We start from the raw sequence: 57,671 nt of genomic DNA, 5'->3' as shown, positions 1-57,671 counted from the left end.
CAGCGGATCGGTAAGCCACCAGCAGTAAGAACCGTCTCTGCTTGACCTGCCTGATTGACCCTCTTCACATTTCACATAAAAAAATAGTGTGATCCGTCTCTCAAATAACCTTTAAATACTGAAATATTTCGTCAAAAATGAACAAATCACAATTATAAACAGTAAGTTATAAACATGCAGAGTATTTATGGATAATTCTATGCGCAGGGTCATCCATCGATCGATTGATGAGCAAAAAATCGTTCGCCCTTGATTAGCGCGCTTCAGCAAGATATGACGATCCGGGGCGTGGAAAAGAGGTGGTAAATGGAAGGCGTTTGGGGGCCAGGGTTTAACAGGTCAGGCGCAGGCAGAGCGGAATTACTCTTCGAGATGGATAGCCGGGCTGGAATAACGCACAACATTAATTACCGTGGTCAGTGCCACCGGATGGTTTCTGCGGTTAGGGTAGTAAAGATAAAAACCAGGGAACGGTGCACACCAATCGGCCATCACTCGCTCCAGCCGCCCTGCTGCCAGATGCCCACTCACCTCCTCCTCAATGGCGAACGCTATGCCTACATGAGCTAATGCGGCCTGCAACATCAGCCTCGCATCATCGAGTATCAGCGTGCTGTTCACCGAGACGGAAAGCACCTGAGCACCTTTTTGAAACTTCCACTTGTAGAGTTCCCCTGAAGCACTCTTTCGCCATCCAATACAGCGGTGATTCAACAGATCTTCAGGATGATTCGGCTTCCCATGCTGTAGGAAATACTCCGGCGTTGCCACAATGGCCAGCCGTAAATCTGGGGTAACACGCACGGCGCGCATATCGTTGTGCAGGTCTTCCCCGAGCCTGATACCGGCATCAAAGCCTTGTTCGACGATATTGGCAAAGCCCTCTTGCGCCACAATTTCCAATGTAATTCCTGGGTAATCACGGACCAGTCGCCCCAGATGGGGTACCAGCGCAAGTTCGATTGCCGTTCGCGGCGCATTGATCCGCACCAGCCCCTGAGGCTGTTCGCGAAAGGTATTCAGGCTTTCCAGTGCGGTATCTATATCCGTAAACGCCGGTACCAGCTGTGCCAACAGATGTTCCCCGGCCTCGGTCGGCGCTACGTTACGGGTAGTCCGGTTCAACAGCCGAATACCGACCTGCTCCTCCAGCTCGCGCATGGTATGGCTGAGCGTTGGCGGCGTCACACCAAGCCTGGCGGCGGCCCGCCTGAAACTGCGCTCCTGGGCAATAGCGACGAAAGCCACCAGCCCTGACAAGTCGGTTTTTTTCATTGGATTGATATAAATAATCTAATAGTGAAGTAAATTTTTAACGGATAGTTATCTTTTTAGCAACAACATAGCATGGTGAGGTGTTCAATAACTGAGTATTAATGCCATGAATCAATACGCTGATACTGTACAAATTCCCTCCCGTAACCGTCTGGAGGGCAAAGTGGTTCTGGTCACTGGTGGAGGCACCGGTATCGGGCGCGCCGCCGTACTGGCCTATGCTCGCGAGGGGGCGAAAGTGGTGCTGGCCGGGCGCCGTGTTGCAGAGATAGAAGCCACCGCTCATGAGGTTGTGCTGGCCGGCGGAGAAGCACTGGCCGTGGTGACGGACGTTTCGCAAGAAGAAGATGTCCGCCGTTTGCTCGCCAGGGTAAGTGCCCACTACGGACGGCTTGATATCGCTTTTAACAACGCCGGTATTCTCGGCAACTTTGTGCCAATTCATCAGCAAACCAGTGCGGATTTCGATGCGGTGATCGCCATCAACCTCAGGGGCGTGTGGCTATCGATTAAATACCAGATCGAGACTTTCCTGGCGCAAAACTCGGGCGGCGTGATCGTCAACACCTCGTCCTGGCTAGCCAAAGGTGCACTTGCCGGATCATCAAGTTATTCCGCCAGCAAGGGCGCGCTCGACTCGTTGATCCGCGCGGTCGCACTTGAGTATGGCAATCAGGCTATCCGCATCAATAACATCAATCCTGGCATCATCGACACGCCAATGGCCCACAGCAGCATATCCGACGCATCCGCCTTCACGCCTTTCATCACACATACGCCCGCCCAACGTCTGGGTCAGCCTGAGGATATCGGTGATGTCGCGGTCTGGCTTTCGACGGATGACGCCCGTTTTATCACCGGACAAAGCATTTTGGTGGACGGCGGCTACACCATCGCTGGTATGCGCTGAGAGATAACCCTGTCGACACCCAGCTCGACGAGTCCCCAGGAGGGAAGATGATGAACTATGTACGCCTTGGCAATAGCGGTTTGAAAGTCTCCCGGCTTTGTCTGGGCTGTATGACCTATGGCGACCCTGGTTGGCGTCCCTGGGTATTGGCAGAGGCACAAGCCCGCCCTTTCATTCGGGAAGCACTGGAAGCCGGAATTAACTTTTTCGATACCGCCAATATCTATTCTTCAGGCGAGAGTGAACGCATTCTCGGGCGTGCGCTGAAGGATTTTGCCAACCGCGATGACATGGTGATCGCCACCAAGGCGTATTTTCCAATGGGCGAACAGCCCAACAACCGCGGCCTGTCACGCAAACATATCATTCAAAGCGTGGAGGCTTCACTGCAACGCCTGGGGACTGATTATATCGATCTGTTCGTCATACACCGTTTCGATACGGAAACCCCGATGGAGGAAACGGCCGAAACGCTCGATAGCCTGGTGCGGGCCGGCAAGATCCGCTACCTGGGTGCGTCTTCAATGCAGGCCTGGCGTTTTATGAAAATGCTGGATTTTCAGCGTCATAACAAATTGGCCGCCTTTATTTCTATGCAAAGCCAATACAATCTGGTCACACGTGAGGATGAAGAGGATCTCATCCCGCTTTGCCTGGAGGAAGGGATCGGCCTGACCCCCTGGTCGCCATTGGCGAGGGGGCTACTGGCAGGGGCAAAAGGAACCGGGACAGTGCGCGCCGAAACCGACGAACAAGCCCCCCGCTGGTACGGCGGCAGAAAAGAAGTCGAACAATCCATGGCGGCCGTTGAAAGCATCGCTGCCGATAGGGGCATTCCGGCGGCCCAGGTCTCTCTGGCATGGGTGCTGGCCAAAACGGCAGTTGCCGCGCCGATTGTCGGGATGTCCAAGCCACATCATCTCCAGGATGCGCTCAAGGCGCTCCCTCTCACGCTGTCCCATGAGGAAATTGCACAACTTGAAGCGCCGATGAAAGAACAGACCCGCCCCCAGCGTTGGTAGGACTTCGCCCCATCATCAATCACAGGAGAGGTTCAATGTTATATGCCATAAAATATCGCCCGGCACGGGCTGTGCTGGTGGCCCTGATGCTCGTCATCGCAGCGACTGCAGCAGTTTCCGCGGCCGCTACCTGCACATCAACCAGCATGACATTACCGCCGGGCGCGCTCTACCCTAATGGCATCGCCCGCGCATCCGATGGCACCCTGTATGTTGGCCTGGTGACCAGTGGCCACATCTTGCGTAAACGGCCGAACGAAGATTGGGAGACCTTCTTTGCCGGCGCCGATACCGTTTTCGCTTCAACCACGCTGCGGTTGGATGAACAACGTGGGCTGTTATGGGGAAATTCTCCAGATTTCCTGCCCACGGGAAAAACTCGTCCCCATCGTGTTTTTGCCCTGAATGTCTCAAATGCCACGATTAATCGCAGTTTGACCTTACCGGAAGGCGGCATGGGCAATGATATGGTTCTAGCTAAAGATGGCACGGTTTATCTGACGGAGACCAAAGTGGGCAGCATCATGATGCTACGCCCGAATGAAGCCAATTTTCAGATAATCTTCCGTGATCAACGCTTGTCCGGCCCCAATGGTATCGGCGCCGCAGGCATTGTTCTGCTGAATGAGCGGATGATGGCGATTGCCAACTTTGGTAGCGGGAAACTCTATACCTTAAGCTATGGAGAAGAAACGCCGCAACTGGCTGAAATCCTGCTGCCCCGCACCATCGAAAACCCGGATGGAATGGGATTGGCACCAGACGGCTCGCTGATTGTGCTCGAAAATGGCATTAAAAGCGGCCAGGGCAGGATCCTGCGAATTACCACTCCCGGTGCTGCAGGCATGCATACTATTGAAGTCATTCGTGAGGGCATGGAGTCGCCGGTCAATCTGGACATCACACCGCAGGGCTGCGCCTTTGTCAGTGAATCACGCATTCGCCACCGCCTGCTACCCGGCCACGAAGCCGAAGTGCCCGACAGCTTTCGCATTTACCAACTCCCACTGCCTTTAACCGCAGCTGACTGACAGCACTATCACCCTGGGCTTGCTAGAGAATCGGCTTCCCAAGCCCTGCTCCCCATTTCTCCCTTTTTTCATTCGCGGCATGGCCGTAAATAACGATGCAGTTTATAAAAAACCACATAGTGACACCTGGAGTGAATGTACAGTTAAAATGATAAACTACCCTACCCACCCGGTAAGAGTCTCCTCAAGCTTTGCCAACGCCTGAATGTGTTTCTCTTTTGGCATATGACCAATATTTTGAAGCTTCCACCTCACCGCAGGTAAATACTGAATCTGGTTTTCGGGGGCCAGGTCCCAGTCCGGTTCGCCGCGCTTGAAAGACATCAGAAAATCATAATCCCGCTGTGTAAAATGTGTTTTAAGAGCAGAAATCATCAATTCGGGTATCGCATTGAGTTCTTCCAGAGAAACCATATCGAACGTCATTCCGTTAAATTCATTCGCATACAGTTCAGAGATATTTTTCCAGCGGGGGTTCAGTACCTCTGATAATGGACGTGGATGTCCCAACAGATAGGTGATAAATCCATTAAATATCTGACGATCAATACCCTGCGTTTCGAGCAGCATTTTGACGTCATAGAAATCGCGAGGGTGTTGTCTATCCAGCGCAGCGCAAAGCTTGCTACCATAGAGATCGGCAAGTGATACAACCTGAATGGTAGCAAAACCGAACTCGTTTTCGACCGCTTCAACAACATCACGTTCTTCTGAAGGATACAGAGTGCCTCGTGCGACAGGCGAAACTTCAATCTTAATCTGTGTCTGCTGAGAATAAACAACAATGCGCATTTCATCAGAGTTATTCGTTTGTAGCACCGCCGAAATACCCACCTGTTGTTGCAGTATTGCTGCAATACGCGCCAGTGCAGCCCGAACATTTGGCAATGCCACATCTCGGCTTTCCAGCGGAAGGTAAGCCAAATCGATATCAACCGATAAACGTGGAAAATCGCGAACAAACAAGTTAATTGCCGTCCCACCTTTTAGTGCGAAGCAGCGCTCTGATGCTACGACAGGTAATGCACTGAGTAGTAACGCAACTTGCCGATAATAAGGTGATTGCTTATCCATGTGAGATCCCTTTGCTAACAAAGCTCTCTGGAACAGTGATTTGATACTTTCGGTCCAACTTGCCGCCCGATACTATTTGCCGCTTTCCTGCCCCTAAATCAATATTGGCTTTATCTATTCGCTTAACCCATGCATGAGCATAGTGATCGGCCAAAAACAGATAAAGGCGGTTAGTTTGCACTGCTCGACTAGATTGCAACAATGCTTCAACTTTACGTGGACTCAGGTTTACCAGGCCCTGAAACAGCTCTGCTGCGTGCTCAAATGAAAGCGTTCCAGGGACTGCGTTAACAATCTCGTAAGCCGCTAATTCCGGTATGCTCACCCTCAGCCGCTCGCCCTTAATTTCCACTTCAGTCAGATATTTTTCGTCGTGTAGATTGAGCTTCTGATTAGAAAGCACAAGCCACTCAACATTGGGAAATTCTTTGAACCACTTTGGCAATGAAGCTTTATCCTCTAAGCAAAGCCAAATCGCCTGGTGCGTTAATTGAAGATAATGAGAACGCCCTTGATAGGTGAGGCTAGTCAGCCCGGCCAGATGCACAGAAACCCCAAGCTGATTTTGCAGACACAGGACAGCATCGCTCCACTGAGGATCACGACCACTCCGTACATAGACACCGGCACGTAACTTTTGCAACCAATCGCTGTGCATATACTTATTGGCTAAAGAAGGACTGATGCCGTTTTTTGTCAGCCAGGACTGTAATACCAAGGAGCCAGGAGCCGTGTTCTGCAAAAGCCAGTTTAGTTTTGATGACATAGATTCACCCTTGGTATAACAATAATAAAAATAGTAAACCCCTGAGTGAGAGTCATGTCAATGTAGAACGCAGTTAATACAATGGCCAGGGGAGCCGAGTTTTAAGCGAGGTTCTGATCGAAATAGATTTTTGCAACCTCCTCCTCCGCCTTACAAACCGACTTTGCGTAAAGCTTCCCATTTTTACCTGTGACAGCCGATTGCCCGCTGGGCTAGTATAGCGACAGTATTAAGGGCTTATTGATCCTTACCGCCGTCAACCACTGCTCTATCGAGTGGTTTTTTTGTGCCGCGGCGTGAACCCTAATGATGATAATCAACATCACAACCAACTTTAAATTCAATGGATTGGAAACAGTAATCTTATGAATAGTACCGATAAGCTCGATTCACACACCCCAATGATGCAGCAGTACCTGCGCCTCAAAGCCCAGCACCCCGAGATCCTGCTGTTCTACCGCATGGGCGACTTTTATGAGCTGTTCTATGACGATGCCAAACGCGCTTCCCAACTGCTGGATATCTCGCTGACCAAACGCGGTGCCTCAGCAGGCGAGCCGATCCCCATGGCCGGCGTCCCTCACCATGCGGTCGAGAACTATTTAGCCAAACTGGTGCAACTCGGTGAATCTGTCGCCCTGTGCGAACAAATCGGCGATCCGGCCACCAGTAAAGGCCCGGTGGAACGCAAAGTGGTGCGTATCGTCACGCCAGGCACCATCACCGACGAAGCTCTGCTGCAAGAACGTCAGGACAACCTGCTGGCGGCCATCTGGCAGGATGCACGCGGCTTTGGCTACGCTACGCTGGACATCAGCTCCGGTCGTTTCCGCGTGGCGGAACCTGCCGATATCGAAACCATGGCGGCAGAGTTGCAGCGCACCAATCCCGCCGAGTTGCTGTATCCCGAAACCTTTGAACAAATGTCGCTGATTGAACAGCGCCACGGCCTGCGCCGTCGCCCACTGTGGGAATTTGAACCCGAGACCGCACGTCAACAGCTGAACCTGCAGTTCGGTACCCGCGATCTAACCGGTTTCGGCGTTGAACAGGCCCATCAGGCACTGCGCGCCGCCGGTTGTCTGCTGCAATATGTTAAAGATACCCAGCGCACCTCATTACCGCATATCCGTGGCATCACCATGGAGCGTCAGCAGGACGGCATTATCATGGATGCCGCCACGCGGCGTAACCTTGAGCTGACTCAGAACCTGTCCGGCGGCAGCGAAAATACTCTGGCGGCCATCCTCGACCACAGCGTGACGGCGATGGGTAGCCGTATGCTTAAGCGCTGGCTGCATATGCCAACCCGTGACATCAAAGTCTTGAATAACCGCCAGCAGGCGATCGGCTCCCTACAGGATCTGTATACCAATCTGCAGCCTTCGCTGCGTCAGGTGGGCGATCTGGAACGCATCCTCGCCCGTCTGGCACTACGCAGTGCCCGCCCACGCGACCTGGCCCGTATGCGTCATGCTTTCCAACAATTACCGGATATCCACGCGTTACTGAAAGGGGTAGAAACCCCGTATGTGCAGCAGTTGCTGTCACAAGTCGGTCAGTTTGATGAACTGCAGGACTTGCTGGAACGCGCAGTGGTTGAAGCCCCGCCGGTGCTGGTACGTGACGGCGGCGTTATCGCACCCGGCTACAATAGCGAGCTGGATGAATGGCGCGCACTGGCCGATGGCGCCACCGACTACCTCGATCGTCTCGAGATCCGCGAACGTGAAAAGCTGGGGCTGGATACGCTGAAGGTCGGCTTTAATGGCGTACATGGTTATTATATTCAGGTCAGCCGTGGGCAGAGTCACCTGGTACCGATCCACTACGTGCGCCGCCAGACGCTGAAAAACGCCGAACGCTACATCATTCCCGAGCTGAAAGAGTATGAAGACAAGGTGCTGACTTCCAAAGGGAAAGCACTGGCGATCGAGAAGGGTCTGTACGAAGAATTGTTCGATTTGCTGTTGCCGCACCTGGGCGATTTACAGCAAAGCGCCGCTGCATTGGCCGAACTGGACGTGCTGGCCAACCTGTCTGAACGTGCGGAGACACTGAACTACGCCTGCCCGACCATCAGCGAACAGCCCGGTGTACGCATCACTGAGGGCCGCCACCCGGTAGTGGAGCAGGTGCTGAGCGAACCGTTTATTTCCAACCCGTTATCGCTGTCGCCTCAGCGGCGGATGTTGATCATTACCGGCCCAAATATGGGCGGTAAAAGTACCTATATGCGTCAAACGGCGCTGATTGTGCTGATGGCGCATATTGGCAGTTACGTGCCTGCAAGCAAGGCCATCATCGGCCCGGTAGATCGTATCTTTACCCGCGTGGGTGCGGCGGACGATCTGGCTTCCGGTCGTTCGACCTTTATGGTGGAAATGACCGAAACCGCCAATATCCTGCATAACGCCACCGAAAACAGTCTGGTATTGATGGATGAAATTGGCCGTGGCACCTCGACCTACGACGGTTTATCCCTGGCCTGGGCCTGCGCCGAGAACCTGGCCAGCCGCATTAAAGCCATGACGCTGTTCGCCACCCATTACTTTGAGCTGACCACCCTGCCGGAGAAAATGGAAGGCGTGGTGAACGTGCACCTGGACGCGCTGGAGCACGGCGATACGATCGCCTTTATGCACAGCGTCCAGGACGGTGCCGCCAGCAAGAGCTATGGTCTGGCGGTGGCGGCACTGGCCGGCGTGCCACGTGAAGTGATCAAGCGCGCGCGCCAGAAACTGCGCGAGTTGGAGGCGATTTCCAGCCATACCGCTACCGGCACCGTTGATGCTACCCAGATGACGCTGCTCAATGAGGAAACCTCACCGGCGGTTGAAGCGCTCGAGGCGCTGGATCCGGATTCACTGTCACCTCGTCAGGCGCTAGAGTGGATTTACCGCCTGAAAAATATGGTCTGACCCTTCGCAAGTTGCAGGCATAAAAAAACGGTGAGCATGGTGCTCACCGTTTTTATTTTGATGCGATTCAACTGCCTGGGTTACTCGCGGAACAGTGCCTCAATACTCAGGCCCTGCATTTGCAGAATTTCACGCAGACGGCGCAAACCTTCAACCTGGATCTGACGTACCCGCTCGCGAGTCAGGCCAATTTCACGGCCCACATCTTCAAGCGTTGCCGCTTCGTAGCCCAACAGGCCAAAGCGACGCGCCAGCACTTCACGCTGTTTGGCGTTCAGTTCGAACAGCCATTTAACGATGCTCTGTTTCATGTCATCGTCTTGCGTGGTGTCTTCCGGGCCGTTGTCTTTCTCGTCGGCCAGAATGTCCAGCAAGGCTTTCTCTGAATCCCCACCCAATGGCGTATCGACAGACGTGATACGTTCATTCAGGCGCAGCATACGGCTGACGTCATCGACCGGCTTGTCGAGTTGCTCTGCAATCTCTTCAGCGCTCGGTTCATGATCCAGTTTATGAGAAAGCTCGCGCGCGGTACGCAAATAGACATTCAGTTCTTTAACAATGTGGATAGGCAAGCGGATGGTACGGGTTTGGTTCATGATCGCCCGTTCAATCGTCTGCCGGATCCACCAGGTGGCGTAGGTCGAGAAACGGAAACCGCGTTCTGGGTCAAACTTTTCCACTGCGCGGATCAGACCGAGGTTACCCTCTTCAATCAGATCCAGCAGCGCCAGGCCGCGATTGCTGTAACGGCGGGCGATTTTCACCACTAACCGCAGGTTACTTTCAATCATTCGGCGGCGGGACGGCACGTCACCGCGCAGTGCACGCCGCGCAAAATAAACTTCTTCCTCTGCGGTCAGCAGCGGAGAATAGCCGATTTCGCCAAGATAGAGCTGCGTCGCATCCAATACGCGTTGGGTCACGCCTTGTGACAACAACTCTTCTTCCGCTAGATCACTCTCACTGGCCTCTTCTTCAACCAGTGCTTTTTCGTCGAATGATTCCGCTTCCGTTGCGTTCTCGTCGAAATCCGCATCGTCATGTAACTCGTTAACTTTCAGCGTATTTTGGCTCATATGCTGCTCCTACCCGTGATACCGCGAGCAGAATACAGCGTATTCTGCCCAATCTATCGCTGCGGAAGATAACGCAGCGGGTTTACGGATTTCCCCTTGTAACGAATTTCAAAATGCAAACGTACTGAACTGGTTCCGGTGCTACCCATGGTGGCTATTTTTTGACCCGCCTTCACTTCTTGTTGTTCCCGGACCAGCATTGTGTCGTTGTGAGCGTAGGCGCTCAGGTAATCATCATTGTGTTTGATGATGATTAGATTACCGTAACCTCGTAAAGCGTTGCCTGCGTACACTACACGACCATCGGCGGTAGCGAAGATAGGCTGCCCACGAGTCCCGGCGATATCGACACCTTTATTCCCACCTTCTGATGAGGAAAAGTTATCAATAATCTTACCGTCAGTTGGCCATCTCCAGGTACTTACTGGGGCGCTGTTGCTGACGGTGCTGCTCACTGGTGGAGCAACGACCGGTGCGGTAACAGGAGCTGTTGCGGTAGTTGCCGCCACTGCGCCTGCTGTAGGTAACATCTTACCTACATTCTGTTTACCCGAATTATCAGAATACGCGTTAGTTGATGGAGAATCAACCGTTGCAGTTTGTATCTGAGAGGTCGATGGCGGCTTCGGAACACCGCCGCTGGTTGCGTCTGTTGCCGCCAGCATACCGCCGTTTCCGTTGGCGGAACCATTACCAAGCTGAATGTTTTGACCCACATTCAGGCTGTATGGTTCAGGAATATTGTTGCGCTGGGCCAGGTCACGGTAGTCGTTTCCGGTGATCCAGGCGATATAAAACAGCGTGTCTCCGCGCTTAACCGTATAGGTGTTACCGCTGTAGCTCCCTTTGGGGATCGAAGTGTAACTGCGGTTGTAAACAATGTGCCCTTCAGCGTTAGCCTGTGCTCCAGCATTGCTGGATGCAGCGGCTCCGCCACCGTCCACACTACTGATAGGGGCCGATGTCGATTCAGTGTTCGTACAACCTGCCAACCACAAACTTACCATCGTACACACCGCAACCCGGCGTAATGTAATCATTGGGCTTCCCGTGCTCATGCTTCCCCCATGACAGCAATATCAGCGATATATCCAAAATACCCTTTACATGGTAGCTGAGCTTTTAACATTCTCTCGATTCCTTCCATGAAAGGTGCCCACGGCCGATCCCTGAATGTCAGGAAACCTCATGCCGGAGCCTCAAAACAGCGCGCCAATGCTAACCACATTAGCGCCGCTGCACCATAAGACAACTACGCAGAAAGGCAATTGTATTGAAAATTAGTTTTATTGAAACGTTAAAACCTTAACCGGAGATGATGAAAGTGCAACAGATTTCGTTTCCTGTCGAAAATTCAGACAATCGCTAGGCCAGTTCACCCTTCACCAACGGGACAAAACGCACCGCTTCGACGGTATCGATAACAAATTCGCTGCCCTGACGCCGAATATACTTCAATGTTTGGGCCTGCTCACCGACCGGCAACACCAGAATGCCGCCATCGTCCAACTGCTCCATCAGCGCCGGTGGGATCTCCGGCGGAGCTGCCGTGACGATGATGGCATCAAAGGGCCCGCGCGATGCCCAACCCTGCCAGCCATCGCCGTGACGGGTGGAAACATTGTGCAGATCGAGTTGCTTCAGCCGGCGTTTGGCCTGCCATTGCAACCCCTTGATGCGCTCAACAGAGCAAACATGTTGTACCAGATGCGCCAGGATAGCGGTTTGATAGCCCGAACCGGTACCGATCTCCAATACCCTGGAGGTTGGCGTCAGGTTCAGCAGTTCGGTCATGCGTGCAACCATATAAGGTTGAGAGATGGTTTGGCCGGAGCCAATGGGTAACGCAGTATTCTCATAAGCCTTGTGTTCAAGTGCTTCATCAACAAAGCGTTCACGCGGCACCGCTTCGATCGCCTGCAGCAACCGCTCGTCCCGGATCCCCTGTTGACGCAGCTGCGTCAGCAATGTTTGCATACGCTTGTTCACCATTCCCCGCCGACCCCTGCTTTGGTTAACCACGTTTTTACCACGTCCTGAGCCGCATAGGCGGTTAAATCCACCTGCAGTGGCGTGATGGCCACATAACCCTGTTCTACCGCAGCGAAATCCGTGTCCGGCCCGGCATCAAACTTATCACCGGGCGGTCCAATCCAATAGAGATTTTGCCCACGCGGATCTTGCTGGCAAAACACTTTGTCAGCCGGATGGCGACTGCCGCAGCGGGTCACACGCATGCCCTTGATCTGGTCCAGCGGTAAATCCGGCACGTTGATATTCAAAATTTTACCGGTGCGCAACGGCTCACGCTGTAACGCACGCAGCACCCGACAGGTAATTGCCGCGGCAGTCGCATAATGCTGATGACCGTTCAGCGACACGGCCAGTGCGGGTAATCCCAAATGGCGTCCTTCCATGGCGGCCGCTACGGTGCCGGAATAAATAACGTCATCGCCCAGATTGGGACCCGCGTTAATACCGGAAACCACAATATCCGGCGCAGGCTGCATCAGGGCATTCACGCCCAAATACACGCAGTCGGTCGGTGTTCCCTGCTGTACGGCGATATCTCCATTGGGCATCGTCAGGGTGCGCAATGGGGATTCCAGCGTCAGCGCATTGGAAGAACCGCTGCGGTTACGATCGGGCGCTACAACTTGCACTTCGGCGAACTCTCGCAATGCCGCCGCCAGCACCTGGATGCCCGGGGCGGTCACGCCGTCGTCATTACTCAGCAATATCCGCATAAGAGGTTGTCTTCTTTTTTATCTCTCAACCAGAACGCCTTTAACGCGGCCCAGCATTTAAATACTCGGAATCAACGCCCAAAAGGAGGGGCTTAACCAGCAGATATTATGTTTACTCCCCCCGACATGTCCAGTCACCAAGGGAAAAGACGATTTTTCGCACGGTTTCCGGGCCTCGTGTTAGCACCGAAAACCGCTGCTGGGCAAACGCCCCTCATTACCTCGTCATGCTCCAGACGAAAAAAAACCTGCATAAGCAGGTTTTTTCATTACTCACCAATATCCGCATCACTACTGTCCTGCCGCATAATTTCGCGCACCACGCTGGTGGCGAAGCTGCCGGCCGGCAGCCAAAAACGCAGCTCGACGGTGGCATCATCCCACCAGTCCCACTGCATGTTTTTTGGCTGTAACAACAGCGCACGGCGGGCCGGATCAACACGTTCGCGCTTTAAAAGCGCCATCAGTTCCGGTTGTTCCAGCAGGCACTGCTGTTCAAAATGTAGCGCCTCACCGGCGGTGCCAGGTTCACCGTCACCCGGCAAAGGTGCGGTAATCATCAGTTCACCGGCATCCAGCCGTTGTTGCAGCCCTACCAACTCTTCCGGTTGGGCAACAAACCAACTGCCACGGCCGCTGAGCTGCAAGGCATCGCCTTCCAGCACGGTGTGTTGCTGCTGATTGGCCAAACGTCGGCTGGCAATCAGGTTAAACAGCGCACTGCGGCTGGCGGAAAGATAAAAACTGCGCTTGCTGCGCTCTTTAACCCGGATCTCATCATTCGCCCAACGGCGCGCCATCACCAGGTTATTGCCGCCGCGGCCAAAGCGTTGGCTGCCAAAGTAGTTTGGCACGCCGCCGGTTGCAATCGCCTGCAGCCGCGGTTCGACATCCTGACGATCAGAGATATGGCGTAGAACCAGCGTGAAGGCATTACCTTTTAGCGTGCCAATACGCATTTTGCGCAGATGGCGGGCACTGGCCAGCACTTCACAGCCCTCCAGTGAGAACTGGGTAAAATCAGGTGTCTCTTTACCCGGTAAATGCAGGCAGAACCATTGCTCGGTCACCGCATGGCGATCTTTCAGACCCGCGTAACTGACAGAACGAGCGTGAATGCCGGCAAAGCGCGCCAAATAATCGGCGACAAACTGGGTGTTACAGCCGTTCTTGCGAATGTTCACCAGCACATGTTCGCCTTCGCCGTCCGGCTCAAAGCCCAGGTCTTCCACCACCACGAAATCTTCCGGGTTGGCTTTCAACACGCCGGTGCTCTGCGGCTGGCCATGCAGCCAGGTCAGGTTAGCCATATCCATGCGTTTATTCCTTGATCAACAAGGCGACCGCTTCACAGGCAATGCCCTCGCCGCGCCCGGTAAAACCGAGCTGTTCGGTGGTGGTCGCCTTAACGTTGACGTCATCCATATGGCACTGCAGGTCTTCCGCCAGGAAAACGCGCATTTGCGGGATATGCGGCGCCATTTTAGGTGCCTGGGCGATAATGGTGATATCCAGGTTACCCAGACGATAGCCTTTGGCGCGAATGCGTTTCCAGGCTTCGCGCAGCAGCTCACGGCTGTCGGCGCCTTTAAATGCCGGGTCGGTATCCGGGAACAGCTTGCCGATATCCCCTAACGCCGCCGCCCCCAACAGAGCATCGGTCGCCGCATGCAGCGCCACGTCACCGTCGGAGTGAGCCAGCAAACCTTTTTCATAAGGGATACGAACACCACCGATCACCAGCGGCCCTTCGCCACCAAATTTATGTACGTCAAAACCGTGACCGATACGCATGATGCGCTCCTTAATTGTCCAACTGAGTTAAGTAAAAGGCCGCCAGCGCCAAATCTTCCGGGCGCGTGACTTTAATATTGTCCGAGCGTCCGCTGACCAGCAGCGGATGATAGCCACAATGCTCCAGGGCCGAGGCCTCATCGGTGACCGTCGCACCGTCATCCATCGCACGCTGCAGGCAAAGCTTGAGCAACGCCAGCGGGAACAGTTGCGGAGTTAATGCATGCCACAGATCCTGGCGTTCAACGGTGTGGGAGATAGTACTGCGACCCGGTTCGGCACGCTTCATGGTGTCACGTACCGGCGCAGCCAAAATGCCACCTACCTCGCTGTGTTCTGTAATCGCCAGCAGGCGTTCCAGATCCTCGGCATGCAGGCAGGGTCTTGCCGCGTCGTGTACCAGCACCCATTTGGCCTCACCGGCCAGTTGCAGCCCGGCCATCACCGAGTCGGCGCGTTGCTGACCGCCGACGGTGACCCGCACACGCGGATCTTTGGCAATCGGTAACTGGTGGAACTGCTGGTCATCGGGACCTATCGCCACAATCACCTGCGGAATACGCGGATGGCGCAATAGCGCATGGATCGCGTGCTCGAGAATGGTTTGGTGGCCGATGGTTAAATACTGCTTCGGGCAATCCGCCTGCATACGGCTGCCGATACCGGCAGCGGGCAGGACGGCAATCACCGGTGGAAAGGTTCCTGCGGAGTGATTCATGCGTTACTTTTGTAGGTTATTTTGCGAGGAGGACGCCGCGTTGCGTCTGGATTGGTCAGGAACCAGACGATAGAAAGTTTCACCGGGCTTAATCATGCTCAGTTCATTGCGCGCACGCTCTTCGATCGCTTCCTGACCGCCGTTCAAATCGTCGATTTCGGCGAACAGCTGATCGTTACGCGCTTTCAATTTAGCATTGCTGCCCTGCTGGACCGCAACGTCATCATTGACCCGCACGTAATCGTGAACACCATTTTTGCCCAGCCACAGTGAATACTGTAACCAACCGAGCAATGCCAGCAATAACAGCGTAAGTTTTCCCATCTCCGCCCCCTGAAAAACCGCCTAATCATCCCACAACTTTTCGTTGGACTCCACACTAGGAACGGCATTTCACCGCCAAATTCAGAGTAGGATGAGAATTTCTTGAGTTTATAACCTAAATTCGCGCCGAAAGCGGCAAAAAAAAGCACTTTCACCCGATAAGTCACCGCTCGACCTCTCTGTATTCCCACTCTCAGGATTTTTATCGGTTATGCAGCAAGAAAAACTGGCTGCCCCGCCATTTCGCCAACGCTTCCGCCACCCACGCTCAAAAAGTGCATATTTAACACCACTGGAAATTGCATCATCAGGTAGGAGTTGTGTTTTTATTCATTGAAGGTTATTTTTATGCACTGATATTGCATAAATAAATCCAATGAATAACTTTTAATTACCGGGGATAGTGATGTTAAAACGCATAGTTCTGATTGGCGCCTGTCTGGCCGCCACCCTGTCGGCCTCTGCCCTGGCGGCAGAACCCACTTACGTCGTCGGCTCCGGCGGTACCTATCGTCCTTTCGAATTCGAAAACAGCAGCAAACAGCTGGAAGGCTTTGATATTGATATCATCAAGGCCGTCGCCAAGGCCGAGGGCTTCCAGGTCAAGCTGGTAAATACCCCCTGGGAAGGCATCTTTGCCACGCTTAACTCCGGCGATCGCGACATCATTATTTCCGGCATCACCATCACCGACAAACGCAAGCAAATGGTGGATTTCTCTGCGCCTTACTTCCCGGCGGAGCAGACCATCGTAGTTCCCAAAGACTCTACTGTGAACTCCATCGCCGCGCTCAAAGCGCTGAAGGTCGGCGTGGTGAACTCCAGTACCGGCGACATTGTGGTCTCCGACGTGCTGGGTAAAAACAGCACCGCCATCAAGCGCTTCGACAATACTCCGCTGCTGCTGCAGGAGCTGTACGAAGACGGCATCGGTGCTGCCGTGGGCGACGTTGGCGTGGCCAAGTTCTATATCAAAACCCACCCGGAAAAAGAGTTCAAACTGGTATCTGACGCCAAATTCGAACGTCAGTATTTTGGCATTGCCGTTGCCAAGGGCAACGATGAACTGCGCGGTAAAATCAACGCCGGCCTGAAGAAAATCATCACCGACGGTACCTACGCCAAAATTTACCAGACCTGGTTTGACAGCAACGTGCCGACATTGCCTGCCGAATAAGCCTTGAGTGACCGGAGCTCGCCCGGGCTCCGGAGTAACACTATCGTGAGAACACCGAGAAGGAACACCCATTGAATTTCCGTTGGGAGATTATCCAGGAATATGCCCCGTTGTTTATGGAGGGCGCCTGGATGACCATCAAATGCACCATTATCTGCGTGATACTGGGCACCACCTGGGGGCTGCTCCTGGGGTTAGGCCGTCTGGCGCAAGCGCCGCACGGCATCTGGAAACCGATACTGCATTACGGCGTACAGTGGCCGGTGCGCATTTATATCAGCGCCTTCCGCGGCACGCCGCTGTTCGTGCAGATCATGGTGGTGCACTTCGCGCTGGTGCCGCTGTTTATCAACCCGCGTGACGGCCTGTTGGTCACCCACGGCCTGATGAGCAGTGATTTCGCCCGTGCACTGCGCTCCGACTACGGCGCGTTTCTGTCCTGTGTCGTTGCCATTACGCTTAACGCCGGTGCCTACGTCTCGGAAATTTTCCGCGCCGGTATTCAGTCAATCGATCGCGGCCAGATGGAAGCTTCGCGCTCGCTGGGCATGAGCTACGGCAAAACCATGCGCAAGGTGATCCTGCCGCAGGCCTTCCGTCGCATGCTGCCACCGCTGGGCAATAACGCCATTGCCATCGTCAAGGATTCCTCACTGGCCTCCGCCATCGGCCTGGCCGATCTGGCCTATGCCGCCCGGACGGTTTCCGGCGCCTATGCCACCTATTGGGAGCCCTACCTGACCATTTCGCTGGTCTATTGGGTCCTCACCTTCCTGCTTTCGCTGATGGTGCAACACATGGAAAAGAGGTTCGGGAAAAGTGATTCGCGTACATAACCTGCAAAAACAATTCGGCGAAAGCCACGTACTGCGTGGCATCTCCTGCGAGATCGCGGCCAACGAAGTGGTCTGCATCATTGGCCCATCCGGCTCAGGTAAAAGCACCTTCCTGCGCTGTATCAACGCGCTGGAGACGCTTTCCGGCGGTGAGATCCTGGTGAACGGTTTTGCCATTCACAGCCAGAAAACCGACCTTAATAAAATGCGTGAGAGCGTGGGGATGGTATTTCAGCGCTTTAACCTGTTCCCGCATATGACGGTGCTGGAGAACATCATTATGGCGCCGATGGGGGTGAAAAAGCTGTCGCGCGCCGACGCTACCCTGCGTGCAGAAGCGCTGTTGCGCAAAGTGGGTCTGTTGGACAAGATTGATGCCTATCCCAGCAGCCTGTCCGGCGGCCAACAACAGCGGGTAGCGATTGCCCGGGCGCTGGCAATGGAGCCGAAAATCATGTTGTTCGACGAACCCACTTCAGCACTGGATCCCGAATTGGTCGGCGAAGTGCTGGCGGTGATGAAGTCATTGGCACACGAAGGCATGACCATGGTGGTGGTAACCCACGAGATGGGCTTTGCCCGCGAAGTGGCCGATCGGGTGTTGTTTATCGATCAGGGGATCATTCAGGAAGAAGGCACACCGCAGCAGATTTTCAGCAACCCTGCCAACCCGCGAACTCAGGCTTTTCTAAGCAAAGTTTTGTAACCTTCGGCACGGCTTTGCAATGCTTCGGGCGCAGGCAACTGCGTCCGTTCTCTCACCAGCCGGTCAGAAAACTGAATACCAGCCAGAACAGACACAGCACGATAGCGCCGGTCAGCAGCAGCGTCAGGATCAGACGGCCGCGCAACAGCATGCTGAGCGTGATGCCAATCAGTACCGATACCGGCATCAGAGCCAGGAAGAACGGCCAGGTGTAGAGCAGGAAGAAGAGTGTGTTGGAACCGTAGACCACAAAGGGCACCGCGAACGCCAGCCAGTAGAAAACAAAGCCGCAGACGCCGCCCAGGAAAGAATAAGAGGGCTCCTCTTTCTCCTGGTTTGAGTCAATCAAGATAGGCGAGACATTTTGCATAGTGTTCCCTGGTTATTCGGCACGCTCTCCGGCGGGCTTAGCGTAAAAAGCGTATGGCGCAAAAACGCCACACGCTTTTCTGAATTCAGGGTTTGATAATAGCCCGACCACGCAACACGTCTAACAATTGCGCAATCAAATTTGTTACCAATTGTTGGCCATCAAGGTGAATATCCGGCCGTTGCGGAGCCTCGTAAACCGAGTCGATTCCGGTGAAATTACGCAGCTCTCCGGCCCGGACTTTTTTGTACAATCCCTTCGGATCGCGCTGCTCACAAATCGCCAGCGGCGTGTCGACGAACACCTCAATAAAGAGATCTTCATCAAGCAGTTCGCGCACCATCTGCCGTTCTGCACGGTGCGGTGAAATAAACGCGGTCAACACCACCAGCCCGGCATCCACCATCAGTTTGGACACTTCACCCACGCGGCGAATATTCTCGCGCCGATCGTCGTCGGAGAATCCCAGATCGCGACACAGACCATGACGCACGTTATCGCCATCCAGCAAATAGGTGCTGACGCCAAGGGCGTGCAGTGCCTGCTCCAGCGCACCGGCAACGGTGGATTTACCCGAGCCGGACAGCCCGGTAAACCACAACACCACGCCTTTATGGCCGTTACGGGCTTCGCGATCCGCACGCGCTACCGCATGCGGGTGCCAGACCACGTTGTCATCATCCGGCCCGGTTGGTCGTTGCTCTACGTCGGTCACGTTACTTGCCCCCAATCAGGTCGCGTGCGCCCCAATGCGGGAAGTGTTTACGCACCAGGGCATTGAGTTCCAGCTCGAATACGCTGAAGTCGCCAGTGGCTGCCTGAGCATCCTGCAAGGTTTCGCGGATCAGCCCGGCGCCAACCGTGACGTTACTCAGGCGATCAATAAAGATCAATCCGCCGGTGTCATGATTACGCTGATAGCTGTCCAGCACCAACGGTTCGTCGAAGGTCAGTTCCACCAGGCCAATGCCGTTCAGCGGCAAGGTGTCGGCCTGATGCTGGGCCAGCGAGTTGATTTCTACCTGATGGCGAATGCCTTCCACTCGTGCGCGAGTCTTTTTGCCAGCGACCTTGATGTCGTAGCTCTGCCCCGGTAACAGCGGCTTCTCGGCCATCCACACCACGTCAACCAGTGCGCTTTGCGCCGCCTGCAGGGTTTCCCCGGCATCGACCAGCAAATCGCCGCGGCTGATGTCCACCTCATCCTTCAGCACCAGCGTGATGGCCTCACCCGGTACCGCTTCCTGCAAGTCACCATCAAAGGTGACAATACGTGCAACGGTGGATTCCACGCCGGAAGGCAACACCTTCACACGCTGGCCCACGCGTACCACACCGGCCGACAAGGTGCCGGCATAGCCACGGAAATCCAGATTTGGACGGTTAACATATTGCACCGGGAAGCGCAGCGGTTGCGTTTCGCGCTCGCTGACAACATCCACGCTTTCCAATACCTGCAGCAGCGTTGGGCCGTTGTACCAAGGCATCTGGGTGCTTTCGCTGGCCACGTTATCGCCATCGAGTGCCGACAGCGGGACAAACTTGATGTCCAGATCGCTTGGCAACTGCTGAGCAAAGGTCAGATAGTCCTGCTTGAACTGCTCGAATACCGACTCTTTGTAATCCACCAGATCCATCTTGTTGACCGCCACCACCAAATGGCGAATGCCGAGCAACGTGGCGATAAAGCTGTGTCTGCGAGTTTGATCCAGCACCCCTTTACGCGCGTCGATCAGCAAAATGGCCAGATCGCAGGTGGAGGCACCGGTCGCCATATTGCGGGTGTACTGCTCATGTCCCGGTGTATCGGCGATAATAAATTTGCGCTTTTCAGTCGAGAAATAGCGATAGGCCACGTCAATGGTGATGCCCTGCTCACGCTCGGCCTGCAGGCCGTCGACCAGCAATGCCAGATCGAGTTTTTCGCCCTGGGTGCCAATGCGCTTGCTGTCACTGTGCAGCGTGGACAGCTGATCTTCGTAGATCTGGCGGGTATCGTGCAGCAGGCGGCCGATCAGGGTGCTTTTACCGTCGTCGACGCTGCCGCAGGTCAGGAACCGTAACAGACTTTTATGTTGCTGCGCGTGCAGGTAGGACTCGACCCCGCCCTGTTCAGCGATTTGTTGTGCGATTGCGTTGTTCATCCGGCGGCTCCTTAGAAATACCCTTGACGCTTTTTCAGCTCCATCGAGCCGGATTGATCGCGATCGATCATCCGTCCCTGGCGCTCACTGGTGGTGGACACCAACATCTCTTCGATGATTTCCGGCAGCGTTTGCGCTTCGGACTCCACCGCGCCGGTCAGCGGCCAGCAACCCAGGGTGCGGAAGCGCACCATGCGCTGGCTGATTACTTCACCCGGCTGCAGATCGATACGATCGTCGTCCACCATCAACAGCATGCCGTCGCGCTCTACCACCGGACGTGGTTTCGCCAGGTACAAAGGAATGATGTCGATCTTTTCCAGGAAAATGTATTGCCAGATATCCAGTTCGGTCCAGTTCGACAGCGGGAACACGCGGATGCTCTCGCCCTTGTTGATCTGGCCGTTGTAGTTGTGCCACAGCTCCGGACGCTGGTTCTTCGGATCCCAACGGTGAAAGCGGTCGCGGAAAGAATAGATACGCTCTTTGGCGCGTGATTTTTCTTCGTCACGGCGAGCGCCACCAAAGGCGGCATCAAAACCGTATTTGTTCAGCGCCTGCTTCAGACCTTCGGTTTTCATGATATCGGTGTGCTTGGCACTGCCGTGAACGAACGGGTTGATGCCCATCGCCACGCCTTCCGGGTTCTTGTGTACCAGCAGCTCAAAACCGTATTCCTTGGCGGTACGGTCACGGAATTGGTACATCTCGCTGAATTTCCAGCCGGTATCCACGTGCAGCAGAGGGAACGGCAGCGTACCAGGGAAGAAGGCCTTACGCGCCAGGTGCAGCATCACGGAAGAGTCTTTACCGATGGAATAAAGCATCACCGGGTTGCCGAATTCAGCGGCGACTTCACGGATGATATGGATACTCTCCGCCTCCAATTGCCGCAAATGAGTGAGTCGTTTTTCGTCCATAACAGATCCTTAAGCCAAATTCACGACGGCTGGGCGTGATACCCCTTCCGCCTGCGGTTGATGCCCAAACCAGGCGATTTGGTGATGTAATTCCACCACTTCGCCGATCACCAGCAGCGCCGGTAACGGTGCCTGTTGAGCCAATTGTTCGAGTTGTTGCAGCGTACCGGTTTGCACCAGTTGGTCTGCACGCGTGCCACGGCTGATTACCGCCACCGGCGTTGTGGCCGCACGCCCATGAGCTATCAGGCGCTGGCTGATATCTGCCGCCTTCATGGTGCCCATGTAGATAGCCAGAGTCTGGCGCGCACGCGCCAAATCGGCCCAGTCCAGCCCATCGCCGTCGGGACGACAGTGGCCGGTAATAAAGGTGACGCTCTGTGCGTGATCGCGATGCGTCAGCGGGATACCGGCATAGGCGGTTGCCCCGGCGGCGGCCGTAACCCCCGGCACCACCTGGAACGGGATGCCCGCCGCGGCGGCCACCTGCAATTCTTCACCACCACGGCCAAAGATAAAGGGATCGCCCCCCTTCAGCCGCACCACACGCTTGCCCTGCTGCGCCAGTTCCACCAGCAGGCGGTTGGTTTCTTCCTGGATCACCGAGTGTGCACCGGCGCGTTTACCCACGCAGATGCGTTCGGCATCGCGACGAACCAAATCAAGGATTTCATCGCTGACCAGATGGTCGTACAGCACCACGTCGGCCTGCTGCATTACCTGCAGCCCGCGCAGGGTCAGTAACCCTACGTCGCCCGGCCCGGCCCCCACCAGGGCAATTTCGCCCTGGGTGCCTTCGCTGCCCTGTGCAAACTGCTCTAAGTCCTGCTCCAGTTGCCGCTGCGCCTCGGCGGTTTGGCCATTGGCCACCAGCGTTGCGAAGCGACCACCAAAGGTTTTCTCCCAAAAGCGGCGGCGTTCGCCAATGGCATGCAGCCGTTGCTTCACCTGACCGCGCCAGCGCCCGGCGACCTCAGCCATCTGTCCCAGACTGGCGGGCAACAAGGCCTCAAGTTTTTCACGCAGCATGCGTGCCAGCACCGGTGCCTGACCGCTGGAAGAGACGGCTACCACCAGGGGTGAACGGTCGATAATCGACGGGAAGATGAACGAACAGCGCGGCTGATCGTCCACTACGTTGGCCAGCACCCGGCGTTTATCCGCCTCGCTAAACACCTTGGCATTCAGCGCACTGTCATCGGTGGCGGCAATCACCAGAAAAACCTCATCGAGTTGCTCAGCGGCAAAAGCCTGCCCCAGCCAGTGGATTTTCCCCTGCTGACGAAGTTGTTCGAGTAACGGTGAGAGTGACTGCGCAACTATCCGTATTTCAGCCCCGGCGCGCAGGAGGAGGTCAACTTTGCGCGCAGCCACTTCACCGCCGCCAACGACCAACACCGGACGTTGTTTCAGGTCGGCAAATATAGGTAGATAGTCCACAACAGCCTTTTCATCTATGCGGGAAGATAGTGTGACTATACGGGCTGAGATTTAGCCTCTGAAATGACGAAAAGGAATGACTAGTTCTTTTATGGAATATAGGCCGCAGCATCAGGGTTTGCGGCGGTTAGATAGCCGGTAAGTCCGCGGCAATGATCCAGCCCAGGCAGGCGGATAGTGGCGGAAGTTAAAACCAAAATTTCGCGGCGGCCATACACAGCCCAGCGACAGCCAATATGGTACTAATCATCCATTTAGTCTGACTAACCATCCATTTGGTTTGATTAGTCATCTCTTTATGAACCAACCCGATCTCCCGGTGCAGCAATCCCACTTCCTTATGCAAGTCGCCTTTGGTGACAAACTCGGCTGAACGCATGGTCAGCGTCGCCAAATCGGTTTTGACCTGATTGAGAGTATGTTCCACATACTCGGCTTTCTTCTCTATCAGGCCGAACCTGTTATCGCACTTGTCCAGCATCAGGGTTTCTCCTTCGATCCGTGTGAACCTTATCGCTGAATAATAAACCACACCATGGACAGGGTTAAATACCGATTCCTGTAATATGCCCAGCATTTCGCAAAGTATTTTGCTCGGCACAAGGTTCGATATCATTAGTTGCGCACAGCACCGAAATTTTGCCCGTGCCGCGTAAATTTAAGAGCGGTGGAAATTGTTTAATCTGCCGCCGAGTCTCATACTGAGAGCCGCAAAAGAATCGGTATTACCGACATTAAAAAGAAGGATTTTTCGGTATGTTTTCCCGCTTTTATCTGAAGGCCGGCCTGTTGGTGGCAGTGCTCGGCGGTGTTTTCAGCGTTTCTGCCGCCACACCGCCCGCGAAAGATCTCCCGATGGGTAAATTCGCCGCTGACCAAATCCGTCATATCGCGACCTATTTCCCCGGCCGTATGGCAGGCAGCCCGGCCGAATTGCTCACCGCAGACTATCTAAACCAGCAGTTCAGCAAGATGGGTTATCAGAGCGATATCCGCAGTTTTAAAACTCGTTACCTCTACACCAGCAAAGACGGCAAAAAGAACTGGAATAATGTTACCGCCAGCTCGGTGATCGCCGCTAAAAATGGCAGCAATCCGCAACAAATTCTGATCGTGGCGCATTTTGATACCTATACGCCACAAAGCGACGCCGATCTGGATAACAACCTCGGCGGCCTGACGTTGCAGGGGGTCGATGACAATGCCTCTGGCATCGGCGTCATGCTGGAATTGGCAGAGCGTCTGAAGAACCTCCCCACGGCTTACGGCCTGCGCTTTGTCGCCACCAGCGCCGAAGAGATAGGCTCGCTGGGCGCACAGAACTATCTGCAGCGTATGAGCCCGGAAGAAAAACGCAATACTGTGCTGGTGATTAACCTCGACAGCCTGATCACCGGCGATCGTCTCTATTTCAACGCCGGTCGCAACACACCGCCGAAGTTGGTGAAGCAGAGCCGCGACCGCGCACTGGATATCGCCCACCGCTATGGCATCGCCGCTGCCACTAACCCGGGCAGCAAGGCGCATCCGAAAGGCACCGGCTGCTGTTCCGATCAGGAAGTGTTTGATAAAGCCGGTATTCCGGTGCTGTCCGTCGAAGCCACCAACTGGTCGCTGGGCAATAAAGACGGCTATCAGCAGCGCGCCGTCAGCCCGCACTTTCCGCAGGGCATGAGCTGGCACCGCCCGCAGTACGATAATCTGCAATACCTGGAGCGTAATCTGCCAGGGCGGATCGACAAGCGCAGCCGCGAGAGCGTGCAAATCCTGTTACCGCTGATTAAAGAGCTGGCGCAGGCGCATCCGCCGAAAGCAGCAAAGAAAAAGTAGCCCCCCACAGAAACACCAAGGGCCCAGCCAATGCTGAGCCCCTGGTCAGTTTAATCGGCTATTAGCCTTCGTGCAGGCCGCACTCGCGCTTCAGGCCGAAGAAGCGGGTTTCTTCCTCGCTCATGCCCGGTTCCCATTTCTGCGTGGTGTGGGTATCCCCGACCGACAGATAGCCTTGTTCCCACAGCGGGTGGTAACTCAGGCCGTGCTCGGTCAGGTACTGATAAATCTTGCGGTTGTCCCAGTCGATAATCGGCAGGATCTTGAACACCCCGCGCTGTACCGCCAACACCGGCAAATGAGCACGACTGCCTGATTGTTCGCGACGCAGGCCGGCGAACCAGGTCTGCCCGCCGAGGGTTTCCAGCGCGCGGTTCATCGGCTCAACCTTGTTGATTTGGTTGTATTTCTCAATGCCTTCTACACCCTGCTCCCACAGTTTTCCATAGCGTGCCTCCTGCCAGGCAGGCGACTGCTCGGCGCGAAACACTTGCAGGTTCAACTTCAGCTTGTCAGCCAACTGATCGATAAACTGATAGGTTTCCGGGAACAGATAGCCGGTATCGGTGAGGATCACCGGGATATCCGGCTTGATCCGGGTGACCAAATGCAGGCATACCGCGGCCTGAATGCCGAAGCTTGAAGAGAGTACAAACTCGCCCGGCAAATGTTCCAGCGCCCATTCGACACGTTGCTCGGCAGAAAGGGTTTCCAACTGACCATTAACCACCGCCAGTGCCAACGCCTGCCCTGATTTGGGCAGCGCATTGAGCTCCGCCAGATTGAATTCAGCCATGTTGCCTGCCTCCTGATGCTTGAATCATACCGCGCAGATCCAGCCCCCTGTGCCAGCGGGGCCAAATGGCGTCAGTCCCAGAAATCCTGCGCCGGATCAACCACCGGTTTGACCACACCGGCGCGAATGGTGAAATCACCAAAGCCCTCGCCTGCCGTGCGCTCAGTGGCCCAACGGCCTACCAGTTGGTCAATCTCTCGCAGAATTTCTTCTTCGTTAATATTTTCACGGTACATACGTGGTATACGCGTACCTTCCCGGTTACCGCCCAAATGCAGGTTATAGCGACCTACCGCTTTCCCCACCAGGCCAATCTCCGCCAACAGCGCGCGGCCACAGCCATTCGGGCAGCCGGTGATGCGCAATACGATATGCTCGTCACCCACGCCGTGCCGATGCAGGATCCCTTCCACCTTGGTGACGAACTCCGGCAGGAAACGCTCGGCCTCCGCCATTGCCAACGGGCAGGTCGGGAAGGATACGCAAGCCATCGAGTTTTGGCGCTGTACGCTGACCCCATCGTCGATCAGACCATGATCCCGCGCCAGCGCCTCGATCTTCGCCTTTTCGCTTTCCGGCACACCGGCGACGATCAGGTTCTGGTTGGCAGTCAGGCGGAAATCCCCTTTGTGGACTCGCGCGATCTCGGCAACGCCGGTTTTCAGCGGTCGCCCCGGGTAATCCAACAACCGACCGTTCTCAATAAACAGCGTCAGGTGCCATTGGTTATCAATACCTTTCACCCAACCAATGCGATCGCCACGACTGGTGAATTCGTACGGGCGGATCGGCTCAAATGTGATACCCGCACGTTTTTCTACTTCGGCGCGGAAAGTATCCACCCCGACGCGCTCCAGCGTGTATTTGGTTTTGGCATTTTTACGATCGGTACGATTACCCCAGTCGCGCTGGGTGGTCACTACCGCTTCGGCGACTGCCAGCGTGTGTTCCAGCGGGATATAGCCGAACTCGCTGGCCTGGCGCGCATAAGTTTTCTTGTTGCCATGTTCAATTGACAGGCCACCGCCCACCAATAGGTTGAAGCCCACCAGCTTGCCATTTTTGGCGATCGCCACAAAGTTCATGTCGTTGGCGTGCAGGTCAACGTCGTTCTGCGGCGGGATCACCACCGTGGTTTTAAACTTGCGCGGCAGATAGGTCGCACCGAGGATCGGCTCTTCGTCGGTGGTCGCCACTTTTTCCTGATCCAGCCACACTTCTGCATAGGCGCGGGTGCGCGGCAACAGATGTTCGGAAATCTTCTTCGCCCACTCGTAGGCTTCCTGATGCAGTTCTGACTCCACCGGATTAGAAGTACAAAGCACGTTACGGTTAACGTCGTTGGCGGTAGCCAATGCGTCCAGCCCCAGACGGTTCAACAACTGATGAACCGGCTTAACGTTGCCCTTCAAAATGCCATGGAACTGGAAGGTCTGGCGGTTGGTAATACGAATGCTGCCGTACAGGGTGCTTTCCTGGGCGAACTTATCAATGCCCAGCCACTGCTGAGGAGAAATAATCCCCCCCGGCAGACGGCAGCGCAGCATCATCGCGTGGCGCGGCTCCAGCTTCTGTTCGGCACGTTCGGCACGGATATCACGGTCGTCCTGCTGGTACATGCCGTGAAAACGGATCAGCAGGAAGTTATCACCGGTAAAACCACCGGTCAGACCGTCCTTCAAATCTTCAGCGATGGTGCCGCGCAGGAAGTTGCTTTCTTTCTTCAAACGCTCGGCATCGGCCAATTTGCCTTCAACCACCAGAGGCCCCGGGTGTTTATCACTCATCAGTAAACATCTCGCTGATAACGGCGCTCAAGGCGCAGCTCACTTAAAAATTCATCCGCCAGCTCGGTATCCATACCACCGTGCTCGGCCACCAGTTCCAGTAATGTGTTTTCCACGTCTTTCGCCATGCGGTTGGCATCGCCACAGACGTAAATATGCGCGCCTTCCTGGATCCAACGCCACACCTCTGCGCCCTGTTCGCGCAGTTTGTCTTGCACGTAGACTTTATGTTGTTGGTCGCGTGACCAAGCCAGATCGATGCGGGTCAGCAGGCCATCCTTAACATAGCGCTGCCATTCGACCTGATACAGGAAATCTTCGGTAAAGTGCGGATTGCCGAAGAACAGCCAATTCTTGCCGCCCGCACCATCGGCGTCACGCTGTTGCATAAAGGCGCGGAACGGCGCAATGCCCGTGCCTGGGCCAATCATGATCACCGGCGTTTCCGGGTTGGCCGGCAGGCGGAAGTTGTCGTTGTGCTCGATGAAGACGCGCACATCGCCATCTTCTTCCAGGCGATCGGCCAGGAAGCTGGAAGCACCGCCAGCACGAACACGGCCGTCGATGTCGTAGCGCACCACGCCAACGGTCACGTGCACTTCGTTTTCGTTCTCTGCCTGCGAGGAGGCAATGGAATACAAGCGCGGTGTCAACGGACGCAGCAGACCAATCAACTGTTCGGCGTTGAGATCGGCCGGAGCCTGGCGCACCATGTCGACAATCGGCGTGTTGTGCGCGTAATGCTGCAGCGCAGCCTTATCTGCCAGCAGGCCAATCAGCTTCTCGTCACGCGACAGCGCCGCGTATTTGTCGACGATCAGCGTGGTGTTCTGCGTCAATTCGAAATGGCTGCGCAACGCTTGCGCCAGCGGCAGAGTTTTACCTTCGACCTCCACCGGCTCGTCGCCTTTCAGCCACAATAGTTGTACCAGTTCGTCCACCAGCGCAGGATCGTTATCGAACCAGACACCCAGCGCGTCACCCGGTCGGTAGCGCAGACCAGAATCGCCCAGATCAATCTCGATATGGCGTACGTCTTTATCTGACGCACGGCCGGTAATTTTTTGCTTCACCACCAGTTGCGCGGTCAGCGGCTGTTCTTTGCTGTACGGGCTGCTATCGAGCAGATCAACTGCGCCGCTGGCAAGCTGGCCCGGTGCGGCATTTTCAGCCGGCGCGCGTGCTTTCAGAACTTCCACTACCTGTTTACGCCAGGCCGTGGCCAGTTCCTGATACTCCACGTCGGCGTCAACTCGCTCAACCAGGCGCTCTGCCCCTAGTTCCGCCAGCTTGCCATCGAAGTCTTTGCCCGACTGACAGAAGTTTTCGTAGGAGGTGTCCCCCAGGCCGAATACCGCAAACGCGGTCTCATTAAGCTTGGGTGCCTTCTTCGAGAACAGGAATTTATGCAGCGCCACCGCCTCTTCCGCCGGCTCGCCTTCCCCCTGCGTGGAGGCGACGATCACCAGCAAACGTTCCTGGGCAATCTGCTTGAACTTGTAGTCACCGGCGTTCACCAGGGTGACGCTCAGTTTGGCAGCCAGCAGATCGTCGCGCAGCTGTTCTGCCAGGCGGCGTGCATTGCCAGTCTGCGAAGCAGAAATCAACGTGATGCTGGCGGCAGCGGAAGCCACCGGCGCAATGGCAACGCTGCCAGGCTGTTGATTGACCATTCCCCAGAAGTAGCCTGACAGCCACGCCAGCTGCGTTGGTGAATATTCACCAATCGCCGCCTGCAGGCGCGCCAGCTGTTCGGGCGTCAGCGGGAGCAAAGATGTTGGAGGTGCCTGAGTCGTCATTGCAGTAGTTATTTCCTATACATGGCACCTATCCAGCCAGGTGCTCGCCAGTGTCAGCCGCTATTTTTTCGTTCGGTCTGCGGTCCTGAAAAGATCAGGAGAGTTTGTAAGGTTACCCAGCCGATTGGCAACGATTAAATAAGGGATAGCAATAAATAATAACTAAAATGACTAAGCTGTTTTTCTGGTAACGGATAGTGCTTAAAGCGCTAAGCGGATTTTTTTATCCACATGAAAATAAAACCATTTTTTTGACGATTGTTGAATGAATCGCATTTAGCACTCATTACCTCAATCGATAGGTCGCGTTCACACCAAACAAAAAAAGTGTTAAGCCAACTTTGCTCGCGCTGCCGGTAGACCAAAGCGGTATAAATGGCAAGAAAGCTCTATTTCCGGTAAACTTCGGCGGTTTTTGAGTCAATGAGGCCGTAATAATGGCAACCACGCTGTTTAAAGATTTTCAGTTTGAAGCCGCACACCGCTTGCCGAACGTTGCGGAGGGCCATAAATGCGGCCGTCTGCACGGGCATTCGTTTATGGTGCGTCTGGAAGTGACCGGTGAAGTGGATGCACACACCGGTTGGGTGATGGATTTCGCCGAGCTTAAAGCCGTGTTCTCCCCAATCTGGGAGCGCCTGGATCACAATTATCTCAATGATATTCCAGGATTGGAAAATCCCACCAGCGAAGTCCTTGCCGCCTGGATTTGGCAGCAGCTCAAACCCCAGTTGCCGGAACTGACTGCGGTAATGGTGAAAGAAACCTGTACCGCCGGATGCGTGTATAAAGGTTAAAGAAAGGGCGCCCTATGGCGGCAAAGTGCTGAATAAGAATGTACGACGTTGTTTAAGTGGGCGTCCCCCTCTCCAGAGGGAGAGGGCCGGGGTGAGGGGCTTTTGCGTTGGTATGTATCCCCTCACCCTAACCCTCTCCCAAAGGAGAGGGAACAATATCACCTTAACTGACAAGCATTACGCCCTATGGCGCCCTGAATTTTAAGCGATATTCAGATACTTATGGGTCTGCATCGACAGGCGCCAGTTGCGCGCAATGCAGGTTTCAATGCACAGGCGGGTCGCCTCTTCCTTCTGACTGATCGGCTGCAACGCAATAATCCGTGCTTTATCATCATGCAGCGTCGCCAGCAGCGCATCCAGCGCTTCAATATCACGTTCGCGTCCGACCGGATGTTTCACTTCATCGGCACGTTGCAAAGCCTGGTCCAACACTTTCATGCCACCGCGCATATTCACCTTGGGTGAAACCGTCACCCAGGTTTTTGTCGAGCACTGGATTTCGTGAGTGCCGCTGGTTTCAATCTGGCAACCATAGCCATTGTCTTCCAGCAATTCGGTCAGTGGGGTCAGATCGTAGATGCAGGGCTCACCACCGGTGATCACCACGTGGCGAGCGGTATAGCCTTGTTGGCGAATCACCGCCAGCAACTGCTCGGCGCTGGCGCTGCCCCAGGCATCACTCTCTTCGGTTTTCACCAGGATCCGTTGCATATCAACTTCCCGATTGGCTTCCTTTTCCCAGGTATGTTTGGTATCGCACCAGCTGCATCCTACCGGGCAGCCCTGCAGGCGGATAAAAATGGCCGGAACACCGGTAAAAAAGCCTTCGCCCTGCAAGGTTTGGAACATTTCATTAATCGGGTACTGCATCGATTTCTCAATCTGGAAAGGTAAAAAGGGATTATCGCAGATTCCGGCCCGGCGACCAAACAGGCGAAATTGTATTAAATTTTATCCGCCGTGCTGCTCCCAGCTTATCTCACCGGCTATCGACTTCATTTAATTGGTTTACTGAACCATCCCCTTGCACTGACGATGTAATCTGCTTCGCAAAAACAACATTTAATTAACGTATAAGATAAATATATTTGACATAAACCGCTCACATGCAGATGTATATACAGGCAAGCACAAGTCGGACGCCAGTTCCGGCGGTTCATTCATCACAATCACATCTGCGTTTAGAGGGTGCTATGGCTCATTCCACCGAGTTGAATATTCAGCAGGCCATCGACGACAGCAAATTCTCGCTGTTTCACTGGACCTTGATCATATTGGGATTCCTGATCCTGGCCATTGATGGCTTTGACACTGCAGCCATGGGGTATATCGCCCCTTCGGTCGCCAAAGACTGGGGCATTGTAAAACAGGATCTCGGTCCGGTGCTGAGCGCCGCCCTGTTGGGACTGTCACTCGGTGCGCTGGCTGCCGGGCCAATCTCCGATCGTATCGGTCGCAAACGGGTGTTGGTGTTTTCCTGCCTGTTCTTCGGTCTTTCGAGCCTGGCCACCGCCTATGCCGGCTCGCTCAATAGCCTGACGCTGTGGCGCTTTCTCACCGGCCTGGGGCTGGGTGCAGCGATGCCAAACGCCATCACTTTGATCTCCGAATATGCGCCGCAGCGTTGCCGTTCATTGGCGATTAACACCATGTACTGCGGTTTCCCTCTGGGCGCCGCGGGCGGCGGAGCCATTTCGTCTTGGCTTATCCCGGCCTATGGCTGGCACAGCGTGCTGCTGCTGGGGGCGATCGCACCTTTGGTGCTGACGGTGCTGTTGATCCTGTTCCTGCCGGAATCGGTGAAGTACATGGTTAACCGCGGTAAAGATGCGATCAAAATCAAGCGCATCGCCCAGCGTTTTGTCAGTCAGGATCTCGACAAGGTAACGCGCTTCTATCTGTATGAAGAAAAGTTGGCACAGTCGAAAACCAGCGTCGGTCTGTTGTTCACCCGGCCTTATCTGACCGGTACGCTGATGCTGTGGCTGACCTACTTTATGGGGCTGGTAATTTATTACGTGTTGCTGAGCTGGATGCCGATCCTGATGCAGGGGTTGGGCTATCAGTTGGAGCAGTCGGCAATCCTGACCTCGCTGTTCACCTTCGGTGGCACCCTTGGCATTCTGGTGGCCGGCTGGTTGATGGACCGTTGGAATGCCCATAAGGTGGTGTCGAGCGGCTTTGTAATTACCGCACTGCTGATCGTGGCGATGGCCACCGAGGACAGCCATATCGTGTTGTTGGGCACCTTTATCTTCCTGATGGGGATTACCATGAACGGCGCGCAGTCCGGCCTGCAAACGCTGGCAGCGACTTTCTACCCAACCCACAGTCGCGCAACCGGCATTGCCTGGATGCAGGGCATCGGCCGCTTTGGTGGCGTGGCGGGGACCATGATGGGGGCGCAGCTGCTGGCCATGCAGTGGGAAGTACAGAGTATTTTGATGTTCCTGTGCGTGCCGGCGTTGATCGCTGCTATCGCCACGGTATTCAAAATGACCCGCCGAACGGTGCTACAGCCAGCTGCATAAAGAAAATGCCCGCCTTCTGGTGGGCATTTTGCTTCCAGCGATAGGACTTTTTTATCACAACGCTCGACTTGTAATAAGCATGTAAAATTATTGTGACTGAACGCTCAAAAATGACCCATTTTTAATTCATTTTTGTTGAATAGCTCACTGTTCTCCCGCGTCAAGCTAATGGGTATAATGCCAAGAGCAAAAATACTGCATTGATTAATAAGAAAAATAACTTTCTCTTATGTCATTTTCGTCATTCACTGGTCGGTGTTGCATATGCTTGTACATACAAGTATATGTTAATAAACCCTACGCATTGTTATGGCGTGGTGATTCCCCCCACCGCGTTATGGGATTCTGCACCAATACTGTTTGAGGAAAATGCTGTGACTGCAAATAACAAAGTTCGCAATGTCGAAGTACGCGCGCCACGCGGCACAAAATTAAATGCAAAAAGCTGGCTGACCGAAGCGCCGTTGCGCATGCTGATGAACAACCTCGATCCTGAAGTGGCGGAGAACCCGCATGAGCTGGTGGTGTACGGTGGCATCGGCCGCGCCGCGCGTGACTGGGACTGCTACGACAAAATCGTCGCCACCCTGAAAACCCTGGAAGACGACGAAACCCTGCTGGTACAGTCCGGCAAGCCGGTGGGGGTATTCAAAACCCACAGCAACGCGCCACGCGTACTGATCGCCAACTCCAACCTGGTGCCGCACTGGGCAACCTGGGAACACTTTAACGAACTGGACGCCAAGGGCCTGGCCATGTACGGCCAGATGACCGCCGGCAGCTGGATCTACATCGGTAGCCAGGGCATTGTCCAGGGCACCTACGAAACCTTCGTGGAGGCGGGTCGTCAGCATTACGACGGTAGCCTGCAAGGCCGCTGGGTACTGACCGCCGGTCTGGGCGGCATGGGTGGCGCACAGCCACTGGCTGCCACGCTGGCAGGTGCCTGCTCGCTGAACATTGAATGCCAGCAGAGCCGTATCGATTTCCGTCTGAAAACCCGTTATGTCGATGAACAGGCCAAAGATTTGGACGATGCACTGGCCCGCATCAAGAAATACACCGCCGAAGGCAAAGCCATCTCCATCGCTCTGTGCGGCAACGCGGCAGACATTCTGCCAGAGCTGGTGCGTCGCGGCGTGCGTCCGGACATGGTCACCGACCAGACCAGCGCCCACGATCCGCTGAACGGCTACCTGCCTAAAGGCTGGAGCTGGGAAGAATACCGTCAGCGTGCGCTGACCGAACCCGCTCAGGTGGTTACCGCCGCCAAGCAGTCAATGGCCGAACACGTCGAAGCCATGTTGGCGTTCCAGAAAATGGGCGTGCCGACCTTCGACTACGGCAACAATATTCGTCAGATGGCGAAAGAAATGGGCGTCAGCAATGCCTTTGATTTCCCAGGCTTCGTACCGGCTTACATCCGCCCGCTGTTCTGCCGCGGTGTGGGTCCGTTCCGTTGGGCCGCACTGTCTGGCGATCCGCAAGACATCTACAAAACCGATGCCATGGTTAAAGAGCTGATCCCGGATGACGAGCACCTGCATCGCTGGCTGGACATGGCCCGTGAGCGCATCAGCTTCCAGGGTCTGCCGGCACGTATCTGCTGGGTCGGCCTGGGCCAGCGCGCCAAGCTGGGTCTGGCGTTCAACGAAATGGTCCGCAGCGGCGAGCTGTCCGCGCCGATCGTCATCGGCCGTGACCATCTGGACTCCGGCTCGGTCGCCAGCCCGAACCGTGAAACCGAATCAATGAAAGACGGCTCAGACGCCGTGTCCGACTGGCCGTTGCTCAACGCCCTGCTCAATACCGCCAGCGGCGCGACCTGGGTTTCCCTGCACCACGGCGGTGGCGTCGGCATGGGCTTCTCCCAGCACTCCGGTATGGTTATCGTTTGTGACGGCACCGATGAAGCCGCAGAACGCATCGCCCGCGTATTGCATAATGACCCGGCTACCGGCGTCATGCGTCACGCCGATGCCGGTTATGACATCGCCATTGAATGCGCCCGCGAGCAAGGGTTGAACCTGCCGATGGTGGCTGCGACTCAAGGAGACAAAGCATGAAAACGCTGACTATCCGTCCTGGCCAACTGACGCTGGCGCAACTGCGTGAAATTTATCAACACCCGGTCACCCTGACTCTGGACGACAACGCCTACGCAGATATCCAGAAAAGCGTTGCCTGCGTTGAGCGTATCGTTGAGGAAAACCGTACCACTTACGGCATTAATACCGGTTTCGGCCTGCTGGCATCCACCCGCATCGCCCGCGAAGATCTGGAAGACCTGCAGCGTTCTATCGTGCTGTCGCATGCCGCCGGCGTCGGTGCCCCCACCGACGATAATCTGGTGCGCCTGATTATGGTGCTGAAAATCAATAGCCTGTCGCGCGGCTTCTCCGGCATCCGTCTGGAAGTGATCCAGGCGCTGATGGCGCTGGTCAACGCCGAAGTCTATCCGCATATCCCGCTGAAAGGTTCTGTAGGCGCCTCCGGCGACCTGGCACCGCTGGCACACATGAGCCTGGTGTTGTTGGGTGAAGGCAAGGCCCGTTATCAGGGTGAATGGCTGCCTGCCACCGAAGCGCTGGCCAAAGCGGGCCTGAAGCCGCTGACGCTGGCAGCCAAAGAAGGTCTGGCACTGCTGAACGGCACCCAGGTTTCCGCCGCCTTTGCTCTGCGCGGCCTGTTTGACGTGGAAGACCTGTACGCTGCGGCAACGGTCACCGGCAGTCTGACGGTGGAAGCCGCTCTGGGCTCACGCAGCCCGTTTGATGCGCGCATTCATGCCGTACGCGGTCAACGTGGTCAGATCGACGCCGCCGCCGCTTACCGCCATCTGCTGGGCGAGCGCAGCGAAGTGTCCGATTCACACCGCAACTGTGAAAAAGTGCAGGATCCTTATTCACTGCGCTGCCAGCCACAGGTGATGGGTGCCTGCCTGACGCAAATTCGCCAGGCCGCCGAAGTGCTGGAAATTGAAGCCAACGCGGTGTCCGACAACCCACTGGTCTTTGCAGACCAGGGCGACGTGCTGTCCGGTGGCAACTTCCACGCCGAACCGGTCGCCATGGCCGCCGACAATCTGGCGCTGGCGTTTGCCGAAATCGGCTCGCTGTCCGAACGCCGCATCTCGCTGATGATGGATAAACACATGTCGCAGCTGCCGCCTTTCCTGGTGGACAACGGCGGCGTGAACTCCGGCTTTATGATTGCCCAGGTGACCGCTGCAGCACTGACCAGTGAAAACAAGGCGCTGGCACACCCGGCCAGTGTCGACAGCATTCCAACCTCCGCCAACCAGGAAGACCACGTTTCCATGGCACCGGCCGCCGGTCGTCGCCTGTGGGAAATGGCGGATAACGTTCGTGGCATTCTGGCCGTCGAGTGGCTGGCGGCCTGTCAGGGGCTGGATCTGCGTAAAGGGCTGAAAACCACCGAAAGCCTGGAGCAGGCCCGCCGCACACTGCGCGAGCAAGTCAGTTACTACGACAAGGATCGTTTCTTCGCCCCCGACATTGAAGCCGCCAGCCTGCTGTTGGCGGCCGGTCACCTGACCACGCTAATGCCTGCAGCACTGCTGCCTAGCCAGGCATAAATAAAACCTACCACGCAGTTTGTTCTGTCCCACCGGGCGCTATCCGCCCGGTGCGGATAGCGCGTGCCTGTTCTGCCGTAAAAACTCGACGGGAAGCAACATGCATAACGAAACACCACAACTCAGACGCGGATTAAACGCGCGACATATCCGCTTTATGGCACTCGGCTCCGCCATCGGCACCGGTCTGTTCTATGGCTCCGCCGGGGCGATCCAACTGGCCGGTCCTGCGGTGCTGCTGGCCTATCTGGTCGGCGGCGCGGCGGTCTTTATGGTCATGCGCGCGCTGGGTGAAATGGCGGTGCATCAGCCGGTTTCCGGTTCGTTCGGCCACTACGCCAGCCACTACCTTGGCCCGTTGGCCGGTTTCCTCACCGGCTGGACCTATACCTTCGAAATGGTGATCGTCGCCCTGGCGGACGTGACCGCCTTCGGCATTTATATGGGGCTGTGGTTCCCGGACGTCGCCCAATGGGTGTGGGTACTCAGCATTATCATGTTTATCGGCGCGCTCAATCTGTGCAGCGTGAAAGTGTTCGGTGAAATGGAGTTCTGGCTGTCGCTGATCAAGGTCGCTGCCATTGTGGCGATGATCGTCGGCGGCGCGGCAGTGATGCTGTTTGGCTTCGGTCAGACTCAGCACGCCACCGGTATCAGCAATCTGTGGGCGCACGGCGGCTTTATGCCTAACGGCATCGGCGGGGTGATCGCTTCACTGGCGGTGGTGATGTTTGCCTTTGGTGGTATTGAGATTATCGGCATTACCGCCAGCGAGGCAAAAGACCCCGCGAAGGTGCTGCCGAAGGCGATCAATGCCGTCCCCATCCGTATTTTGCTGTTTTATGTACTGACGTTGCTGGTACTGATGGCTATCTATCCGTGGAACAGCATCGGCCAGAATGGCAGCCCCTTTGTTGAGATCTTCAGCAATCTGGGCATCAGCTCTGCCGCCAACGTACTGAACGTGGTGGTGATCACCGCCGCCATCTCCGCCATTAACAGCGACATCTTCGGTGCAGGCCGCATGATGTACGGCATGGCGCAGGATGGTCAGGCACCGAAAAGCTTCTCCAAACTGACCTCCAGTGGCGTGCCCTGGATGACGGTGTTGGTGATGTCGGTCGCCCTGCTGCTGGGCGTGGTGCTCAATTACCTGATCCCGAAACAGGTATTTATGATCATCGCCTCCATCGCCACCTTCGCCACCGTCTGGGTATGGCTGATGATCCTGCTGTCGCAGATTGCCATGCGCCGCACCCTGACACCGCAAGAGGTCAGCAAGCTGAGTTTCCCGGTGCCGTGGTGGCCGGTCGCACCGGCGCTGGCAACGATATTTATGCTGTTCGTTATTGGCCTGCTCGGTTACTTCGAAGACAGCCGTATCGCCCTGTACGTCGGGCTGGTGTGGGTGGCCTTCCTTACCCTGGCTTACTGGGTATGGGTACGTAAAAAAGACGGGGGTTCACCCGTCACATCGTCCCCCCAGTATTAACCTCATGAGCCCGCCGTTCCCGGGCTCTTAGTCATTACACTGGAGTATCATTATGCAAACACGACACAAATTATGGATACCGCTCATTGCGCTCGGATTGATGACAGGCAGCCTGTCCGCACGCGCAGCGGGCTGGTGCGAATCCGGCAAGCCGGTCAAATTCGCCGGGTTGAACTGGGAAAGCGGCATGTTGCTGACCGACGTCATGCAATACGTGCTGCAAAAGGGCTACGACTGCAAAACCGACGCGCTGCCGGGTAACTCCATCACCATGGAGCAGGCGGTTGGCAACAATGATATTCAGGTCTTCGCCGAAGAGTGGATTGGGCGTAGCGAAGTCTGGAACAAGGCCGAAAAATCCGGCAAGGCGGTCAGCGTCGGCGCGCCGATTGTTGGGGCAGTTGAAGGCTGGTACGTGCCACGCTACGTGATTGAAGGCGATGCCAAGCGTAACCTGAAACCACTGGCACCCGATCTGAAAAGCGTCCCTGACCTGGCCAAATATGCGCAGATATTCCGCGATCAGGAAGAACCGGACAAAGGCCGTTTCTATAACTGCCCGGCCGGCTGGACCTGCGAGTTGGATAACTCCGCGATCCTCAAAAAATTCAAGCTGGACGACAAGTTCACCAACTTCCGCCCTGGCACCGGCCCGGCGCTGGATACCGCTATTCTCTCCGCTTACCGTCGCGGCGAACCTATCCTGTTCTACTACTGGTCACCGACCCCGATCATGGGCCAGCTTGATCTGGTGAAACTGGACGAACCGGGCGTGGACAAGAACATCCACATCAAGGTCGGCCTTTCCAGCGTGTTTAATCAGCAAGCGCCTGAACTGGTGCAAATGTTGTCAAAAGTGAATCTGCCGCTCGCTCTGGTTAACCAGAATCTGGCGCGCATGAGCAAAGAACGCATCAGCTCCGAGAAGCTGGCGCTGGAGTTCTTCAAGCAGCACCCGGAAATCTGGAAACAGTGGGTCAGCGAAGACGCAGCGAAAAAAATTCAAGCCTCCTTGTAATCGCTTTGGCATTCAGTAAACACCAACCCGAAGCCGGTGCGCTTCGGGCCTGACAGGGGTAAATACTTATGTTTCCAGATCGTTTTACTTTCTCCATCGCCGATTGGATCAATCGCTGGGTCGATGTCCTGGTCAACAATTATGGCGATATGTTCCGCAAGATTTCCGACACTCTGCTGTGGGCGGTGATCCATCTCGAAAGCCTGCTGCGCGCCACGCCCTGGTGGCTGATGTTGGCGGTGGTTGGGCTTCTGGCCTGGCACGCCACCCGTCGCTGGCTGCCGACGGTGGTGATCGTTGGCCTGCTGTTGCTGGTCGGCACTGCCGGCATGTGGGACAAATTAATGCAGACCCTGGCGCTGGTGCTGGTCGCCACGCTGCTGGCGGTGATTATCGGCATTCCACAGGGCGTATTGGCGGCGCGTAGCGACCGGGTTCGGGCAGTAATGATGCCACTGATGGACGTCATGCAAACCATGCCGAGCTTCGTGTACCTGATCCCGGTATTGATGCTGTTCGGGCTGGGCAAGGTGCCGGCAATTCTGGCGACGGTGATCTACGCGACGCCACCGCTGATCCGTCTGACCGATTTGGGTATCCGCCAGGTGGACAAGGAAGTGATGGAGTCCGTCACGGCCTTTGGCGCCAACCGTTGGCAGAAACTGTTCGGCGTGCAGTTGCCGCTGGCGCTGCCAAGCATTATGGCCGGTATCAACCAGACCACCATGATGTCGCTGTCGATGGTGGTGGTGGCTTCGATGATCGGCGCACGCGGGCTGGGCGAAGACGTGCTGGTGGGCATTCAGACACTGAACGTCGGTCTGGGACTGGAAGCTGGCCTGGCGATCGTTATTCTGGCCGTGGTCATTGACCGTATTACTCAGGCTTATGGCCGCTCCGCCGTTGCGAGGTAACCCCAATGAACAAAATCGAAATCAAAAACGTCTACAAGATCTTCGGCCACAAAACTGCGGCGGCGCTGGCAATGAGCGAACAGGGCAAAACCAAGCAGGAAGTGCAGGCGGCGACCGACTGCGTGATCGGCGTGGACGATCTGTCGATGTCGATCGAGGCTGGTGAGATCTTCGTGATTATGGGCCTGTCAGGATCGGGGAAATCCACCCTGGTGCGCCACTTCAACCGACTGATCGACCCCACCAGCGGCCAGATCCTGGTGGATGGCGAAGATATCCTGCGTTACGACGAAAAGCAGCTTGAGCACTTCCGCCGTCACAAGATCAGCATGGTTTTCCAAAGCTTTGGCCTGCTGCCTCACAAGACAGTGCTGGATAACGTGGCCTATGGCTTGAAAGTGCGCGGTGAGACAAAAGAAGTGTATCAGGAGCGCGCACTGCATTGGATCAACACCGTCGGACTAAAAGGCTATGAGAAATCGTACCCGCATCAGCTTTCCGGTGGTATGCGTCAACGTGTCGGCCTGGCGCGCGCGCTGGCTACCGATACCGATATCATTTTGCTGGACGAAGCCTTCAGTGCGCTGGATCCGTTGATCCGCGCCGAGATGCAGGATCAACTGCTGGCGCTGCAAAAAGAGCTGCACAAGACGCTGGTGTTTATCACCCACGATCTGGACGAGGCCGTGCGCATCGGTAACCGGATCGCGATCCTCAAAGACGGTAAACTGATCCAGGTCGGTACGCCGCAGGAGATCCTGAACAACCCGGCCGATGAATATGTTAACCGCTTCGTGCAACGCCGTCTGGCGCTGGATGAAAACGTACAGAAACCGCGCCCTGTGATGGTGTCCCGTGCCTGAGGAGATCAATATGCGCTACCCGATTTCGGTCACCCTCGACAACCTGCCGTTACGCTGGCAGGACGTGGTAGCGGTGGCCCGATATCAGGCCCCACTCAGCGTGTCTGACGCAGCCTGGGCACGTATCGACAATGCGCAGGCCATCGTTCAGAAAATTGTCGCCAGTGAACAACGTGCCTATGGCGTCAATACCGGCCTGGGGGCGCTGTGCAATCAGGCGCTGCACGGCGAACAGCTGACGCAGTTGTCACGCAACACGCTGATGAGTCACGCCTGCGGCGTGGGGGCACCGCTGAGCGATGAGCAGACCCGCGCCATTATCTGCTGCGCTATCGTCAACTATTGCCACGGCAAATCCGGTATTCAACGCCCGGTAGTAGAAACCCTGCTGGCACTGCTTAACCGGGGGATTACCCCGCGGGTGCCGTCCCAGGGTTCGGTCGGCTATCTGACCCATATGGCACACGTCGGCGTCGCGCTGCTCGGGCTGGGCGAAGTCAGCTACCGTGGCCAACTCGTCAGCGCCGCCCAGGCTTTGGCGGAGGAAGGCATTGTGCCGCCGCCGTTGGGGGCCAAAGATGGTCTGTGCCTGGTCAACGGCACGCCCTGCATGACCGGTTTGAGCTGCCTGGCGCTGGCCGATGCCTGGCGGCTAGCCCGCTGGGCAGACGTGCTTGCGGCCATGAGCTTTGAAGCGCTGGGCGGGCAGATTGCCGCCTTTGACAGTGAAGTTTTGGCGTTGAAACCCCATCCGGGCATGCAACGGGTCGGCAGTAACCTGCGGATGCTGTTGAACGGCAGCGAAATGATTGCCGCCAGCGAGGGTATTCGTACTCAGGATGCGCTCAGCATCCGTTCAATCCCACAGGTGCATGGTGCCTGCCGCGATCAAATCACGCATGCCGAACGGCAAATTGAAACCGAACTCAATGGCGCCACCGACAATCCCCTGCTGCTCGGCACGCCGGATAACTATCGCGTCATGTCGCAAGCCAATCCGCATGGCGAATCAGTGGCCATGGCTGCCGATCTGCTGGCGATCGCCATCGCCGAACTGGGCGGTATCGCCGAACGGCGCATCGATCGACTGATTAACCCACTGGTCAGCGGCTTGCCGGCATTTTTGGTCAGCGAACCGGGAGTGAACTCGGGCATGATGATTGCCCAATACGTAGCGGCATCGCTGTGTGCGGAAAACCGCCAACTGGCGCAACCTTGCGTGGTGGACAACTATGTGACTTCGGCCCTGCAGGAAGATCACCTCAGCCTGGGCACCGGGGCGGCGCTGCGGCTGCATAAGGCGCTGGCCAACGTTAACCAGATCCTGGCGATTGAATATCTGCTGGCGGCGCAGGCTTTCGAATTCCTGCAACAATATCGTTTTGGCGACGGCACCCAGCGCGCCTGGCAACGGCTGCGGCAAGTGGTAGCCCCTTATCATCAGGATCGCTGGCTGGCACCGGACATCGCCGCCAGCGCCGCGCTGTTGCAGGACGAACAAGCGCTGGCGGAGATTGTCCCGGCGTTACTGTAACCCCAGAAGCCGAATGAGCAACGGCAACCAGGGCGACCCCCCTTCTCTCTCCCTTGGCATCCTCGGAAGAGAGGGGGTATTTCGCTACGGCGGTTCACTTCACATCCCTTAGCCAATCACCACCGTCTTGGGTTCCAGATAAGCGCCGAGCCCCCACTTGCCCATTTCACGTCCTAACCCAGACTGTTTGAAACCACCGAATGGCGCTTTAGGTTCATGCGCCAGGGTATTTATCAGCACCCGCCCGGCGTCAATTTGCCGTGCAACCGCCAGACAGCGTTGACGATCCTGGCCGATCACCATAGCGCTAAGACCGTAAGTCGTGTCATTGGCGATGGCAATCGCCTCTGCTTCATCCTGATAAGGTAAAATGGTCAGCACCGGGCCAAAAATTTCCTCGCGGGCGATACGCATCTGGTTGTTGGCCTGGGTAAACAGCGTCGGTTTGACAAACCAGCCTTTGGTTAATCCCTCAGGCCGTCCCGGCCCCCCAGCCAACAGGCGCGCCCCCTCTTCCAGCCCCTGGTGAATATACCCTTGTACTCGTTCCCACTGCTTACGGCTGACCATCGGCCCGATATCGGTGTCGGCTTGATTAGGATCGCCGGACTTAATCTGCGCGATCGCCTCTGCGGCCACCTTTTCAAACTCGGCCAAACGCCGGCGAGGAACCAAAATACGCGTGCCCGCAATACAAGCCTGCCCACTGTTCATAAAACCGGCCTGCAGGATCATGTTGATGGTCGCAGGGAAGTCAGCATCATCGAGTAGCAGCGTTGGCGATTTCCCTCCCAGCTCCAGCGTAACGCGTTTCATGGTCTCGGCACCGGATGCCACAATGTGTTTACCCACGCCCGTAGAACCGGTAAAGGAAATTTTTGCCACGTCCGGATTGCGGGTCAGCTCCGCACCCACGACATCCCCACGGCCATTGACGATATTAAACACGCCGGCAGGCAAACCGGCCTGGTGCAGCGCCTCGGTGATGACCTGCGTCTGCATGGCGCTCATTTCGCTGGGCTTAATTACCGCTGTGCAACCGGCAGCCAACGCCGTCGCCAGTTTATTGCAGATAAAACCGGCGTCGCTATTCCAGGGTGTTATCAAACCGGCAACCCCCACAGGCGTCATCCACACCTGCGCACTTCCAACCTGTTCTTCGAATTCAAAGGCATCCAGCGCCTCAATGGCCTGGGCAATCACGCTGGCCGGGTAAGTCGCCATCCAGCGAGAACGAACCGAGGGGGCACCGTATTCCGTCACAATTGCCGCCATCAGATCGTCCTCACGCGCCAGCACGGCCTGGTGCATGCGTGTCAGCGCCGCCTTGCGTTCGGCTTTGGTGGTAGCCGCCCAGGCGGGAAATGCCGCTTTAGCTGCCGCAATCGCCAGCCGGGTATCGGTTTCATCGCCCAAACGGACACGCCCAATCACCTGCTCAGTGCTGGGATTGTGTAAATCAAACCATTCATCACCATGAGGCGTCACGAACTCGCCGTTGATATAGATTTGTTCAATCTGTTGCATTTTCTCTCTCCACATCGGTCGTATCTTGATAAGAATGAGTATAGAGAGCCTTTATCATGCCGATAAGTAGGCTTATCATGCATGACTTGTGCTGAAAATCAGGATAATCAATGCACCGTAACGGCATCACCGAACTCGAAGTGGTTTTGGCCGTGGCCCGCCACCGCAGCTTTCGCGCAGCGGCCCAAGAGCTGGGCATGTCCACCAGCGCGGTCAGCAGCGCCGTCGCCGGTCTGGAAACCAGACTGCAAGCGCGGCTATTCAACCGTTCCACCCGCAGCGTGGCGCTGAGCGACGCCGGCCAACGTTTTGTCGAGCGCATCACGCCTGCCCTGGCGGAAATCCAGCGCGCCAGCGAAGAGGCCGCCAGCGAGCCGGATATGCCCACCGGCAGATTACGCATCAATGCCCCACCCGAAGCGGCGCTGATGTTGTTAGACCCTCTGCTGCTGGAATATATGCGCCGCTATCCGCAGGTAGGTGTGGATATCGTGACCGAGCCGCGCATGATGGATATTGTGGCCGATGGCTTCGACGCCGGCATTCGACTGGCGGAATCCGTACCGCAGGATATGATTGCCGTTCCCCTCACTCAGGATATCCGCATGCTGATTGTCGCCAGCCCTGACTATCTGGCGCGCCACGGCACCCCATTTCAGCCGGAGGATCTGCTGCAACACCAAAGCATCGGTATGCGCATGTCGCACGGTGGTATTTATCACTGGGAACTGGAGCGGGACGGACAGAAATTACAGATGAATATACCGGTGCGCATCTCGCTCAGTGAAAGCCGCGCCATCCGTCAGGCAGCGTTGGGCGGCGTTGGGCTCGCCTTCATTGCCGAATGGTTGATCCGTGACGATCTGGCCCAGGGATTACTGGTTCCGCTGCTGGAACCCTGGTGCCAGCCCTTTGGTGGATTAAGGCTTTATTACTCCGGGCGACGCTATCTGCCCGCCCGCTTGCGCGCCCTGATCGAGCTAATTCATGAACAACGCGATAAAGGCCTGAGGATCGGGTAGCCTTTCCCTTTTAATCCAAAAAAGAGGGGCGACGGAAGCCTGGATGATCAACCAATGCTCGCCAGCGCCTGACGAATATCGGCCTGCAGATCGCTCAGATCCTCCAGCCCGGCAGACAGCCGCACCAGACCGTCGCTGATATGGTGGCGCTGCCGCTCCTCGGCGCTGTAGGCCGAGTGCGTCATGCTGGCGGGATGTTGGGCCAGAGACTCGCAATCCCCCAGGCTGACGGCTCGCAAGATTAGGTTTAACCCATTGAGGAAGCGGATCCCCGCCGCCATGCCGCCTTTCAATTCAAATGCCAGCATGCCGCCCGGCCGCGCCATTTGCCGCTGCGCCAATGCATACTGTGGGAAATCCTCCAGACCGGGATAATAAACCCGTTCTACCGCCGAATGCTGTGCCAGCATTTCTGCCAGGCGTTGAGCGTTGTCACAGTGGCGCTCCATTCGTAACGGCAAGGTTTTCAGGCCACGCAGCAACAGTGCAGCATCCTGCGCTGACAATACCGCCCCGTTCATGTCCTTCAGCCCGACCAAACGAATGTCCTGCGCCAGCTCCTGACGCGTCACCGCCAGCCCGGCCAGCAAGTCACCGTGTCCACCGATGTATTTGGTGGCGGAATGCACCACAATGTCGGCCCCCAATTCCAGCGGCCGTTGCAGATACGGCGTGCAATAGGTGTTATCCACCAACAACAGCGCCCCCTGACGGTGGGTAATCTCGGCCACCGCTGCAATATCGACCAGGCGCATATTCGGGTTAGCCGGTGTTTCGCAGTACACCAGCCGGGTATGCGGGCCTATCGCCGCCGCCAACCGCTCCGGCCGGGTCAGATCAACGTGGGTAATTTTCACGCCGTAGCGCGCCAGCCCATGATGAAAATAGCTGAAGGTGCAGCCATAAATAGTCTCATCGACGATCAGCTCATCTCCCGGACTGAGCAGCGTCCAGCAACAGGCGGTAATCGCGCCCATGCCTGAGGCAAACGCCACCGCCGCCTCCCCACCCTCCAGATCGGCAATTCGCTGTTCCAGCAGATTGACCGTTGGATTGGCAATACGCGAATAAAAATAGCCGGGTTCAGTGCCGGCAAAACAGGCACCGCCGTATTCCGCTGTCGGGAAGGTAAAGGTCGAACTCATGAACACCGGTGGGCAGAGCGCGCCCAGATATTGCTGTGGGTCGTAGCCATGGTGGATCGCCCGTGTGGCAAAACCGTGCCTGAGGATGGCAGCCATAACAACTCCTTTCCTGAGTGAGTGAAAGCAATCTCAATGATTCAGCTTAAACATCCGGGGGCAGCGCGCCGCTGCGTACCCGCTGGCCGATGATTTGCAGGGTGCGCAGTACCAGCATCAGACCCAGCAAAGTATCCGGCTGCCGTAACAAGGCATACAGCGAGCGAAAATTCGCGCTCGAGGAGTCTGACTGCAGCTCGGTATGTGCCATCTTCAGCGCCATCCCGCCTTCCCAGCCTGCCGCCACCAGGTCTTCAAACACGCAGGACAATTTCTCCACCAGCGCGTTATCGGCGATATCCACCAGATCCGACAACAGGGACAACAGATCGACCACGTTATCGAGCCGCCCACCGGCCAGCAGCGGCTGCAACTTGTCCAGCAAGGGTGCCAGAGATGCTTGTTCAGATGCGTTCATAGGCCCTCCGTTAAATCAGCCCGCGTACCGTCGCCCAATAGAGCCCGCGGTTAAAACCGTTGCGCAGCATGCCGCCCACTTTGGTTGACGGCGTCGGCAATACATCATGGCGATAGTCGTAAACCAGCGGCATACCGGCCTGTAGCCCCATTTGGGCGATCGCCTGCACCTTGCCGTCGTAGTGGCTGACGGTCTGGCCCAGTCGCAGCTCAGCCACGATATTGTCGGCGATCACCGGAGCCTGATTGTGGCAAGAGCCGCCGGCCTTGCTGACCGGCAGATCCACCGTATCACCAATGACGTAAACCCCTTGCTGACCATAGACCTGCAGCGTCTGATGGTCGGTCGGCAGCCAGCCTTCGCCGTTGTTACCCTCACTGAGGCCGGTATTGCGCACCGCTTCTACGGCGCGGATCGGCGGCGTGGCCATCAGAATATCGAACGGCTGTTCCTCTCCTTCGGCGGAGTAGGCGATTTTCTGCTGTGCATCGACCCGGCTGAGGGTAAACCCACGCTGGTGGCGAATATCACGCGCCGCAAAGATGCCCGGCAGGGCTTCAGCCGTCGGGCGTTGCAAAAACAGGCAGTTACGCAGCAGCTGTGAGACGCTGGGATAGGTATAAACAATTTCGATAGCCTTACGTACCCCGCGCCGACGCAGGTAATCATCGAGCATCAAGGTGGTTTCTATCGGGGCGATGCCGCACTGATGCGGCACGTTAGGGGTTTCGGGGAAGGAGACGGTAATAAAAATGCGGCCTTTTTCTATGGTCGCCAGCTTTTCGGCCAGCTGCCGGGCGGCCTGGTATTGGTAAAAATGATCGCCCGCCTGCGCCAACCCGTCGATACGATCCGGCCAGGGCACACAGCCTGTGGCAAACACCAGAAAATCATAGGGGTAATGTTTACCACTTTGGCAGTGAATGACCCTTTGGGATAAATCGAATCGCTCGGCTTTATCGACAATAAATTTTATTTCCGGGCGCAGCAGGCTTTGCTGAGAGCGGGTTAATTCCTGTTTAAAAAAAGCGTTAAAGGCAACGTACATAAATGCCGGTTTATAATAGTGGGCCGGAGAATCAGAAATCATTAATAACTCAACTTTATTATTCAAGATCTCCCGGTGTAATTTCGCCGCCAGTAAATTGGCCAAAATGGTGCCGCCGGTACCACCGCCGACAATCACTATCCGCTTTCGCATCAAGCCCTCACCCAGCCGACCTACAGGTCAGCGCATGTTTTAGGAAATGAACGGAGGCAGGACAACGGAGGTAAATACTCTGCCTTATTGGCAGTCTAGTAACTAAAAGATATAACGCAATGAAAAAGGATATTTATAAATAAGAATTTTATTACACCAATTAAATTATAGAGTTAAAAAACATTAAACCAACAAATTAATAAACCACTAATAAATAACATACTATAACTTAATGTGATTATAGCTCCGTGAATAATCCCTATAAAAAAACCCGCCGTAGCGGGTTTTTATTTAACAACGAACCAAGCCGTTATTACTGACCTTTAACTTCTTTCAGGCCATTGAATGGTGCGCGTGAACCCAGCGCTTCTTCGATACGGATCAGCTGGTTGTATTTGGCAACGCGGTCAGAACGGCTCATGGAACCGGTTTTGATCTGGCCAGCCGCAGTACCTACCGCGAGGTCTGCGATAGTTGCGTCTTCGGTTTCACCTGAACGGTGAGAGATCACCGCGGTGTAGCCTGCGTCTTTCGCCATCTTGATAGCAGCCAGAGTTTCGGTCAGAGAACCGATCTGGTTGAATTTGATCAGGATGGAGTTAGCGATGCCTTTCTCGATGCCTTCTTTCAGGATCTTGGTGTTGGTAACGAACAGGTCGTCGCCCACCAGCTGGATTTTGTCGCCCAGCACTTTGGTCTGGTATGCGAAACCATCCCAGTCAGATTCGTCCAGGCCATCTTCGATGGACACGATTGGGTACTGTTTGGTCAGGTCTTCCAGGAAGTGAGTGAACTCTTCGGAAGTGAAGGCTTTGTTGCCTTCGCCGGCCAGTACGTATTTACCGTCTTTGTAGAACTCGGAAGCCGCACAGTCCATAGCCAGGGTCACGTCTTTGCCCAGCTCGTAGCCTGCTGCTTTTACCGCTTCAGCGATAACCGCCAGCGCTTCAGCGTTGGAACCCAGGTTTGGTGCATAGCCGCCTTCATCACCAACAGCCGTGTTCAGGCCTTTGGCCTTCAGCACTTTGGCCAGGTGATGGAAAACTTCAGAACCGATGCGAACGGCTTCTTTCAGGGATTTCGCGCCAACCGGCTGAATCATAAATTCCTGAATATCGACGTTGTTGTCAGCGTGCTCGCCGCCGTTGATGATGTTCATCATAGGCAGTGGCATAGAGAATTTGCCTGGGGTGCCGTTCAGCTCAGCGATGTGCTCATACAGCGGCATACCTTTGGAAGCCGCAGCCGCTTTGGCAGCAGCCAGAGAAACCGCCAGAATGGCGTTAGCGCCGAACTGGGATTTGTTTTCGGTGCCGTCCAGGTCGATCATGATCTTGTCGATGTTAGCCTGGTCTTTGGCATCTTTACCCAGTACTGCCTGAGCAATCGGGCCATTTACTGCAGCAACGGCTTTCAGTACGCCTTTACCCAGGAAACGAGACTTGTCACCGTCACGCAGTTCCAGTGCTTCACGGGAACCGGTAGAAGCACCTGACGGCGCAGCAGCCAGACCTACGAAACCGCCTTCCAGATGCACTTCGGCTTCAACAGTCGGGTTACCGCGGGAGTCGATGATTTCACGACCGATGACTTTAACGATTTTGGACATTAGGTTTTCCTCAGTACAAGTTAAACTAAAACTCCAGACAAACAGCGCGCGGTTCTCACCGCGCGCCGCCTACCAAATATTTTATTTCACCTGGCGCTTCTGATACTCACCAGCGGCCTTCACAAAGCCGGCGAACAACGGATGACCATCACGCGGCGTCGAAGTAAATTCCGGGTGGAACTGACAAGCTACAAACCACGGGTGATTCGGCAGTTCGATAATCTCAACCAGCTTGTTGTCTGCGGAACGGCCGGCAACACGCAGCCCGGCGGCTTCGATCTGCTTCAACAGCATGTTGTTAACTTCATAACGGTGACGATGGCGTTCAACAATGGTCGATTCGCCGTACATCTGACGCACCAGGCTATTGTCGGTCAGGTGGCATTGCTGGCCACCGACACGCATCGTGCCACCCAAATCGCTTTCTTCAGTACGCACTTCGACGTTGCCGTCTTCGTCACGCCACTCGGTGATCAGCGCCACCACCGGATACTTACAGTCTGGCACAAACTCGGTAGAGTTGGCGTTCTCCATGCCCACCACGTTGCGGGCGAACTCCATCAGTGCCACCTGCATCCCCAGGCAGATGCCCAGGTAAGGGATGTTGTTTTCACGCGCATAACGCGCGGTCATCACCTTGCCTTCCACACCACGGTAACCGAAGCCGCCTGGGATCAGGATTGCATCCAGACCTTTCAGCACTTCTACGCCGCGGGTTTCCACATCCTGCGAGTCGATCAGCTTGATGTTCACGGTCAGACGATTTTTCAGGCCACCGTGTTTCAAGGCTTCAATCACCGACTTATAGGCATCCGGCAGTTCGACATATTTGCCGACCATACCGATGGTCACTTCGCCGCCCGGATTGGCTTCTTCGTAAATCACCTGCTCCCATTCGGCCAGGTTGGCTTCCGGCGCATTGAGGCTGAATCGTTTACAAATATAATCATCAAGCCCCTGAGATTTCAAGAGGCCTGGGATTTTATAAATAGAATCAACGTCTTTCAGGGAGATAACGGCTTTTTCCGGCACGTTACAGAAAAGTGCGATTTTCGCACGTTCGTTAGCAGGAACGGCGCGATCGGAACGGCAAATCAGCACATCAGGCTGAATACCGATGGAAAGCAGCTCTTTTACGGAATGCTGGGTAGGTTTGGTTTTTACTTCACCGGCAGCGGCCAGGTACGGCACCAGCGTCAGATGCATGTACAGGGTGTGCTCACGGCCCACTTCTACAGCCATCTGACGAATAGCTTCCAGGAACGGCAGCGATTCGATATCGCCCACGGTACCGCCCACTTCCACCAATACCACGTCGTGGCCTTCGCCACCTTCGAGGATACGCTCTTTGATCGCGTTGGTGATGTGCGGAATAACCTGTACGGTTGCGCCCAGATAGTCGCCACGGCGTTCTTTACGCAGAACGTCGGAGTAAATACGACCGGTGGTGAAGTTGTTGCGGCGCGACATTTTGGTACGGATGTAGCGCTCGTAGTGACCCAAATCCAGATCGGTTTCTGCGCCGTCTTCGGTGACGAAAACTTCCCCATGCTGAATCGGGCTCATGGTGCCCGGATCCACGTTGATGTACGGGTCCAGTTTCATGATGGTAACGTTGAGGCCACGGGCTTCAAGAATAGCCGCCAGAGAGGCTGCGGCAATGCCTTTACCCAGAGAGGATACGACCCCGCCGGTCACAAAAATATAATTAGTTGTCATGCTGAACCTGAGAGTTTAGGTTTAAAGACGATGGAAGAACCAAGACGGGAAAGTAGTATACCCGAACCTCTTCAGACCTACAAACGATCGTTTTACTGTCCATCATCTCTGCCACCCTCAGGAGTTCATCCGGGTTTAGTCTATCGGCCCACCTTAGGTGGTCTTTTTAAAACAATGAGTTAGCACGGAAAAATTCAATTTACCGCCCTTTCACGATAATAAAACGCCTTAGATTTCAGTTTGTTGGCGTTTTACTGCCGATACGTCGCAGTTCAGCAAACCATGGCCTCAAGCTTAACCGTTTCAGCTTACGTGGATCTTGTCGTCGATCAACATTGCGACATTCATAGGACAGCGCTGCTGTGGATTAGTTTTCCTGGCGTTTAACCTGCTGCCACGCCTCTTCCATCTGCTCCAGCGTAGCTTCGCCCATCTGCAGTCCACGCTGTTTGACTATCTCTTCCACCTGACGGAAGCGACGCTCGAACTTGCGATTGGCGGCCTGCAGCGCGTTTTCTGCCTTGTGGCCAAGATGGCGCGATAAATTCACCGTGGCGAACAGCAGATCGCCGATTTCCTCTTCCAGCTTCTGCTCGTCGACCACCGCCTGCTGCGCTTCATGCATCACTTCTTCGATCTCTTCGTACACCTTGTCCAGCACCGGGCCCAGGGTGTGCCAGTCAAAACCGACCGAGGCACAACGTTTCTGGATTTTATGCGCCTTCATCAGCGCCGGCAGCGCCTGAGGAATATCATCCAGCGCCGAATGCAGCTCTTTCTCGGCGCGTTCACCGGCCTTCAGTTGCTCCCAGCGCGCCGCAACGGCTTCGCTGTCCGCAGCATCGGCTTCGCCAAAGATATGCGGGTGACGGCGTTCCAGCTTGTCGCTGATGGCATTGCACACCTCGTCGAAGTCAAACAGCCCCTGCTCCTGGCCCATTTGAGCGTAAAACACCACCTGGAACAGCAGATCGCCCAGTTCATCGCGTAAATCGCCGTAGTCCTGGCGCTCAATGGCATCGAGCACCTCATAGGTTTCTTCCAGCGTGTAAGGGGCGATAGTGGCGAAGGTTTGCTTGCGGTCCCACGGGCAACCGGCCTGCGGGTCGCGCAGCGTTTTCATGATGTTCAGCAAGCGTTGCAGCGGAGAAGATTGGGTCATGACAAAGTCTCTGAAACGTGCGAGGCCCAATATTTGGGCCCCGCGATAAAAAATGTAAGGTTAGCTGCCGTGCAGGCGTTTGGCGTCTATCACATCCGGCAGTTGGTTGAGCTTGGCCAATACCCGGCCCAGCACCTGCTGGTTGTAGATTTCAATATCCATATCTATGGTTGCCAACTGCTTTTTGGTATCGCTCCGGCTGGCCACGCCCAGCACGTTGACCTTTTCGTTGGCCAAAATGGTGGTGATGTCTCGCAGCAGGCCGCTGCGATCGTTGGCCATCACGCGGACGACCAACGAGTACCCGCTGGAGTAGCTCTCGCCCCACACCGCATCCACGATGCGTTCCGGCGCGTGCGACTGCAGATCCACCAGTTGGTCGCAGTCTGCCCGGTGAATGGAGATACCGCGACCCTGGGTGATAAAGCCGACAATATCGTCGCCCGGGATCGGCTGGCAGCAGCGGGCAATGTGGTGCATCAGGTTGCCTACCCCTTCCACCACCACCCGGCCGTTGTCCTTGCTGCGGGTTGCCGGCGGCGCCTTGTGCTGAACCAGTTGGCGCAACGCTTCGCGATCCTGCTCCTCGGCGCTCGGTTTGTTGAACTTGCCCTGCAGGAAGTTCACCATCTGATTGAGACGGATATCCCCGCCGCCAATCGCTGCCAGGATCTCATCCAGCGAATTCATGTTGTAACGCGGGATCAACAGCTTCTCGGCCTCTTTCAGGCTGATGCCGAGGTGCTCCAGCTCGTTGTCCAGCATTTGGCGACCGGCCAGAATGTTCTTGTCGCGATCCTGCTTGCGGAACCAGTTGTGGATCTTGGAACGCCCACGGCTGGTGGTGACATAGCCCAGGTTCGGGTTCAACCAGTCGCGGCTCGGGTTCGGCTGTTTCTGGGTGATAATTTCAATCTGATCGCCCATCCGCAACTGATAGGTAAAGGGCACGATGCGGCCGCCAATTTTGGCGCCAATGCAACGGTGGCCGACGTCGCTGTGAATATGATAGGCAAAGTCGAGCGGCGTAGAGCCTGCCGGAAGATCCACCACGTCGCCTTTCGGGGTAAACACATAAACCCGATCGTCGAATACCTGGCTGCGAACCTCGTCGAGCATCTCGCCGGAGTCTGCCATCTCTTCCTGCCAGGCGATCAGTTTGCGCAGCCAGGCGATACGTTCTTCATAACCGGAACGTACCGTCGCAACCGCGCCTTCTTTGTATTTCCAGTGTGCGGCTACGCCCAGTTCGGCATCTTCGTGCATCTGGCGGGTACGGATCTGGATTTCCAGCGTTTTGCCGCGCGGCCCCAGCACCACGGTGTGGATCGACTGATAACCGTTGGGTTTCGGGTTGGCGACATAGTCGTCGAACTCATCCGGCAGATGGCGGAAGTGGGTATGCACAATCCCCAGCGCCGCATAGCAGTCCTGCAAGCGCTCGACCACCACGCGCACCGCGCGCACGTCAAACAGCTCGTCAAACGCCAGCGCTTTCTTCTGCATCTTGCGCCAGATGCTGTAGATGTGTTTTGGGCGACCGTAAATGTCGGCCTTAACGCCCTCGTCCCCCATCGCACTACGCAGCGAGGCCACGAAATCATCAATAAACTGTTCGCGATCGATACGGCGTTCATGCAGCAGCTTGGCGATGCGTTTGTATTCGTCCGGGTGCAGGTAGCGGAAGCAGAAATCTTCCAGTTCCCATTTCAGTTGCCCGATACCAAGACGGTTGGCCAGTGGTGCATAGATATTCGAACACTCTTTGGCCGCCAGCACCCGTTCGTCTTCCGGTGCGTCTTTCACTTCACGCAGGTGGGCGATACGCTCCGCCAGCTTGATCACCACGCAGCGGAAATCCTCCACCATCGCCAACAGCATACGGCGCACGTTGTCGACCTGTTCGGAGGCCATCGAATCGTTTTGGGTGGCTTTCAGTTGGCGGATGGCGTCCATATCGCGTACGCCGTGTACCAGGTAGGTGATGCCCTTGCCGAAGGCTTCGGTCAGGGTTTCTTCCTGTACGATACCGGCATCCACCAACGGGAACAGCAGCGCGGCGCGCATGCTGTCGTTGTCCATGCTCAGAGTAGAGAGGATTTCAACCATTTCCAGCCCGCGCCACAGCAACAGCGGCGCGTTGGGATGGTTCTGGGTCTGTTGCTCACAGTAGCGCCAGGTTGCGGCTAATCGCTCACATGACTGCGGGTTAGGTAGCCCCAAGCTGGCTATCCACTCATCGAGTGCAAATTCGCCAGCCGTGTTCAGATGTGCACTTCTTACCGCAACCATAACCTCTCCCTACTTTGCAGCGACCTCTGGCGCACAACCGTTAATCAACAGCGCCATTGACTCAAGATGCCCCGTATGCGGAAACCTGTCCAACATCCACACACGCGCAAGACGATAAGAAGCCAGCGTGACTCAGCCTATTCTTATGTGCATTATATTGCCCATTCGCTCCCGGTGTGGCAACACCTTCTCTACCTGCCACCGCAGCGGCGCAGCGCGCCAACGGCAGGGTAAAAAGCCCCATGCCGCAGAACAGATCCAATACCCGATCATTGGGTTGAATAGCTAACCATTCAAGGGCATGCCCCATCATTAACTGATTTAATAAGCTATTTATCTGAATAAAGTCACACCAACCAAAGTCTAAGCGTAGCCCGTCGCTCCGATAATACGGCGTTTCAGCGCACAGTTTTTCGAGGCTATCGCTGCCCACTGCCGAATAACCGAATAAAGAGTTGCGCCATAGTTTGTCGATCGAGTGCCGGTTCATTTAAAGTAGAGGCTGTCCGGCAATTTTCCCACACTGGAACCCCATGACCAAATACAGCCTCCGGGCGCGCATGATGATCCTGATTCTGGCCCCAACGCTGTTGATTGGTCTGTTGCTCAGCACCTTCTTCGTGGTGCATCGCTACAATGAATTACAGGAACAATTGGTTGACGCCGGTGCCAGTATTATCGAACCCCTGGCGGTGGCCAGCGAGTACGGCATGACGTTCCGCAGCCGCGAGTCGGTCAGGCAATTGGTCAGCCTGTTACATCGTCGCCACTCAGACATCGTCCGTTCCATTACGGTGTTCGACGCGCAGAACAATCTGTTTGTCACCTCCAATTACCATCACAATTTTACCCAACTGCAGTTGCCGAAAGGGGTGCCCATCCCCACCGATCTGATGCTGACACGGCGTGGCGACTCCTTGATCCTGCGTACCCCGATCCTGGCAGAAAGCCAATATCCGGATCAAACCGCCAGCAGCGAACCTGAGCAGGACAACCGCCTGGGCTATGTGGCGATCGAGCTGGATCTACAGTCGGTACGATTGCAGCAGTACAAAGAAGTGTTTGTCTCCACCCTGCTGTTGCTACTGTGCATGTGTATCGCCATTCTGTTTGCTTACCGCCTGATGCGCGACGTCACCGGCCCGATCCGCAATATGGTCAATACCGTTGACCGCATCCGCCGTGGCCAGCTCGACAGCCGCGTCGAAGGCTTTATGCTCGGCGAACTGCACATGCTGAAGAATGGCATCAACTCGATGGCGATGTCGCTCACCGCCTACCACGAAGAAATGCAGCAGAATATCGATCAGGCGACCTCCGATCTGCGCGAAACGCTGGAGCAAATGGAGATCCAGAACGTCGAGCTGGACCTGGCGAAAAAACGCGCCCAGGAAGCGGCACGTATCAAATCCGAATTCCTGGCGAACATGTCACACGAGTTGCGTACCCCGCTCAACGGCGTCATTGGCTTTACCCGCCAGATGCTGAAAACCGAAATGAGCGTCACCCAGACCGACTATCTGCAAACCATCGAACGCTCGGCCAATAACCTGCTGACCATCATCAACGACGTGCTGGACTTCTCCAAGCTGGAGGCTGGCAAGCTGGTGCTGGAACATATTCCATTCTCGCTGCGTGAGACGCTGGACGAAGTGATCGTGCTGTTGGCACCCAGCGCCCATGAGAAAGGGCTGGAGCTGACGCTGGACGTGCATAACGACGTGCCGGAACAGGTGATTGGCGACTCCTTGCGGCTGCAACAGATCATCACCAACCTGTTGGGCAACGCGATTAAATTTACCGAAACCGGCAACATTGATATCCGCGTCGAACTGCGTGGCCAGCAGGATCGCCAGATGGAGCTGGAAGTACAAATCCATGACACCGGCATTGGCATCTCGGAACGGCAGCAGTCGCAGCTGTTCCAGGCCTTCCGCCAGGCAGATGCCAGTATTTCACGCCGTCACGGCGGAACCGGGCTGGGGCTGGTGATCACCCAAAAACTGGTGAAAGAGATGGGGGGCGATATCTGCTTCCACAGCCAGTTGAACCGGGGTTCGACCTTCTGGTTCCATATCACCCTTGACCTGCATGAGGGCATGCTGTCGCTGCCGTCAAACCTGCCGGATCTGCAGGGCAAAACCCTGGGCTATATCGAAGCCAACCCGATGGCGGCGCAGGCAACGCTGAATATGCTGAGCGTCACCCATTTGGTGATCACCCATTCACCAACGCTAGCGCAGTTGCCGAAGAAACATTACGACTTCCTGCTGGTGGGAGTGCCGATCCCGTTCCGTGAGAATATGGCGCAGCACGAAAGCAAGCTGCTGGCGGCGTTGAAGATCGCCGACCGGGTGATTCTGGCGCTGCCCTCTCAGTCACAGATCAATGCCGAGCAGCTTAAACAGCAAGGCGCCGCCGGCTGCCTGATCAAACCGATCACCAGCAACCGCCTGTTCCCACTGCTGCGTATGGAAACACCGCTGCGCCTCGCCGCCGTGCCGGAACATAAGCGCCTGCCACTAACGGTGATGGCGGTCGACGATAACCCGGCCAACCTGAAACTGATTGGTACTCTGCTGGCCGAACAGGTAGAAAAGACGCTGCTGTGTGAAAGCGGAGAGGAAGCATTGCTGCTGGCGCGCGACAACGTGCTGGACTTGATCCTGATGGATATCCAGATGCCCAATATTGACGGCATTCGTACCAGCGAGTTGATCCGCCAACTGCCGCACCACAATTCGACGCCAATCGTCGCCGTCACCGCCCATGCCGTCAGTGGCGAACGTGAGCATTTGCTGCAGGCCGGGATGGATGACTATCTGGCCAAACCGATTGACGAAGCGATGCTGACCCGTGTATTGGCACGTTATTACAGCGGCGAACCGGAGCCGGAAACAGCGGTCAATCAACCGCTGCTGTCGCTCGACTGGCCGTTGGCACTGCGCCAGGCGGCGAACAAACCCGATCTGGCACATGACCTGTTGCAGATGCTGGTCGATTTTCTGCCGCAGGTCAGCAGACGGGTGCAAGCGATGCTGGGCGGCACGCCGGACAGCACTATTCTCGACCTGATCCACAAACTGCACGGCAGTTGCAGTTACAGCGGCGTGCCGCGCCTGAAACAGCTGTGTTTCTACCTTGAACAGCAGTTGCGTCAGGGCGTCAGCAACGACGAACTGGAGCCGGAATGGCTGGAACTGTTGGATGAGATTGAGCTGGTCAACCAGGCGGCTCGTGCTCATTTGTCCTGATGCTTCAGGC

General features: G+C 55.8%; 48 protein-coding genes and 1 pseudogene. 19 read left to right on the top strand and 30 right to left on the bottom strand.

All coding sequences use genetic code 11. From position 1 onward, the window contains the following. Positions 1–360 precede the first annotated feature (360 nt). Positions 361–1,275, bottom strand: a complete 915-nt coding sequence (locus E5C26_RS04090; protein ID WP_135315175.1) for a LysR family transcriptional regulator — start codon at positions 1,273–1,275, stop codon at positions 361–363. Between the two features lie 106 nt (positions 1,276–1,381). On the opposite strand from E5C26_RS04090, the gene E5C26_RS04085 reads away from it, so the two are divergent. From E5C26_RS04085 to E5C26_RS04075, 3 genes are read left to right on the top strand one after another with little or no spacing between them, the layout of a single operon-like run. Further along, a complete protein-coding gene (locus E5C26_RS04085; RefSeq protein ID WP_135315174.1) occupies positions 1,382–2,185 on the top strand; it encodes an SDR family NAD(P)-dependent oxidoreductase in 804 nt (267 codons plus the stop codon). 50 nt (positions 2,186–2,235) lie between these two features. Beyond that, positions 2,236–3,207, top strand: a complete 972-nt coding sequence (locus E5C26_RS04080) for an aldo/keto reductase (protein WP_135315217.1) — start codon at positions 2,236–2,238, stop codon at positions 3,205–3,207. A gap of 35 nt (positions 3,208–3,242) precedes the next feature. Then, complete coding sequence (locus E5C26_RS04075; protein ID WP_240775896.1) at positions 3,243–4,238, top strand: hypothetical protein; 996 nt, start codon at positions 3,243–3,245, stop codon at positions 4,236–4,238. Between the two features lie 156 nt (positions 4,239–4,394). Here E5C26_RS04075 and E5C26_RS04070 read toward each other — a convergent pair whose 3' ends face one another. Then, a complete protein-coding gene (locus E5C26_RS04070; RefSeq protein ID WP_135315173.1) occupies positions 4,395–5,312 on the bottom strand; it encodes a nucleotidyl transferase AbiEii/AbiGii toxin family protein in 918 nt (305 codons plus the stop codon). Next, positions 5,305–6,078, bottom strand: coding sequence for a type IV toxin-antitoxin system AbiEi family antitoxin (locus tag E5C26_RS04065; protein WP_135315172.1), 774 nt, complete (start codon positions 6,076–6,078; stop codon positions 5,305–5,307). The genes E5C26_RS04070 and E5C26_RS04065 overlap by 8 nt, the downstream gene beginning before the upstream one ends. A 365-nt stretch (positions 6,079–6,443) precedes the next feature. Between E5C26_RS04065 and mutS the strand changes: the two genes are divergently transcribed. Next, positions 6,444–8,999, top strand: a complete 2,556-nt coding sequence (gene mutS / locus E5C26_RS04060) for a DNA mismatch repair protein MutS (protein WP_135315171.1) — start codon at positions 6,444–6,446, stop codon at positions 8,997–8,999. Between the two features lie 80 nt (positions 9,000–9,079). On the opposite strand, the gene rpoS is transcribed toward mutS, so the two are convergent. The 8 genes from rpoS to ftsB form a co-directional block, all read right to left on the bottom strand. Then, positions 9,080–10,078, bottom strand: a complete 999-nt coding sequence (gene rpoS, locus E5C26_RS04055; RefSeq protein WP_012005280.1) for an RNA polymerase sigma factor RpoS — start codon at positions 10,076–10,078, stop codon at positions 9,080–9,082. Between the two features lie 53 nt (positions 10,079–10,131). Further along, positions 10,132–11,118 carry a murein hydrolase activator NlpD gene (gene nlpD / locus E5C26_RS04050; protein WP_167796607.1) on the bottom strand — a complete coding sequence of 329 codons (987 nt, stop codon included), beginning with the start codon at positions 11,116–11,118 and terminating at the stop codon, positions 10,132–10,134. Positions 11,119–11,443: 325 nt separating this feature from the next. Then, entirely contained in the window at positions 11,444–12,070 is a 627-nt protein-coding gene (locus E5C26_RS04040; RefSeq protein WP_012005278.1) for a protein-L-isoaspartate(D-aspartate) O-methyltransferase, read from the bottom strand. After that, a complete protein-coding gene (surE, locus tag E5C26_RS04035) occupies positions 12,064–12,825 on the bottom strand; it encodes a 5'/3'-nucleotidase SurE (RefSeq protein WP_135315169.1) in 762 nt (253 codons plus the stop codon). Before surE ends, E5C26_RS04040 begins: the two co-directional genes overlap by 7 nt. A gap of 269 nt (positions 12,826–13,094) precedes the next feature. Continuing rightward, complete coding sequence (truD, locus tag E5C26_RS04030) at positions 13,095–14,141, bottom strand: tRNA pseudouridine(13) synthase TruD (RefSeq protein ID WP_135315168.1); 1,047 nt, start codon at positions 14,139–14,141, stop codon at positions 13,095–13,097. 4 nt (positions 14,142–14,145) lie between these two features. Next, positions 14,146–14,619, bottom strand: a complete 474-nt coding sequence (gene ispF, locus E5C26_RS04025; RefSeq protein WP_006317702.1) for a 2-C-methyl-D-erythritol 2,4-cyclodiphosphate synthase — start codon at positions 14,617–14,619, stop codon at positions 14,146–14,148. Positions 14,620–14,629: 10 nt separating this feature from the next. Continuing rightward, positions 14,630–15,337: a 2-C-methyl-D-erythritol 4-phosphate cytidylyltransferase gene (gene ispD / locus E5C26_RS04020; protein ID WP_012005274.1), complete on the bottom strand. Its 708-nt coding sequence runs from the start codon at positions 15,335–15,337 to the stop codon at positions 14,630–14,632. 3 nt (positions 15,338–15,340) lie between these two features. Next, positions 15,341–15,661: a cell division protein FtsB gene (gene ftsB / locus E5C26_RS04015; protein WP_012005273.1), complete on the bottom strand. Its 321-nt coding sequence runs from the start codon at positions 15,659–15,661 to the stop codon at positions 15,341–15,343. Between the two features lie 406 nt (positions 15,662–16,067). Between ftsB and E5C26_RS04010 the strand changes: the two genes are divergently transcribed. The 3 genes from E5C26_RS04010 (at position 16,068) to E5C26_RS04000 (ending at position 18,380) form a co-directional block, all read left to right on the top strand. Further along, a complete protein-coding gene (locus E5C26_RS04010; RefSeq protein WP_135315167.1) occupies positions 16,068–16,838 on the top strand; it encodes a basic amino acid ABC transporter substrate-binding protein in 771 nt (256 codons plus the stop codon). A 116-nt stretch (positions 16,839–16,954) separates the two neighbouring features. Beyond that, complete coding sequence (locus tag E5C26_RS04005) at positions 16,955–17,674, top strand: amino acid ABC transporter permease (RefSeq protein ID WP_135315215.1); 720 nt, start codon at positions 16,955–16,957, stop codon at positions 17,672–17,674. Next, positions 17,658–18,380 carry an amino acid ABC transporter ATP-binding protein gene (locus E5C26_RS04000; RefSeq protein WP_135315166.1) on the top strand — a complete coding sequence of 241 codons (723 nt, stop codon included), beginning with the start codon at positions 17,658–17,660 and terminating at the stop codon, positions 18,378–18,380. The genes E5C26_RS04005 and E5C26_RS04000 overlap by 17 nt, the downstream gene beginning before the upstream one ends. Positions 18,381–18,432: 52 nt before the next feature. Here E5C26_RS04000 and E5C26_RS03995 read toward each other — a convergent pair whose 3' ends face one another. The 6 genes from E5C26_RS03995 to E5C26_RS03970 all read right to left on the bottom strand — a co-directional run bounded on the left by E5C26_RS03995 (position 18,433) and on the right by E5C26_RS03970 (position 23,735). Continuing rightward, positions 18,433–18,750, bottom strand: coding sequence for a DUF3561 family protein (locus E5C26_RS03995; protein ID WP_012005269.1), 318 nt, complete (start codon positions 18,748–18,750; stop codon positions 18,433–18,435). An 85-nt stretch (positions 18,751–18,835) separates the two neighbouring features. Beyond that, on the bottom strand, positions 18,836–19,465 hold the full coding sequence (gene cysC, locus E5C26_RS03990; protein ID WP_135315165.1) for an adenylyl-sulfate kinase: 630 nt from the start codon (positions 19,463–19,465) through the stop codon (positions 18,836–18,838). A 1-nt stretch (position 19,466) separates the two neighbouring features. Beyond that, the gene (cysN, locus tag E5C26_RS03985; protein WP_135315164.1) at positions 19,467–20,894 is read right to left on the bottom strand and encodes a sulfate adenylyltransferase subunit CysN; all 1,428 of its coding nucleotides are present in this window, start codon (positions 20,892–20,894) and stop codon (positions 19,467–19,469) included. Positions 20,895–20,905: 11 nt separating this feature from the next. After that, positions 20,906–21,814 (bottom strand): sulfate adenylyltransferase subunit CysD, encoded by a 909-nt coding sequence (gene cysD / locus E5C26_RS03980; protein ID WP_012005266.1) that lies wholly within the window; start codon positions 21,812–21,814, stop codon positions 20,906–20,908. Positions 21,815–21,823: 9 nt separating this feature from the next. Beyond that, entirely contained in the window at positions 21,824–23,254 is a 1,431-nt protein-coding gene (gene cysG / locus E5C26_RS03975) for a siroheme synthase CysG (protein ID WP_135315163.1), read from the bottom strand. Positions 23,255–23,441: 187 nt separating this feature from the next. Next, positions 23,442–23,735: a hypothetical protein gene (locus E5C26_RS03970; RefSeq protein WP_135315162.1), complete on the bottom strand. Its 294-nt coding sequence runs from the start codon at positions 23,733–23,735 to the stop codon at positions 23,442–23,444. Positions 23,736–24,010: 275 nt separating this feature from the next. Between E5C26_RS03970 and E5C26_RS03965 the strand changes: the two genes are divergently transcribed. After that, the gene (locus E5C26_RS03965) at positions 24,011–25,084 is read left to right on the top strand and encodes an aminopeptidase (RefSeq protein WP_135315161.1); all 1,074 of its coding nucleotides are present in this window, start codon (positions 24,011–24,013) and stop codon (positions 25,082–25,084) included. A 61-nt stretch (positions 25,085–25,145) separates the two neighbouring features. Here the strand turns inward: E5C26_RS03965 and E5C26_RS03960 are convergent, their stop codons facing one another. The 3 genes from E5C26_RS03960 to cysJ all read right to left on the bottom strand — a co-directional run bounded on the left by E5C26_RS03960 (position 25,146) and on the right by cysJ (position 29,466). Beyond that, positions 25,146–25,880, bottom strand: a complete 735-nt coding sequence (locus E5C26_RS03960; RefSeq protein WP_017891640.1) for a phosphoadenylyl-sulfate reductase — start codon at positions 25,878–25,880, stop codon at positions 25,146–25,148. A 71-nt stretch (positions 25,881–25,951) separates the two neighbouring features. Next, entirely contained in the window at positions 25,952–27,667 is a 1,716-nt protein-coding gene (cysI, locus tag E5C26_RS03955; RefSeq protein ID WP_135315160.1) for an assimilatory sulfite reductase (NADPH) hemoprotein subunit, read from the bottom strand. Further along, complete coding sequence (cysJ, locus tag E5C26_RS03950) at positions 27,667–29,466, bottom strand: NADPH-dependent assimilatory sulfite reductase flavoprotein subunit (protein WP_135315159.1); 1,800 nt, start codon at positions 29,464–29,466, stop codon at positions 27,667–27,669. The genes cysI and cysJ overlap by 1 nt, the downstream gene beginning before the upstream one ends. Before the next feature lie 437 nt (positions 29,467–29,903). On the opposite strand from cysJ, the gene queD reads away from it, so the two are divergent. Next, a complete protein-coding gene (queD, locus tag E5C26_RS03945; RefSeq protein WP_012005257.1) occupies positions 29,904–30,263 on the top strand; it encodes a 6-carboxytetrahydropterin synthase QueD in 360 nt (119 codons plus the stop codon). A 201-nt stretch (positions 30,264–30,464) separates the two neighbouring features. Here queD and queE read toward each other — a convergent pair whose 3' ends face one another. Then, the gene (gene queE, locus E5C26_RS03940; RefSeq protein ID WP_135315158.1) at positions 30,465–31,136 is read right to left on the bottom strand and encodes a 7-carboxy-7-deazaguanine synthase QueE; all 672 of its coding nucleotides are present in this window, start codon (positions 31,134–31,136) and stop codon (positions 30,465–30,467) included. Between the two features lie 323 nt (positions 31,137–31,459). Here queE and E5C26_RS03935 point away from each other — a divergent pair, with 323 nt between their 5' ends. From E5C26_RS03935 to E5C26_RS03900, 8 genes are all read left to right on the top strand, one after another. Continuing rightward, on the top strand, positions 31,460–32,797 hold the full coding sequence (locus E5C26_RS03935; protein WP_135315157.1) for an MFS transporter: 1,338 nt from the start codon (positions 31,460–31,462) through the stop codon (positions 32,795–32,797). A 374-nt stretch (positions 32,798–33,171) separates the two neighbouring features. Further along, the gene (gene hutU, locus E5C26_RS03930) at positions 33,172–34,863 is read left to right on the top strand and encodes a urocanate hydratase (protein WP_135315156.1); all 1,692 of its coding nucleotides are present in this window, start codon (positions 33,172–33,174) and stop codon (positions 34,861–34,863) included. Then, positions 34,860–36,395: a histidine ammonia-lyase gene (gene hutH / locus E5C26_RS03925; protein WP_135315155.1), complete on the top strand. Its 1,536-nt coding sequence runs from the start codon at positions 34,860–34,862 to the stop codon at positions 36,393–36,395. The genes hutU and hutH overlap by 4 nt, the downstream gene beginning before the upstream one ends. A gap of 100 nt (positions 36,396–36,495) precedes the next feature. Then, entirely contained in the window at positions 36,496–37,887 is a 1,392-nt protein-coding gene (locus tag E5C26_RS03920; protein WP_135315154.1) for an amino acid permease, read from the top strand. A gap of 52 nt (positions 37,888–37,939) precedes the next feature. Continuing rightward, a complete protein-coding gene (locus E5C26_RS03915; protein WP_135315153.1) occupies positions 37,940–38,905 on the top strand; it encodes an ABC transporter substrate-binding protein in 966 nt (321 codons plus the stop codon). A gap of 68 nt (positions 38,906–38,973) precedes the next feature. Continuing rightward, positions 38,974–39,819 carry an ABC transporter permease gene (locus tag E5C26_RS03910; RefSeq protein ID WP_135315152.1) on the top strand — a complete coding sequence of 282 codons (846 nt, stop codon included), beginning with the start codon at positions 38,974–38,976 and terminating at the stop codon, positions 39,817–39,819. A gap of 5 nt (positions 39,820–39,824) precedes the next feature. After that, entirely contained in the window at positions 39,825–40,682 is an 858-nt protein-coding gene (locus E5C26_RS03905; protein WP_135315151.1) for a quaternary amine ABC transporter ATP-binding protein, read from the top strand. Positions 40,683–40,692: 10 nt separating this feature from the next. Beyond that, the gene (locus E5C26_RS03900; RefSeq protein WP_135315150.1) at positions 40,693–42,216 is read left to right on the top strand and encodes an HAL/PAL/TAL family ammonia-lyase; all 1,524 of its coding nucleotides are present in this window, start codon (positions 40,693–40,695) and stop codon (positions 42,214–42,216) included. A 108-nt stretch (positions 42,217–42,324) separates the two neighbouring features. Here the strand turns inward: E5C26_RS03900 and E5C26_RS03895 are convergent, their stop codons facing one another. Next, complete coding sequence (locus tag E5C26_RS03895) at positions 42,325–43,743, bottom strand: aldehyde dehydrogenase family protein (protein ID WP_135315149.1); 1,419 nt, start codon at positions 43,741–43,743, stop codon at positions 42,325–42,327. A 110-nt stretch (positions 43,744–43,853) separates the two neighbouring features. Between E5C26_RS03895 and E5C26_RS03890 the strand changes: the two genes are divergently transcribed. Further along, complete coding sequence (locus E5C26_RS03890) at positions 43,854–44,765, top strand: LysR family transcriptional regulator (protein ID WP_135315148.1); 912 nt, start codon at positions 43,854–43,856, stop codon at positions 44,763–44,765. 47 nt (positions 44,766–44,812) lie between these two features. Here the strand turns inward: E5C26_RS03890 and E5C26_RS03885 are convergent, their stop codons facing one another. The 8 genes and pseudogenes from E5C26_RS03885 to E5C26_RS03850 all read right to left on the bottom strand — a co-directional run. Next, positions 44,813–46,006, bottom strand: a complete 1,194-nt coding sequence (locus tag E5C26_RS03885; RefSeq protein WP_135315147.1) for a methionine gamma-lyase — start codon at positions 46,004–46,006, stop codon at positions 44,813–44,815. A 46-nt stretch (positions 46,007–46,052) separates the two neighbouring features. Next, a complete protein-coding gene (locus E5C26_RS03880) occupies positions 46,053–46,424 on the bottom strand; it encodes a hypothetical protein (RefSeq protein WP_135315146.1) in 372 nt (123 codons plus the stop codon). Between the two features lie 10 nt (positions 46,425–46,434). Next, positions 46,435–47,625, bottom strand: a complete 1,191-nt coding sequence (locus E5C26_RS03875; RefSeq protein ID WP_135315145.1) for an NAD(P)/FAD-dependent oxidoreductase — start codon at positions 47,623–47,625, stop codon at positions 46,435–46,437. Positions 47,626–47,938: 313 nt separating this feature from the next. Then, a complete protein-coding gene (eno, locus tag E5C26_RS03870) occupies positions 47,939–49,234 on the bottom strand; it encodes a phosphopyruvate hydratase (RefSeq protein ID WP_012005243.1) in 1,296 nt (431 codons plus the stop codon). An 81-nt stretch (positions 49,235–49,315) separates the two neighbouring features. After that, positions 49,316–50,953: a glutamine hydrolyzing CTP synthase gene (gene pyrG, locus E5C26_RS03865; RefSeq protein ID WP_135315144.1), complete on the bottom strand. Its 1,638-nt coding sequence runs from the start codon at positions 50,951–50,953 to the stop codon at positions 49,316–49,318. A 367-nt stretch (positions 50,954–51,320) separates the two neighbouring features. Next, positions 51,321–52,115, bottom strand: coding sequence for a nucleoside triphosphate pyrophosphohydrolase (gene mazG, locus E5C26_RS03860; RefSeq protein WP_135315143.1), 795 nt, complete (start codon positions 52,113–52,115; stop codon positions 51,321–51,323). 60 nt (positions 52,116–52,175) lie between these two features. Continuing rightward, complete coding sequence (gene relA / locus E5C26_RS03855; RefSeq protein ID WP_135315142.1) at positions 52,176–54,407, bottom strand: GTP diphosphokinase; 2,232 nt, start codon at positions 54,405–54,407, stop codon at positions 52,176–52,178. Between the two features lie 9 nt (positions 54,408–54,416). Continuing rightward, a pseudogene (locus tag E5C26_RS03850) lies at positions 54,417–54,867 on the bottom strand (hypothetical protein); the annotation flags it as partial. A 73-nt stretch (positions 54,868–54,940) separates the two neighbouring features. Between E5C26_RS03850 and barA the strand changes: the two are divergent. Further along, a complete protein-coding gene (gene barA, locus E5C26_RS03845; protein ID WP_135315141.1) occupies positions 54,941–57,661 on the top strand; it encodes a two-component sensor histidine kinase BarA in 2,721 nt (906 codons plus the stop codon). Positions 57,662–57,671: the final 10 nt, after the last annotated feature.

Origin of the sequence: Serratia proteamaculans (assembly GCF_004684015.1) — a bacterium.
GTDB classification, from domain to species: domain Bacteria; phylum Pseudomonadota; class Gammaproteobacteria; order Enterobacterales; family Enterobacteriaceae; genus Serratia; species Serratia proteamaculans_F.
Note: the sequence above shows the minus strand (reverse complement) of the source record. Positions and strands in the feature narration are given on the sequence as shown.

What these genes read in the sequence shown, in the direction of transcription:
- cysI (WP_135315160.1), bottom strand. Translation starts at nt 27,667, where the DNA reads ATGAGTGATAAACACCCGGGGCCTCTGGTGGTTGAAGGCAAATTGGCC.
- E5C26_RS03960 (WP_017891640.1), bottom strand. Translation starts at nt 25,880, where the DNA reads ATGGCTGAATTCAATCTGGCGGAGCTCAATGCGCTGCCCAAATCAGGG.
- E5C26_RS03910 (WP_135315152.1), top strand. Translation starts at nt 38,974, where the DNA reads ATGTTTCCAGATCGTTTTACTTTCTCCATCGCCGATTGGATCAATCGC.
- cysJ (WP_135315159.1), bottom strand. Translation starts at nt 29,466, where the DNA reads ATGACGACTCAGGCACCTCCAACATCTTTGCTCCCGCTGACGCCCGAA.
- E5C26_RS04070 (WP_135315173.1), bottom strand. Translation starts at nt 5,312, where the DNA reads ATGGATAAGCAATCACCTTATTATCGGCAAGTTGCGTTACTACTCAGT.
- truD (WP_135315168.1), bottom strand. Translation starts at nt 14,141, where the DNA reads ATGGATATGGCTAACCTGACCTGGCTGCATGGCCAGCCGCAGAGCACC.
- E5C26_RS04080 (WP_135315217.1), top strand. Translation starts at nt 2,236, where the DNA reads ATGAACTATGTACGCCTTGGCAATAGCGGTTTGAAAGTCTCCCGGCTT.
- barA (WP_135315141.1), top strand. Translation starts at nt 54,941, where the DNA reads ATGACCAAATACAGCCTCCGGGCGCGCATGATGATCCTGATTCTGGCC.
- mazG (WP_135315143.1), bottom strand. Translation starts at nt 52,115, where the DNA reads ATGACCCAATCTTCTCCGCTGCAACGCTTGCTGAACATCATGAAAACG.
- E5C26_RS03890 (WP_135315148.1), top strand. Translation starts at nt 43,854, where the DNA reads ATGCACCGTAACGGCATCACCGAACTCGAAGTGGTTTTGGCCGTGGCC.
- nlpD (WP_167796607.1), bottom strand. Translation starts at nt 11,118, where the DNA reads ATGATTACATTACGCCGGGTTGCGGTGTGTACGATGGTAAGTTTGTGG.
- rpoS (WP_012005280.1), bottom strand. Translation starts at nt 10,078, where the DNA reads ATGAGCCAAAATACGCTGAAAGTTAACGAGTTACATGACGATGCGGAT.
- relA (WP_135315142.1), bottom strand. Translation starts at nt 54,407, where the DNA reads ATGGTTGCGGTAAGAAGTGCACATCTGAACACGGCTGGCGAATTTGCA.
- E5C26_RS03995 (WP_012005269.1), bottom strand. Translation starts at nt 18,750, where the DNA reads ATGCAAAATGTCTCGCCTATCTTGATTGACTCAAACCAGGAGAAAGAG.
- E5C26_RS04085 (WP_135315174.1), top strand. Translation starts at nt 1,382, where the DNA reads ATGAATCAATACGCTGATACTGTACAAATTCCCTCCCGTAACCGTCTG.
- E5C26_RS03885 (WP_135315147.1), bottom strand. Translation starts at nt 46,006, where the DNA reads ATGGCTGCCATCCTCAGGCACGGTTTTGCCACACGGGCGATCCACCAT.
- cysN (WP_135315164.1), bottom strand. Translation starts at nt 20,894, where the DNA reads ATGAACAACGCAATCGCACAACAAATCGCTGAACAGGGCGGGGTCGAG.
- E5C26_RS03965 (WP_135315161.1), top strand. Translation starts at nt 24,011, where the DNA reads ATGTTTTCCCGCTTTTATCTGAAGGCCGGCCTGTTGGTGGCAGTGCTC.
- E5C26_RS03970 (WP_135315162.1), bottom strand. Translation starts at nt 23,735, where the DNA reads ATGCTGGACAAGTGCGATAACAGGTTCGGCCTGATAGAGAAGAAAGCC.
- ispD (WP_012005274.1), bottom strand. Translation starts at nt 15,337, where the DNA reads ATGAATCACTCCGCAGGAACCTTTCCACCGGTGATTGCCGTCCTGCCC.
- E5C26_RS03895 (WP_135315149.1), bottom strand. Translation starts at nt 43,743, where the DNA reads ATGCAACAGATTGAACAAATCTATATCAACGGCGAGTTCGTGACGCCT.
- E5C26_RS03880 (WP_135315146.1), bottom strand. Translation starts at nt 46,424, where the DNA reads ATGAACGCATCTGAACAAGCATCTCTGGCACCCTTGCTGGACAAGTTG.
- E5C26_RS03905 (WP_135315151.1), top strand. Translation starts at nt 39,825, where the DNA reads ATGAACAAAATCGAAATCAAAAACGTCTACAAGATCTTCGGCCACAAA.
- E5C26_RS03935 (WP_135315157.1), top strand. Translation starts at nt 31,460, where the DNA reads ATGGCTCATTCCACCGAGTTGAATATTCAGCAGGCCATCGACGACAGC.
- queE (WP_135315158.1), bottom strand. Translation starts at nt 31,136, where the DNA reads ATGCAGTACCCGATTAATGAAATGTTCCAAACCTTGCAGGGCGAAGGC.
- E5C26_RS04005 (WP_135315215.1), top strand. Translation starts at nt 16,955, where the DNA reads ATGGAGGGCGCCTGGATGACCATCAAATGCACCATTATCTGCGTGATA.
- E5C26_RS03915 (WP_135315153.1), top strand. Translation starts at nt 37,940, where the DNA reads ATGCAAACACGACACAAATTATGGATACCGCTCATTGCGCTCGGATTG.
- E5C26_RS03875 (WP_135315145.1), bottom strand. Translation starts at nt 47,625, where the DNA reads ATGCGAAAGCGGATAGTGATTGTCGGCGGTGGTACCGGCGGCACCATT.
- E5C26_RS03900 (WP_135315150.1), top strand. Translation starts at nt 40,693, where the DNA reads ATGCGCTACCCGATTTCGGTCACCCTCGACAACCTGCCGTTACGCTGG.
- hutH (WP_135315155.1), top strand. Translation starts at nt 34,860, where the DNA reads ATGAAAACGCTGACTATCCGTCCTGGCCAACTGACGCTGGCGCAACTG.
- ispF (WP_006317702.1), bottom strand. Translation starts at nt 14,619, where the DNA reads ATGCGTATCGGTCACGGTTTTGACGTACATAAATTTGGTGGCGAAGGG.
- eno (WP_012005243.1), bottom strand. Translation starts at nt 49,234, where the DNA reads ATGTCCAAAATCGTTAAAGTCATCGGTCGTGAAATCATCGACTCCCGC.
- queD (WP_012005257.1), top strand. Translation starts at nt 29,904, where the DNA reads ATGGCAACCACGCTGTTTAAAGATTTTCAGTTTGAAGCCGCACACCGC.
- mutS (WP_135315171.1), top strand. Translation starts at nt 6,444, where the DNA reads ATGAATAGTACCGATAAGCTCGATTCACACACCCCAATGATGCAGCAG.
- surE (WP_135315169.1), bottom strand. Translation starts at nt 12,825, where the DNA reads ATGCGGATATTGCTGAGTAATGACGACGGCGTGACCGCCCCGGGCATC.
- E5C26_RS03920 (WP_135315154.1), top strand. Translation starts at nt 36,496, where the DNA reads ATGCATAACGAAACACCACAACTCAGACGCGGATTAAACGCGCGACAT.
- E5C26_RS04090 (WP_135315175.1), bottom strand. Translation starts at nt 1,275, where the DNA reads ATGAAAAAAACCGACTTGTCAGGGCTGGTGGCTTTCGTCGCTATTGCC.
- E5C26_RS04010 (WP_135315167.1), top strand. Translation starts at nt 16,068, where the DNA reads ATGTTAAAACGCATAGTTCTGATTGGCGCCTGTCTGGCCGCCACCCTG.
- E5C26_RS04065 (WP_135315172.1), bottom strand. Translation starts at nt 6,078, where the DNA reads ATGTCATCAAAACTAAACTGGCTTTTGCAGAACACGGCTCCTGGCTCC.
- cysD (WP_012005266.1), bottom strand. Translation starts at nt 21,814, where the DNA reads ATGGACGAAAAACGACTCACTCATTTGCGGCAATTGGAGGCGGAGAGT.
- E5C26_RS04040 (WP_012005278.1), bottom strand. Translation starts at nt 12,070, where the DNA reads ATGGTGAACAAGCGTATGCAAACATTGCTGACGCAGCTGCGTCAACAG.
- E5C26_RS04075 (WP_240775896.1), top strand. Translation starts at nt 3,243, where the DNA reads ATGTTATATGCCATAAAATATCGCCCGGCACGGGCTGTGCTGGTGGCC.
- ftsB (WP_012005273.1), bottom strand. Translation starts at nt 15,661, where the DNA reads ATGGGAAAACTTACGCTGTTATTGCTGGCATTGCTCGGTTGGTTACAG.
- pyrG (WP_135315144.1), bottom strand. Translation starts at nt 50,953, where the DNA reads ATGACAACTAATTATATTTTTGTGACCGGCGGGGTCGTATCCTCTCTG.